Annotated in this window: 47 protein-coding genes and 3 pseudogenes (1 of these 50 running past the window's edge); 26 read left to right on the top strand and 24 right to left on the bottom strand. The window is 62.3% G+C overall.

Annotated features, from left to right (window positions below):
* From GNZ12_RS21665 to GNZ12_RS21630, 8 genes are all read right to left on the bottom strand, one after another.
* Positions 1-828: the 5' portion of a LysR family transcriptional regulator gene (locus tag GNZ12_RS21665; RefSeq protein ID WP_172313481.1), read on the bottom strand. 72 nt of this gene lie to the left of the window's left edge; 828 of the gene's 900 nt are visible here — the first part of the coding sequence; it begins with the start codon at positions 826-828; its stop codon lies beyond the left edge, outside the window.
* Positions 825-1,766, bottom strand: a complete 942-nt coding sequence (locus GNZ12_RS21660; RefSeq protein WP_172313479.1) for a LysR family transcriptional regulator — start codon at positions 1,764-1,766, stop codon at positions 825-827. Before GNZ12_RS21660 ends, GNZ12_RS21665 begins: the two co-directional genes overlap by 4 nt.
* Before the next feature lie 29 nt (positions 1,767-1,795).
* A complete protein-coding gene (locus GNZ12_RS21655; protein WP_407947720.1) occupies positions 1,796-2,521 on the bottom strand; it encodes an EthD family reductase in 726 nt (241 codons plus the stop codon).
* A gap of 2 nt (positions 2,522-2,523) precedes the next feature.
* Positions 2,524-3,021: a flavin reductase gene (locus GNZ12_RS21650; RefSeq protein WP_216673312.1), complete on the bottom strand. Its 498-nt coding sequence runs from the start codon at positions 3,019-3,021 to the stop codon at positions 2,524-2,526.
* 82 nt (positions 3,022-3,103) lie between these two features.
* Entirely contained in the window at positions 3,104-4,321 is a 1,218-nt protein-coding gene (locus GNZ12_RS21645; protein WP_172313473.1) for an acyl-CoA dehydrogenase family protein, read from the bottom strand.
* Positions 4,322-4,378: 57 nt separating this feature from the next.
* Positions 4,379-5,728: an MFS transporter gene (locus GNZ12_RS21640; RefSeq protein ID WP_172313471.1), complete on the bottom strand. Its 1,350-nt coding sequence runs from the start codon at positions 5,726-5,728 to the stop codon at positions 4,379-4,381.
* A 371-nt stretch (positions 5,729-6,099) separates the two neighbouring features.
* On the bottom strand, positions 6,100-7,572 hold the full coding sequence (locus GNZ12_RS21635) for an NAD-dependent succinate-semialdehyde dehydrogenase (RefSeq protein WP_172313469.1): 1,473 nt from the start codon (positions 7,570-7,572) through the stop codon (positions 6,100-6,102).
* A gap of 209 nt (positions 7,573-7,781) precedes the next feature.
* Positions 7,782-8,798, bottom strand: coding sequence for a LacI family DNA-binding transcriptional regulator (locus GNZ12_RS21630; RefSeq protein ID WP_172313467.1), 1,017 nt, complete (start codon positions 8,796-8,798; stop codon positions 7,782-7,784).
* 205 nt (positions 8,799-9,003) lie between these two features.
* On the opposite strand from GNZ12_RS21630, the pseudogene GNZ12_RS21625 reads away from it, so the two are divergent.
* The 5 genes and pseudogenes from GNZ12_RS21625 to GNZ12_RS21605 all read left to right on the top strand — a co-directional run bounded on the left by GNZ12_RS21625 (position 9,004) and on the right by GNZ12_RS21605 (position 15,381).
* Positions 9,004-10,142, top strand: a pseudogene (locus tag GNZ12_RS21625) (ABC transporter ATP-binding protein).
* A 135-nt stretch (positions 10,143-10,277) separates the two neighbouring features.
* On the top strand, positions 10,278-11,531 hold the full coding sequence (locus GNZ12_RS21620; protein ID WP_172313463.1) for an ABC transporter substrate-binding protein: 1,254 nt from the start codon (positions 10,278-10,280) through the stop codon (positions 11,529-11,531).
* A gap of 65 nt (positions 11,532-11,596) precedes the next feature.
* A complete protein-coding gene (locus GNZ12_RS21615) occupies positions 11,597-12,502 on the top strand; it encodes a carbohydrate ABC transporter permease (RefSeq protein WP_172313461.1) in 906 nt (301 codons plus the stop codon).
* A 19-nt stretch (positions 12,503-12,521) separates the two neighbouring features.
* A complete protein-coding gene (locus tag GNZ12_RS21610) occupies positions 12,522-13,373 on the top strand; it encodes a carbohydrate ABC transporter permease (protein WP_172313459.1) in 852 nt (283 codons plus the stop codon).
* Positions 13,374-13,410: 37 nt separating this feature from the next.
* Entirely contained in the window at positions 13,411-15,381 is a 1,971-nt protein-coding gene (locus tag GNZ12_RS21605; protein WP_172313457.1) for a beta-galactosidase, read from the top strand.
* 18 nt (positions 15,382-15,399) lie between these two features.
* Here the strand turns inward: GNZ12_RS21605 and GNZ12_RS21600 are convergent, their stop codons facing one another.
* On the bottom strand, positions 15,400-15,729 hold the full coding sequence (locus GNZ12_RS21600; RefSeq protein ID WP_172313455.1) for a hypothetical protein: 330 nt from the start codon (positions 15,727-15,729) through the stop codon (positions 15,400-15,402).
* Between the two features lie 312 nt (positions 15,730-16,041).
* Positions 16,042-17,256 (bottom strand): RNA-guided endonuclease InsQ/TnpB family protein, encoded by a 1,215-nt coding sequence (locus tag GNZ12_RS21595; RefSeq protein WP_172313453.1) that lies wholly within the window; start codon positions 17,254-17,256, stop codon positions 16,042-16,044.
* A 37-nt stretch (positions 17,257-17,293) separates the two neighbouring features.
* Between GNZ12_RS21595 and GNZ12_RS44490 the strand changes: the two are divergent.
* Positions 17,294-17,464: pseudogene (locus GNZ12_RS44490) on the top strand (transposase); the annotation flags it as partial.
* A 74-nt stretch (positions 17,465-17,538) separates the two neighbouring features.
* Here GNZ12_RS44490 and GNZ12_RS21585 read toward each other — a convergent pair.
* The 5 genes and pseudogenes from GNZ12_RS21585 to GNZ12_RS21565 form a co-directional block, all read right to left on the bottom strand.
* On the bottom strand, positions 17,539-18,897 hold the full coding sequence (locus tag GNZ12_RS21585) for an MFS transporter (RefSeq protein WP_172313451.1): 1,359 nt from the start codon (positions 18,895-18,897) through the stop codon (positions 17,539-17,541).
* 77 nt (positions 18,898-18,974) lie between these two features.
* Positions 18,975-19,181, bottom strand: a pseudogene (locus tag GNZ12_RS21580) (porin); the annotation flags it as partial.
* A gap of 280 nt (positions 19,182-19,461) precedes the next feature.
* On the bottom strand, positions 19,462-19,806 hold the full coding sequence (locus GNZ12_RS21575) for a cupin domain-containing protein (RefSeq protein ID WP_172313449.1): 345 nt from the start codon (positions 19,804-19,806) through the stop codon (positions 19,462-19,464).
* Between the two features lie 34 nt (positions 19,807-19,840).
* On the bottom strand, positions 19,841-20,830 hold the full coding sequence (locus tag GNZ12_RS21570) for a M14 family metallopeptidase (RefSeq protein WP_172313447.1): 990 nt from the start codon (positions 20,828-20,830) through the stop codon (positions 19,841-19,843).
* A gap of 37 nt (positions 20,831-20,867) precedes the next feature.
* Positions 20,868-21,950 carry a tartrate dehydrogenase gene (locus GNZ12_RS21565; protein ID WP_172313446.1) on the bottom strand — a complete coding sequence of 361 codons (1,083 nt, stop codon included), beginning with the start codon at positions 21,948-21,950 and terminating at the stop codon, positions 20,868-20,870.
* A 136-nt stretch (positions 21,951-22,086) separates the two neighbouring features.
* Here GNZ12_RS21565 and GNZ12_RS21560 point away from each other — a divergent pair, with 136 nt between their 5' ends.
* The gene (locus GNZ12_RS21560) at positions 22,087-23,028 is read left to right on the top strand and encodes a LysR substrate-binding domain-containing protein (RefSeq protein WP_172313445.1); all 942 of its coding nucleotides are present in this window, start codon (positions 22,087-22,089) and stop codon (positions 23,026-23,028) included.
* A 56-nt stretch (positions 23,029-23,084) separates the two neighbouring features.
* On the opposite strand, the gene GNZ12_RS21555 is transcribed toward GNZ12_RS21560, so the two are convergent.
* Positions 23,085-23,789 (bottom strand): response regulator, encoded by a 705-nt coding sequence (locus tag GNZ12_RS21555; protein WP_172313444.1) that lies wholly within the window; start codon positions 23,787-23,789, stop codon positions 23,085-23,087.
* 4 nt (positions 23,790-23,793) lie between these two features.
* Positions 23,794-25,425 carry an ATP-binding protein gene (locus GNZ12_RS21550; RefSeq protein ID WP_172313443.1) on the bottom strand — a complete coding sequence of 544 codons (1,632 nt, stop codon included), beginning with the start codon at positions 25,423-25,425 and terminating at the stop codon, positions 23,794-23,796.
* Between the two features lie 253 nt (positions 25,426-25,678).
* On the opposite strand from GNZ12_RS21550, the gene GNZ12_RS21545 reads away from it, so the two are divergent.
* Together GNZ12_RS21545 and GNZ12_RS21540 are read left to right on the top strand one after the other, a co-directional pair.
* Complete coding sequence (locus GNZ12_RS21545; protein ID WP_172313442.1) at positions 25,679-26,041, top strand: DUF2866 domain-containing protein; 363 nt, start codon at positions 25,679-25,681, stop codon at positions 26,039-26,041.
* A 122-nt stretch (positions 26,042-26,163) separates the two neighbouring features.
* Positions 26,164-26,493 (top strand): hypothetical protein, encoded by a 330-nt coding sequence (locus GNZ12_RS21540; protein ID WP_172313441.1) that lies wholly within the window; start codon positions 26,164-26,166, stop codon positions 26,491-26,493.
* Between the two features lie 34 nt (positions 26,494-26,527).
* Here GNZ12_RS21540 and GNZ12_RS21535 read toward each other — a convergent pair whose 3' ends face one another.
* Positions 26,528-27,307 (bottom strand): winged helix-turn-helix domain-containing protein, encoded by a 780-nt coding sequence (locus tag GNZ12_RS21535; RefSeq protein WP_172313440.1) that lies wholly within the window; start codon positions 27,305-27,307, stop codon positions 26,528-26,530.
* Between the two features lie 348 nt (positions 27,308-27,655).
* The gene (bamA, locus tag GNZ12_RS21530) at positions 27,656-29,965 is read right to left on the bottom strand and encodes an outer membrane protein assembly factor BamA (RefSeq protein ID WP_172313439.1); all 2,310 of its coding nucleotides are present in this window, start codon (positions 29,963-29,965) and stop codon (positions 27,656-27,658) included.
* A 337-nt stretch (positions 29,966-30,302) separates the two neighbouring features.
* Here bamA and GNZ12_RS21525 point away from each other — a divergent pair, with 337 nt between their 5' ends.
* From GNZ12_RS21525 to GNZ12_RS21515, 3 genes are all read left to right on the top strand, one after another.
* Positions 30,303-30,494: a hypothetical protein gene (locus tag GNZ12_RS21525; protein WP_172313416.1), complete on the top strand. Its 192-nt coding sequence runs from the start codon at positions 30,303-30,305 to the stop codon at positions 30,492-30,494.
* Entirely contained in the window at positions 30,487-30,885 is a 399-nt protein-coding gene (locus GNZ12_RS21520; RefSeq protein ID WP_172313438.1) for a hypothetical protein, read from the top strand. The genes GNZ12_RS21525 and GNZ12_RS21520 overlap by 8 nt, the downstream gene beginning before the upstream one ends.
* A 146-nt stretch (positions 30,886-31,031) precedes the next feature.
* The gene (locus GNZ12_RS21515) at positions 31,032-33,314 is read left to right on the top strand and encodes an LPS-assembly protein LptD (RefSeq protein ID WP_172313437.1); all 2,283 of its coding nucleotides are present in this window, start codon (positions 31,032-31,034) and stop codon (positions 33,312-33,314) included.
* A 36-nt stretch (positions 33,315-33,350) separates the two neighbouring features.
* Here the strand turns inward: GNZ12_RS21515 and GNZ12_RS21510 are convergent, their stop codons facing one another.
* The 4 genes from GNZ12_RS21510 to GNZ12_RS21495 form a co-directional block, all read right to left on the bottom strand.
* Entirely contained in the window at positions 33,351-33,848 is a 498-nt protein-coding gene (locus GNZ12_RS21510; RefSeq protein WP_120295970.1) for an Lrp/AsnC family transcriptional regulator, read from the bottom strand.
* Positions 33,849-33,901: 53 nt separating this feature from the next.
* Positions 33,902-35,299, bottom strand: a complete 1,398-nt coding sequence (locus GNZ12_RS21505) for an aspartate aminotransferase family protein (protein ID WP_172313436.1) — start codon at positions 35,297-35,299, stop codon at positions 33,902-33,904.
* 183 nt (positions 35,300-35,482) lie between these two features.
* The gene (locus tag GNZ12_RS21500; protein WP_172313435.1) at positions 35,483-36,409 is read right to left on the bottom strand and encodes a 2-hydroxyacid dehydrogenase; all 927 of its coding nucleotides are present in this window, start codon (positions 36,407-36,409) and stop codon (positions 35,483-35,485) included.
* A 6-nt stretch (positions 36,410-36,415) separates the two neighbouring features.
* Positions 36,416-37,300, bottom strand: a complete 885-nt coding sequence (locus GNZ12_RS21495; RefSeq protein ID WP_172313434.1) for a GNAT family N-acetyltransferase — start codon at positions 37,298-37,300, stop codon at positions 36,416-36,418.
* Between the two features lie 279 nt (positions 37,301-37,579).
* Between GNZ12_RS21495 and GNZ12_RS21490 the strand changes: the two genes are divergently transcribed.
* From GNZ12_RS21490 to GNZ12_RS21440, 11 genes are all read left to right on the top strand, one after another.
* Positions 37,580-39,082 carry an aldehyde dehydrogenase family protein gene (locus tag GNZ12_RS21490; RefSeq protein ID WP_172313433.1) on the top strand — a complete coding sequence of 501 codons (1,503 nt, stop codon included), beginning with the start codon at positions 37,580-37,582 and terminating at the stop codon, positions 39,080-39,082.
* Between the two features lie 262 nt (positions 39,083-39,344).
* Positions 39,345-40,013, top strand: a complete 669-nt coding sequence (locus GNZ12_RS21485) for a haloacid dehalogenase type II (RefSeq protein WP_172313432.1) — start codon at positions 39,345-39,347, stop codon at positions 40,011-40,013.
* A 39-nt stretch (positions 40,014-40,052) separates the two neighbouring features.
* Complete coding sequence (locus GNZ12_RS21480; RefSeq protein ID WP_172313431.1) at positions 40,053-41,327, top strand: NAD(P)/FAD-dependent oxidoreductase; 1,275 nt, start codon at positions 40,053-40,055, stop codon at positions 41,325-41,327.
* Positions 41,328-41,394: 67 nt separating this feature from the next.
* Complete coding sequence (locus GNZ12_RS21475; protein WP_172313430.1) at positions 41,395-43,011, top strand: ABC transporter substrate-binding protein; 1,617 nt, start codon at positions 41,395-41,397, stop codon at positions 43,009-43,011.
* 115 nt (positions 43,012-43,126) lie between these two features.
* The gene (locus GNZ12_RS21470; RefSeq protein ID WP_093641177.1) at positions 43,127-44,080 is read left to right on the top strand and encodes an ABC transporter permease; all 954 of its coding nucleotides are present in this window, start codon (positions 43,127-43,129) and stop codon (positions 44,078-44,080) included.
* Positions 44,077-45,033: an ABC transporter permease gene (locus tag GNZ12_RS21465; RefSeq protein ID WP_172313429.1), complete on the top strand. Its 957-nt coding sequence runs from the start codon at positions 44,077-44,079 to the stop codon at positions 45,031-45,033. The genes GNZ12_RS21470 and GNZ12_RS21465 overlap by 4 nt, the downstream gene beginning before the upstream one ends.
* Entirely contained in the window at positions 45,033-46,877 is a 1,845-nt protein-coding gene (locus tag GNZ12_RS21460) for an ABC transporter ATP-binding protein (protein ID WP_172313428.1), read from the top strand. Before GNZ12_RS21465 ends, GNZ12_RS21460 begins: the two co-directional genes overlap by 1 nt.
* Positions 46,874-47,188: a (2Fe-2S)-binding protein gene (locus GNZ12_RS21455; RefSeq protein WP_074288519.1), complete on the top strand. Its 315-nt coding sequence runs from the start codon at positions 46,874-46,876 to the stop codon at positions 47,186-47,188. Before GNZ12_RS21460 ends, GNZ12_RS21455 begins: the two co-directional genes overlap by 4 nt.
* Positions 47,173-48,543 carry an FAD/NAD(P)-dependent oxidoreductase gene (locus tag GNZ12_RS21450; RefSeq protein WP_172313427.1) on the top strand — a complete coding sequence of 457 codons (1,371 nt, stop codon included), beginning with the start codon at positions 47,173-47,175 and terminating at the stop codon, positions 48,541-48,543. The genes GNZ12_RS21455 and GNZ12_RS21450 overlap by 16 nt, the downstream gene beginning before the upstream one ends.
* Entirely contained in the window at positions 48,540-49,709 is a 1,170-nt protein-coding gene (locus GNZ12_RS21445; RefSeq protein ID WP_172313426.1) for an NAD(P)/FAD-dependent oxidoreductase, read from the top strand. The genes GNZ12_RS21450 and GNZ12_RS21445 overlap by 4 nt, the downstream gene beginning before the upstream one ends.
* A complete protein-coding gene (locus tag GNZ12_RS21440; RefSeq protein WP_172313425.1) occupies positions 49,706-50,140 on the top strand; it encodes a helix-turn-helix domain-containing protein in 435 nt (144 codons plus the stop codon). Before GNZ12_RS21445 ends, GNZ12_RS21440 begins: the two co-directional genes overlap by 4 nt.
* Here GNZ12_RS21440 and prpR read toward each other — a convergent pair.
* The gene (gene prpR, locus GNZ12_RS21435; protein ID WP_172313424.1) at positions 50,097-52,061 is read right to left on the bottom strand and encodes a propionate catabolism operon regulatory protein PrpR; all 1,965 of its coding nucleotides are present in this window, start codon (positions 52,059-52,061) and stop codon (positions 50,097-50,099) included. The genes GNZ12_RS21440 and prpR overlap by 44 nt on opposite strands.
* 288 nt (positions 52,062-52,349) lie before the next feature.
* Here prpR and prpC point away from each other — a divergent pair, with 288 nt between their 5' ends.
* The 3 genes from prpC to prpF form a co-directional block, all read left to right on the top strand.
* Complete coding sequence (prpC, locus tag GNZ12_RS21430) at positions 52,350-53,519, top strand: bifunctional 2-methylcitrate synthase/citrate synthase (RefSeq protein ID WP_172313422.1); 1,170 nt, start codon at positions 52,350-52,352, stop codon at positions 53,517-53,519.
* Positions 53,520-53,844: 325 nt separating this feature from the next.
* Positions 53,845-56,442 carry a Fe/S-dependent 2-methylisocitrate dehydratase AcnD gene (acnD, locus tag GNZ12_RS21425; RefSeq protein WP_172313420.1) on the top strand — a complete coding sequence of 866 codons (2,598 nt, stop codon included), beginning with the start codon at positions 53,845-53,847 and terminating at the stop codon, positions 56,440-56,442.
* Between the two features lie 162 nt (positions 56,443-56,604).
* Positions 56,605-57,671 (top strand): 2-methylaconitate cis-trans isomerase PrpF (prpF, locus tag GNZ12_RS21420; RefSeq protein WP_172313418.1); only part of this gene is annotated, 1,067 nt, incomplete at its 3' end.

Genomic DNA, 57,671 nt, shown 5'->3' with positions numbered 1-57,671 from the left:
GGTGCGGAAGGTGGCGGCGAGCGTCGATCGGTACGACGAGCCGGGACCGGAGAGATGGCGGAACACGACGTCGGTGCGTCCGTGCCGCGCAACCGATTCGCCGATGAACGTCACGCCCAGGCCCGCTGCTACGAGTGCAATTGCGGTTTGAATTTCATAGGCCTGGTGAGCGACAACCGGGGTCACACCCGCATCGCGATAGAGCGTCTGCACCGAGCGTTTGAACTGCGCGTTCTGGTGCTTCGGATACAAAATCAATGGCGTATCGGCGAGGTCCGCAATCCGCACGGTCTTGTGCGCCGCAAGCGGATGGCCCGGTTCGAGCGCGACCATGACGCGCTCACGCAGCAGCGGATAGGATGTGCAGCCATCAATCGCCAGCGGCTGCCGCCCAATGCCGATGTGAATACGCATGTCGCGCAACGCATCGGTTTGCTCCTCGGTGAGCAACTCGAAGAGCTTGAGTTCGACCTGCGGGAAGGCGTTATGAAATGCCTTGAGCGCGGGCGGCAGGATGCTGTACATCGCCGAGCGCGTGAAGCCGATGCTGAGCCAGCCGCGCCGGCCGACACCAATTTCTTGCGCTGTAAGGGACACCTGTTCCAGCGAACCCAGTATCTGACGCGCCTCCGTGCAGAGGTAGTGGCCGGCTTCGGTCAGACTCAGCGGGCGTCTTGCCCGATCGACCAACTGCGTGCCGAGCCGTTCTTCAAGCGAGCGGATCTGCTGGCTCAGCGCCGGCTGTGCGATATGCAGCCGCTCGGCCGCGCGGCTGAAATTGAGCTCCTCCGCCAGAATCACGAAGCACTGTAACGCCCTAAGATTCATATACGTTTCATCTCTGTGCCGGCCGACGGCTGATGGAATAGGGTGTAAATCACATCGAGCAGCCATGCGATGCCCGGGTCCGCCGAGAACTGCGAGTGCGAATGGACCTGAATTTCGATAGGCGGCAGCGAGAACGGCAACGGAAGGATGCGAAAAGCCTTGTTCCGGTTAAAGCGCTGCGCAATGCTCCTCGGGAAAATGACGGCGAGATCGGTATGTTGAACGATTTCGGGCGCCACCACAAAATGCGGCAGCCGCAAGACGATATCCCGCCGCAGATTCAGTTCTTCGAGCCATTGCTCGACCATCCTGTGCCCGGTTGCGTTTGTGCTCGCGTAGACGTAGCGCAAGCCCGCGAGGTCTTCCTTGGTCGGCTTCTGTTTGCGTAGCGGGTGGCCTGCCCGCACCACGCAGACATGTTCGTCGACGAACAGCGTCTTGCTCACGCAACCCGGATCAAGGCCAGGCACGTAGCCGAGCGCCAGATCGATCTTGCCGCTGCGCATGGCGGCGCTGACCGAGTCGACGGGAAAGTTCGCGATCTCGATGCGGATGCCGCGCGCATTCTGGTCGAGCATCGCCAGAAGCGGCGGCAGAAAATAGAACTCCGACATGTCCGACATGGAAACGTGGAAGACCCGTTGCGCGGTGGCGGGGTCGAATTTCGCGAGTTGCTGGACCGCCACGTTGATGATCCCGAACGCCTGCGTGAGGGGCGCGTGCAAGCGCACAGCGGCGTCGGTCGGGACCATGCCGGTGGGTGTTCGAACGAACAGCGGGTCGTCGAACAACACACGCAAACGGCGCAGCGCATGGCTGACCGCCGGTTGCGTCAGGCCGAGTCGCTCGCCCGCGGCGGTCAGGCTGCGCAGGTCGGAGATGGCCAGGAACACGCGCAGCAGATTCAAATCCGTAATGCCGGGGTGCGACTTGGTCATGACGTTCGGATCCCGGCAATGAGGGGCGTTTATATCGGATTCAGATTACCGTAAATGCTGCGCATAGGGAAATGCGGGGTGGGTCCGCTATACGGCGGAAATGCGTTGAAATCCTCCTTCATGTGGGCGCGGATCGGCGACGCGAGGGCCGCTGCAAGCGCTTCGGGATCGTCGAAGACGACCTTGTTACGCTGCATGGCGGTGGCGCGTGGAATAGTCAGGCCGGACCGGAAATCGAGTCGCGTGTAGATTTCCAGCTCGCGAATGCCGGGCAGTTGCGCCATCAGCGGCGGATGATGGGTGAGGTAGTGCGTCAGCCATGCGTCGAAATCTTCCGCTTCGCCTTCGTAGCTGACGAGGTAGGTGCATCGTTCAGCGCGATGGCCGGGCTTGCCTGGACTCGGTGTGGCGAATGGCCGGACGGCCATGACTTGCTGCGCGAACGTGAGATCGACTTCGGCAGCGTGGGTTGCGTGGTCCACGATCCGCTGCATCGCGCCGTTGGTTTGCAGCGTGGTTTCGAGCAAGCCGAGATCGTCGAAATACCATTGCAATGCGCAGCAGGGGCTCGAAGCATGGGGCTTCGACAGCGGGTCGCTATCCCGTGACTCCGCAGGCAGATGGATCACGAAACGCGTCAGCTCCGGTATGTCACGCGATACCGCTGCGAGCCACGACGGGTCGATAGGGGAGCGGGCTTTGCCCATTTCATTGATTTCGTCGCAGTGGACGAGAAGAAAGAAGCAGACCTCCACGCTTACCCCCCGGTATGCGCATGAGCGGACGGCGTGACCGCTGCCGGCCGTGTCAGGCGATGGAACTGCCGCCCGAAATAGATGAGCCCGTCACCATCGGATCGCAGTGCAATATGCCGGATCTGCGCGAACATCACGGAGTGCGAACCGACCGTCTTGATGTCGACGATTTCGCCTTCCAGACTGGCAATCGCATCCGCGAGAACGGGCACTGAAGTCTGTCCGCTCGCCCATGCATGACGTCCGAATCGCTCGTCCATCGAACTCACTGTCATGCCGGCAAAATCGCGCGCGAGATCCTGGTACTCGGCGGCGAGCACATTGATGCACACGTTGCGGTTGCGGTGAAGGACGTCGTGGACGTAGCTGGCCTGATTGATACAGACAAGCATCGTCGGCGGCGCGTCCGTTACCGAGCAGACGGCGCTCGCGGTGATGCCGCAGCGACCGCCTGGGCCGTCCGTGGTGATGACGTTGACGGCGGCGGGCAGGCACGCCATGGCGTCGCGGAAACGCTTTCTGATGTCTTCGATCGTCACGTTCTCTGCCTCATCGTGGTGGAGTGCTGGTGCATCAGGTGCATCAGGGATAAGGCGTGACTGGCGGCACGCCGGCGAACAGCGCGCCGGATGCGTCGTAAGTCCCTTCGCCAAGAAACGCGTGCTGGGTCACGACGATCGAATCCCGCACCAGACGCTGCAGCCGGTTCTCGCGGTAGATCGCGGCGATGCCCGCCATCTGGTAAGCCTGCATGACGACCTCGGCGCAGATTTGCGCGGCGTGTGTCGCGCTCAGGCGCAGCAGGTTGGCCTGTTCCTGCGTGACGGGGTCGCCGGTGATGATCGTTTGCCAGGCGGTGGCCGCGGCTTCGTAGAAAAACGCGCGGGCACTGCGCCAGTTGGCCTCGGCTTTCGCCAGACCTGAGCGGTAGTAAGCGCGATCCGCGAGACGCGGCGCGCCGGTCGTGGTTTTGGTCGATCCGGACATGCCCGTCAGCAGATCGAGCGCCGCGCGCGCGAGGCCGATATTGACGGCTGCGTGCACTTGCGCCTGATAGGCGACGGCAGGATAGCGGTAGAGCGGTTCATCGATCAACGGCTGGCCGCCGCGTACAAACGTCCATTGCGCATCGACGAATTTGTCCTGCAATCGCAAGTCGTGGCTGCCGGTGCCTTGCATGCCGACGACGTTCCAGTTCTCGACAATTTCTACCTCATGCGCCGGAAATACGGCGGTGAACGGCTTGCCGGCGTTTGCATCGCCCGAATTGGCAGACGTGCCGCCGATCCCCACACCGATCCAGTCCGCACCTTTGCAGCCGCTGGCAAAGTGCCATTGACCGCTAACCGTAAAACCGCCGGATACCCTCGTGGCCGGTTGCAGCGGATAGAGGCCGCCGGAGAAAACCTGGTCCGGACCGGTGGCGTAAATGTGCTGTTGCGTGTCGATCGGCAGTGCGGCGAGATACGTGTTCGCCGAGCCGAACGCGGCGACCCACGCGGTTGAGCCGTCGGCGATCGCAATGCGCTCGAGAATGCGCAGGAATTGCGGCGGCGGCAGCGCGTCGCCGCCGAAACGCTGCGGCGTGCTCGCGCGGAAAATCCCGGCGCGTTTCATCTTCGCCACCATGTCGCGCGGAACATGCGACACCTGATCGAATTCGTCCCGGCGGCGCTCGATCTCGCCGATCAGCGCGTCGAGCGTAATCGGACCTGCGTACTCAGGATAAGGGTCCGCGTGATCGATCGCGCGAGGTTCGTAGGCGTACGTCGAAAGACTGCTTGTCTGAAGGCTTTGCATGATGACAACGTAAGAAAAGGAATGAGGGGTTCAGGCTGACGTGGTGTCGGCTGGACGTCAGGCGTTGTCTTGCTCTTTGCGTTGCGCCTGAAGCCGCAGCGCTTTGGGGAAGGTCTCGGGCGCGAGACACGTCGCGAGCACGGTGATCAGGCCAAGCACGACGAGGTAAATGGCGACTGGCGTGGCGCTGCGGTAATGGGCGAGCAAAGCGGTTGCCACCATCGGCGAGAGGCCGCCGCCGAGTACCGACGAAATCTCACGGCCGATACCCAGGCCCGAGAAGCGCAGATGGACAGGCAGCAATTCGCTGATAAAGGCGGGCTGTGCGCCTTCGAGAATGCCGAGCGTGATGCTGTTGGCGAGCACGAGTGCCGCGATGACTTTCCACAGCACGCCGGAGCCGAGCAACGTGAAGTACGGATACGCGACCAGCACCATCGCGATCGCGCCGGCGAGATAGACGGGTTTGCGGCCGATTTTGTCGGTAAGGCGTCCCATCAACAGTGAAACAGGGATCATCAGCAGCATCGAAACGGTCAGGCCGCCGAGCACCCAGCTTGATTTGATGCCGATGAACTGGCTATAGGCGATCGAGAACGCGAAGAAGATGTATGACGCAGCGCCTTCGCCAAAGCGCAGGCCGAACACCGTCAGCACTTCGCGCGGACATTGACGCAGCACCTCGACGATCGGCATGCGGCTGTCGCGGCGCGTGGCCTTCACTTCGGCGAACTCCGCGCTTTCGTCCACGGAGCGGCGCATCCATAGACCGAGCGCGACCAGCACGGCGCTGCAGAGGAACGGCACACGCCAGCCCCAGTTGTGGAAGTCGGAAGGCGACAGCGTCTGCACGAGCAGGAAGGCAGCGGTCGAGAGCACGAAGCCGAACGCCGCGCCGCACGGACTCCATGCCGCCAGCGCGCCGCGTTTCGAGGCGGGCGCGTTCTCGTGAATCAGCAGGATGCTGCCGCTCCATTCCCCGCCTGCGGCCAGCCCTTGCAGGATGCGCAACAGCACAAGCAAGACGGGTGCCGCGATGCCGATCTGCTGGTAGGTCGGCAGAAGACCCATGCCGGCGGTAGCGGTGCCCATCACCAGCAGCGTCAGCATCATGACGGTCTTGCGGCCGTAGCGGTCGCCGATATGGCCGCATAGCACGCCACCGATGGGCCGCGCGATGAAGCCCACGGTAAAGCCGCCGAATGCCGCGATGGTGCCCGTCAGCGGATCGCTTCCGACCGGAAAGAACAGCTTGCCGAATACCAGTGCGGCGGCGGTTCCATAGAGGAAAAAATCATACCACTCGAGGATCTGGCCGAGCACTGCGGTCGTCACCGCGCGACGAACCTTGCTGGTTGGTCGGACTGCGGGCAGGGGGTTAAGAGCGGCGGTCGCGTCAGAGTTCATGGCATATGGGAGGTCACGATGTTGAGGGTTCCGCGTCACGGCCATGCTGATCGGCGGGAGTGGCGATACGAGTCCGGCAGGCATGGTCGAACCATAGAGCCGTGAGAAAACCCGGTCAAATTAGGGACAAAAATGGGCGTCATGAATGGGATGCATGACGAGGGATGGAGACGGCGTGTGCTGGGGGACTGCCACAGCATGCAGCCGAAGATCGACTTCCGCTTTAACAGCATGGCCGATCTTGTGAAGGCGCTTCAGGAGGCCTTGCAGCGGAAATAGAAGTCAGCAATGGGATGCTGACTTGAAGCTCACGCCTCGCGTCATGCGAAGCGTGATGTCAGGCGGCAGATGGCGGAAAATGCGGGAGCTTGTTAATCCAACCCGCCCTGGCAGAGGTACTTGATCGACATGTAATCGTCGAGCCCGTACTTCGACCCTTCGCGGCCATAGCCCGATTCCTTCACGCCGCCGAACGGCGCTGCTTCACTCGATACGGCGCCTTCGTTGATGCCGATCACGCCCGCTTCGAGCTGGGCTGCGACGCGATTGATGCGCCGCACGTCCTGCGTGTAGAAGTAGGCGGCGAGGCCGAACGGCGTGTCGTTGGCGAGGCGGATCGCTTCGGCTTCGTCGTCGAAACGGAACAGTGGCGCCAGCGGCCCAAAGGTTTCTTCGCAGCAGACGAGCATGTCGTCCCGCGCGTCGGTCAGCACCGTCGGCGCATAGTAGTTCGGGCCGAGTTCCGTCAGGCGCTTGCCACCCGTCAGCACTTTCGCGCCATGTTTGACGGCGTCTTCTACATGGCGGGCGATCTTGTCGATGGCGCGCTCATTGATCATCGGGCCAATCTGTGCGTCCGGATCGGTTGCGGGCGCAACCTTCAAGGCGGCGACGCGTTTCGCGAGCAGATCGGCGAAACGCGCGTAGACGCCGGACTGCACATAGACACGGTTCGGGCACACGCAGGTTTGGCCGCCATTGCGGAACTTGGCCGCCATCAGGCCGGTGACCGCCGCGTCGAGATCGGCGTCGTCGAATACGATGAAGGGCGCATTGCCGCCCAATTCCAGTGACAGCTTCTTCAGCGTCCCAGCCGATTCGCGGGCGAGATACTTGCCGACCGGCGTCGATCCGGTGAAGGTAATCTTGCGTACGCGCGTGTCGGCAAGCCAGTCAGCGACCGCCGCAATTCCCTGTTCACGCGAAGCCGACAGCATGTTCAGCACGCCGTCCGGCAAGCCCGCTTCCTGGGCGAGCGCCGCAAGTGCGAGCGCGGTGAGCGGCGTGTCTTCGGCGGGCTTGGCCACCACCGTGCATCCGGCTGCGAGCGCGGGCGCGATCTTGCGCGCGATCATCGCCAGCGGGAAATTCCACGGCGTGATCGCCGCGACCACGCCGACCGGTTCCTTCACCGCGCTCATGCGCTTGCCGCGCTGTTGCTGCGGGATCAGATCGCCGTAGATACGCGTCGCCTCGTCGGCGAACCACGCGACGTACGACGCACCGTAGGCGACCTCGCCACGGCTTTCCGCGAGCGGCTTGCCTTGTTCCATCGACATCAGTTTCGCGAGGTCTTCGGTATTGGCGACGATCAGCGCATGCCAGCGGCGCAAAATCTCCGCGCGTTCACGCGGCAGCTTATCGCGCCAGGCGGGGAAGGCGCGGGCCGCGGCGTCGGTGGCGGCGCGTGCGTCCGATGCGCCGCTGTTCGCGACTTCGACGATCAGTTCGCCGGTGGCCGGGTTGGTGACGGGAAAGCGCGCGGCGTCGGCGGCGTCGATCCACTTGCCGTCGATCAGATTCTGCGGGCGAATCAGTTCGTTGCGAGTCAATGCGAGAGACATCGTGTTGCTCCTTCAGATTGATGCTTCGATGCTACGCGTGCGTGGCAGTCGACGAAATCGCCAATCGAGGCTTTCACGGCGCGCGGAGCGTTTTTTTCGGGCCGCCACAGCATTTTCTGCTGAATGTGGGGTGAAGCGGCTGTGCCGGGTTTGGTGACAGCTTGGCGACCGCCGTGTTGCACCGCCTGCCGGTCGCGTAGTCTCACGCCTCAACGCATGCGCCGCGGTCCCGTCGACGCCCGCACGACTAGTTGCGGCGGCGGCGCAAGCACCATCGATGGTTGCTGTTCCGGCGTCTGAATCAACCGGATCAGACTCTCGATCGACAACTCCGCGACGGCCGCCGTCTGGATCGCGACCGTCGTCAACGCAGGATGCACCTGGTGCGCCAGTTGAATGTCCGTAATGCCGATGACCGACACGTCGTTTGGCACCGCACGGCCAAGCGTGATCAACGCCTGTGCCGCGCCGATTGCCAGCAGATCGTTGGTCGCGAAAATCGCGGTGAGGTGAGGGCGGTTCGCCATCAACTGCATGCAGGCGGCGTAGCCGGCGTCGATCGAGTCGCGGATCTGCAGCACCGCGGCGGCGTCTGTTTCGATCCCGGCCTCGCGCATGACCGCACGAAATCCGTTGGAGCGCGCATCCTGCAAGCCGCCGCAACCGTCGCCGATCAGCAGGCCAATCTCGCGGTGACCCAGTTCGAGCAGATGCCCCGCGGCAAGCGCGCCCGCATGGGCAAAATCCACGGCGATGCAGGGCAGCGCGGGCGGCGTCTCCGGGTGTTCCCACATCGCCAGCAAGATCGGCGCGCTGTGCGTGGCCGAGGCGCACAACTCGTTGATCGTGATGTTCGTGTTCATCACGAGCACACCGTCCGCGAGCGTGCCGGCGATCTGGTTCAGATAGGCGCGGCCGATCTCCGCATCGTCGTCCGTATTGCAAACCATCAGGAAGTACCCCGCTTTGCGCGCCGCTCGCTCGGCGGCCGAGACGAACTCGGGGTAGAACGGGTTCGAGATGTTCGACAACATCAAGGCCAAGGTCGACGAGCGGCCCTCCGCCAGTGCGCGTGCGTTCAGATTGGGCCGGTAGTCGAGATCGGCGATTGCCTTGAGCACGCGTTCTGCCGTCTCCGGGCGGACCTTCTCGCGGTTGCGCAGGACATTGGAAACGGTTGCGGCGGTGACGCGCGCGCGCTTTGCGACTTCGGACAGGGTGACCATGTTCTGTTTATCCCATATTCAGGGAATGCGATTCAAATGTTGCAAGCGACTGGCGACATTGCTAAGTTTCTGGAAAACACAGCGGAGACACCCACCATGACTACTTCCCTCAAGATCGAATTTAAGCGATTAAATGCTTGCTGCACAAGAGCTGGCCGTTTATTTTTCACAAAAATTTAAGCGGTTAAATCGAGGAGGTAGCAGCATGGCAACGATTCGTCTTACGAACGTGCAGAAGTCGTATGGTGACCATCCGCCGGTGATCCGGCGCGTGAATCTCGAGATCGCGCAGCACGAGTTCTGCGTGTTTCTGGGGCCCTCGGGTTGCGGCAAGTCGACCCTGCTGAGAATGATCGCCGGTCTGGAAGACCTGAGCGAGGGCGAGTTGCACATCAGCGGCCGCCTCGTGAACGACGTGCCCGCTGCCGCGCGCGGCGTGGCGATGGTGTTCCAGAGCTACGCGCTGTTTCCGCACATGACCGTGTTCGACAACATGGCGTTCGGCCTGAAACTCGCGAAGCAACCCAAGGACGTCATCGACCGGAAGGTGCGCGAAGCCGCGCGTATTCTGCAACTGGACGCCTTCCTTGACCGCTATCCGAAAGCACTCTCGGGCGGGCAGCGGCAACGCGTTGCGATCGGCCGGGCGATCGTGCGCGAACCCGGCGTGTTCCTGTTCGACGAACCGCTGTCGAATCTCGACGCTGCATTGCGTGGCCAGACCCGCGTCGAAATCGCCCGCCTGCACCAGCGCTTTGCGAACGCGAGCGTGGTCTATGTGACCCACGATCAGGTCGAGGCGATGACGCTTGCCGACAGAATCGTGCTGCTGCACGCAGGTGCTGACGCTGAGCGCTTTGGCAGCATCGCGCAAACCGGCGCGCCGCTCGACTTGTATCACCATCCGAAGTCGCGCTTTGTGGCGGGCTTCATCGGCTCGCCGCGAATGAATTTCATCGATGCGGTGGTCAATTCGATCGAACCAGGCAAGGTGGCCGTCACGCTGACAAACAGCGGCGAACGGCTGATTGCGAATGTCGACGGTGAACGTCTTCAGCGTGGCCAGCCCGTCACGCTCGGCGTGCGCCCGGAACATCTGCGCTTGATGGCGACGAGCAGTTCATTCAGTGCGTCACCGTGCTATCGGAACGGCTCGGCGAGCACAGCTATATTCACGCCGATCACGCGGCCGGCACGCTGATCGCCAAGGCCGCGGGCGATACGTCGATCGGCTCGGGCGAGCGCATCTGCATTCACGTTCCACCTTCCGCATGTCATCTGTTCGATGGGGAGGGCGTGGCACTGCGGCGCAGCACGTTTGAATCCGAGCGAGTCGCCGCTTGAGGTGCCTCGTGCATCTAAGGCATCTGACGCACTCAAGGCACCACCGCATTCACAAAGCCCTATTCCGCCACAGAGCGGGTACATCGTCTGGCAGCGACTCGCTGTCAGCCAACAAGGTAGTCAAGGAGACAAAAGATGATTTCTCTTCGCCTTCGCCGTCTGGCACACGCGTCGATTGCGGCCGCTCTGGTCGCAGGCGCGCTCTGTTCCACCGCGGCAGACGCGGCCACGCTGAACGTCAACGTATCGGCGCGCGGCAATCAGCGTTCGACGTGGCAGGACGCGTTAGACAAGTTCAAGAAAGCCAATCCCGACGTCGACCTCAAAGTGACCTACGTCACCGAAGAAGCGTACAAGGTGCAGATGGGCGGTTGGCTCGCCACCGATCCGCCGGATGTCGTGTCGTGGCACGACGGCGAGCGGATGGCGTATTACGCGCAACGCGGCCTGCTCGAAGATCTGTCGTCGGACTGGAACAAGAACGGTTGGTCGCAACAATATGCGTCGGTGAAAGAAGCCTCGACGTATCAGGGTAAGCAGTACGCCGCGCCGCTCGGTTACGACGCCTACGGCTTCTTCTATCGCAAGGATCTGTTCGAGAAGGCCGGCATCAAGGGCGAGCCGAAAACTTGGGATGAATTTCTCGATGCCTGCAAGAAGCTCAAGGCAAGCGGCGTTGCACCGATCGCTGTTGCGGCACGTGATAGCTGGACGCTTGCCGCATGGTTCGACTATCTCGACCTGCGCATCAACGGCAACGCGTTCCACCAGCAATTGATGGCCGGCGAAATTCCGTACACCGATCCGCGCGTTAAAAAGGTCTATGCCGCGTGGAAGACGCTGATCGACGATCACTACTTCATCGATAACGCGCTCTCTTATGACCTCGATTCGATTGCGCCATTTCTCGTGAACGGCAAGGCGTCGATGATGCTGATGGGCACGTTCTTCTCGGCGAGCATTCCCGCGTCCGTCCGACCGCAGACCGGCTTCTTCCGTTTCCCGGTGATCGACGCGAACGTGCCGATGGCTGAGGACGGTCCGGTCAATGTGCTGCTGATTCCGGCAAAGGCGAAGAACAAGGCCGACGCCCGCAAACTGCTGGCCTTCATGGAGCAGCCGCAGATCAACGCCGATCTCGCGAAGGGCTGGGGGCAGTTGCCGTCGAACAGCCAGGCGGCGGAACCTGAAGATGAAATTTCGAAGGTCGGTTTCCAGACGCTCGCTAACACGAAGGGCGGCATCGCGCAGTTTTACGATCGCGACATGCAGAAGGAAATGGCCGATGAAGGCATGAAGGCGATGCAGCAGTTCTACAGCGATCCGACGCAACTCGACGCCGTGCTCGTGCGCCTCGAAGCAACCCGCAAGCGCATCTACAAGAAGTAAGCCCCGCAGCGCCAGCCGTGTAGCAACAGCTGGCGCTCGCCTTCGATCTCTGACGAGGCCCGATCATGTCTCATTCCGCAGCGCGCCGCCTACCCGCGGCGCGGCACCGGCACGTCTCTACGACGCGCCGTCATCAGCACCGCGCCGCGTTGTTCTTCCTGTTGCCGGGTTGTGCGTTGTTTTGCCTGTGCGTGGTCTACCCGATTATCAGCAGCATTTCGCTCAGCTTTTACAACTGGGATGGAATGACGCCGAAGACGTTTGCGGGGTTCGATAACTACATCGAGCTGTTCCATGCGGACACCTTTTATACGGCGCTCAAGAACAACCTGATCTGGCTCGCGCTGTTCCTGTTGGCGCCGCCGCTCGGGCTGCTGTTCGCGCTCTATCTGAACCAGCATATCCGTGGCATGCGTGTCGTGAAGTCGCTGTTTTTTGCGCCATTCGTGCTCTCGGGCGTGGTGGTCGGTCTCGTGTTCAGCTGGTTTTACGATCCCGGTTTCGGCTTGCTGCGGCTGGTCGTCGGTCACGGCATTCCCGTGCTCGGCGATCCACACACCGTCACCTTCGGCATCATTTTCGCCGCGCTGTGGCCGCAAACGCCTTTCTGCATGGTGCTGTACCTCACCGGGCTGACAGGCATCAATCCGGAAGTCGTCGAGGCGGCGCGCATGGAAGGCGCGAAAGGCGTGCGTCTGCTATGGCACGTGATTCTTCCGCAACTGCGGCCGGCTACGTTCATGGCCGTTGTGCTGACCGTGATCGGTGCGCTGCGCAGCTTCGATCTGATCGCGGTGATGAGCGGTGGCGGTCCCTTCGATAGCTCGACCGTGCTCGCCTATTACATGTACGACCAGGCGATCAAGTACTACCGCGAAGGCTATTCCGCGGCGATTGCCGTCGTGCTGTTCGCCATCATGCTCGTCTACATCGTGTTCCATCTGCGCCGCATGCTGCGCGAAGAACACTGATTTTCAGGAGTCACGTGTCATGTATCCGCTTCCCGTCGAACGCTGGAAACCGCTTAATCGTGCGCTGTACAAAGCGTCGTTGCCGCTCGCGCTGCTGGTATGGCTACTGCCGATGCTGGCCGTGCTCGTCACATCGATCCGCTCTTCGGACGAGTTGTCGCAAGGTGACTACTGGGGCTGGCCGAAGCATTTTGCATTAGTCGAAAACTACGGCACGGCGCTCACGCAAACGCCGATGCTTCATTACTTCGCCAATAGTGTGCTGATCACGGTGCCGTCGGTGATCGGCGCGATCGTGCTGGCGTCGATGGCGGGTTTTGCTTTGGCGACCTACCGGTTTCCGGGCAATACCGCTGTGCTGTTCGCCTTTGTAGCCGGCAACTTCGTACCGATCCAGATTCTGATGATCCCGGTGCGCGACATGGCGCTGAAAGTGGGGCTCTTCAATAGCGTGTGGGCGCTGGTGATCTTTCACGTTTCGTTTCAGGCCGGTTTTTGCACGCTGTTTCTGCGCAACTTCATCAAGCAGTTGCCCTTCGAGATGATCGAGGCGGCGCGCGTGGAAGGGGCGAGCGAATGGACGATTTACTTACGCATCGTGCTGCCGCTGATTCGGCCCGCGCTCGCCGCGCTCGGCATCCTCGTATTCACGTTTGTCTGGAATGACTACTTCTGGGCGCTGTGCCTCACGCAAGGCGACGAGGCTGCGCCGATCACCGTGGGCGTCGCCGCGCTTAAAGGCCAATGGACGACGGCATGGAATCTCGTTGCCGCCGGTTCGGTGCTCGCCGCCTTGCCCTCGGTGCTGATGTTTTTCCTGATGCAGAAGCATTTCGTCGCCGGCCTGACTTTCGGTGCAAGCAAGGGCTGATCGCCCGTTTGCCGTCATCTAACAAAGAGACTTTCTCATGCAACTTGGTGTTTGCTACTACCCCGAACAATGGCCGCGTTCGATGTGGGCCGACGATGCGAAACGTATGGTCGAGCTCGGCATCACGCATGTGCGGATCGCGGAATTTGCGTGGAGCCGGATGGAACCGCGCGCCGGCGAATTCGCATGGGGCTGGCTTGACGAAGCCGTCGAGACGCTGGCCGCCGCGGGACTGAAACTCGTGCTGGGTACACCGACCGCGTCGCCGCCGAAGTGGCTGATCGACGCGCATCCGGACGTGTTGCCGGTGCGTGCGGACGGCGTGCGCTGGAATTTCGGCTCGCGTCGTCACTACGATATTTCCAGCGAGACATACCGGCGCGAGTGCGTGCGCATCGTCGCGGCGATGGCGGCGCGCTACGGACGGCATCCGTCTATCGTCGCGTGGCAGACCGATAACGAACTCGGCTGCCACGAGACCGTGCCGAGTTACTCGAGCGCAGCACAAACGCGCTTTCAGACGTGGCTGCGGCATCGTTATGAGAGCGTCGATGCGTTGAACGATGCATGGGGCAACGTGTTCTGGAGTATGGAGTATCCGTCGTTCGAGGCAATTGGCCTGCCCAACCTCACGCCCACCGACGCCAATCCGATCCATCTGCTGGACTTCCGCCGCTTCATGTCGGACGAGGTGGCGAGCTTCCATCGTGAGCAGATCGACGTGCTGCATGAGCATGCAACCGAGGCGGATCTGCTGCACAACTTCATGGGCTTCTTCACGACCTTCGATCACTACCGCTTCGCCGAAGACAACGCGCTCGACGTGGCGGCATGGGACAGCTATCCGATCGCGCGCACCGAATCGATCGCACTGCCTGAAGAGCAGAAGGCGCGTTACGCACGTACCGCGCATCCGGACGTCTCTGCGTTCGATCACGACCGCTATCGCGCGATTGGCGCTGGCCGTTTCTGGGTGATGGAGCAACAGGCCGGGCCGGTGAACTGGGCGCCGTGGAATCCGGTGCCGGCGAAGGGCATGGTCAGGCTGTGGGCGTATGAAGCGTTCGCACATGGCGCGGAACTGGTGTCGTATTTCCGTTGGCGTCAGTGTCCGTATGCGCAGGAGCAGATGCATTCCGGGCTCAATTTACCGAACAACGAACTCTCGCCGGGCGGCCTCGAAGTGCAGCAGGTGGCGCGTGAAATTGCCTCGTCCGCGGCGCTGTCCGGACTCGGCATGCCCGCACGCGCGGCCACCGCGATTGTGTTCGACTACGAGACGCAGTGGATGTTCGAGATTCAGCGTCATGGTAAAACCTTCGACTATCAGACGCTGGTGTTCGACTACTACGAGGCGCTGCGAGAGCTCGGCCTCGACGTCGATATCGTGTCAAGCAAGGCCGATCTATCGCAGTACCGGTTGGTGCTGGTGCCGAGCCTTGCCGTGATCGACGACACGCTCGTCGACCAGATCGAGCGGAGTTCGGCGCAATGGGTATTCGGTCCGCGGAGCGGTTCGAAGACGACGACCTTTGCCATTCCATCGAGCTTGCCACCCGGCGCGTTGCAACGCGTTCTGCCGATGCAGGTGCTCGAAGTCGAAACGCTGCGCCCGACGCTTACGCCAGCGCTTTCGATAGGCGACACCCGAGGTGTCGCGCTGCATTGGCGCGAGCACGTTCGCGCCAATGACGGGACGACGGTCGACGCGCAATTCGACGACACGTGGCCGGCGATCCTCACCCACCGAAGGGTGCGCTATGTGGCGGGGTGGTTGTCGCATGCGTTGCATCGCGAGGTTTTGCAGCAGGCCGCGAAGCAGGCGGGTATCGAGACACAATGGCTGGCTGAGGGCTTGCGCATTCGCCGACGTGGTGATCTGACTTTCGCGTTCAACTTCGGTCCGGAGCAGGTGCAGGCGCCCGCACCGGTCAACGCGATTTTTGTGCTGGGAGAGCCGCAGTTGAAAACCGGCGATGTCTGCGCGTGGCGGGACGCAGCAAAATAGCTGTGCGGACAGCAGGCCCTACTGCTTGGGGGCCTGCGATTTCCGCTGGTTTGCGCACTCCGATGTGAACATCATGCTGGCCTGATCGGGTGTCATGCGCGGTGTGTCGGGACGGTAAATTTTCTCGATGATGGCGCCGACCGCTTGCCGGTCGGATTCATCGTTGTAGTACTTGGCGGCCTGGGCAAGCGCCTGCTCTTTGGTCTTTTTGTGCGCACGCCACGAGGCCACCTGGCCGGCGATATCGCCGATCGCAAAACATTGGTCGCTGACGGTTTGGGCAACGGCTTCAACTGCCGGCTGGGCGAGGCACACCGCAACCACGGCCGATACAACTACGCGTTTCATTCAGAATCCTGTCGTTAGATGGGCGACGGAGCAAAGCGGCGGGTTTCACCTTCGCCGCGCCCGCACGAATCAATAACGGCGTAGTTTAGCGGGAAGTGAGGTACGGTGCCTTTCACTCGACCTCTTGCGAACCGATGCGCAGCCACCCGAAAGCGTGGCGATGCGACGATGTGCCACGTGCGAGACCCGAAAAAAGCCGCCCAGCAGGTGAGCGGCTTCAAGAAGCAACAGGCAACCCTAGGTCGGCACTGCGTGCCGACTTTCCACTCGTTGACATCCTCCCCGCCCTAAAGGACGGGGATTCCTGCGGTGCTAGGTCACGATGGCCTGAGTCACTTCGGCGGGTTCCTGCTTCACAGAGTGGCCCGACTGCACCGGCTCTCCACAGGCTAAGAAGCGCTGTCCGCGCTCTAAAACATTGATCGCGCCGACGTGATCGGCGTTTGCTTCGTGGCCGCATCTGATGCACGCGAATAAAGCCTGCGTGCGGCGATTGTCGGCCGAGATATGGCCGCAACACGGGCACGTGCGGCTCGTGTTCTGCGGCGGGACCGCGACGAAGAAACCGCCGCGCCACACAGTTTTGTACTCCAACTGGCGGCGAAACTCGAACCATCCCTGATCGAGGATCGACTTGTTGAGGCCCGACTTGGCGCGGACATTGCGCCCCGGCGTTTCTGCGCTGCCCTTTGCTGACCTGGACATGTTGCGCACCTGCAGGTCCTCGACGGCGATCATTGCGTGGTTTTTGCTGATCGTGTTCGATGCCTTGTGCAGGAAGTCGTTGCGGGCGTTCGCGATGCGCGCATGGATGCGCTGCACGCGAGCCTTCGCCTTTTTCCAGTTCGACGATCCTTTGACCTTGCGCGCCATGCGCCGCTGATACTTCCCCAGGCGCTGTTCGTGTTGCCTGAAACTGGCGAGCGGCGCGACGAACGCGCCGTCGCTCAGTGTCGCAAAACGGGCCACGCCAACATCGATGCCGACCGCGGGGCCGTGCGGCACAGGCTGCTCGACCTCGCGCTTCGTGAGGATCGACACGTACCACTTGCCAGCGCGCAGCGACACGGTGGCGCTGCGGACCTCGCCGGGTACCATGCGACTGTTGCGGTAGCGGATATAGCCGAGCTTCGGCAGGGAAATGCGGCCGTTCTCGCGGTCGAGCCTGATCTGCTTCGCGTCGGGATAGCGGAACGAATCGCGCATTCCCTTGCGCTTGAAGCGCGGGAAATCGGCGCACTTCTCGAAGAAGTTGACGAACGCACGATCGAGATCCTTCAGCGCGCATTGCGAGGTGTGGACGGGCGCATCCTTCAGCCACGGCGTTTCCGAGTTGTTGCGCCATGCGGTGAGGTGCTTCGCCATCCCGACGTAGCCGATAAACTTGCCGCCAGCCTCGCGGTTCTCTTGCTGGAGCGCCAGAGCCTTGTTATAGACGAACCGGCACGCGCCCGCGAACTGGCGCATCTTGCGCGCCTGCTCGCCAGTGGGCATGAGTTCGAATTTGAAGGCCTGGAGTCGTTGCATGACTCAATTATGGTTTTTGGGACGTCTCTGGTGAATAGCCCTGAACGACGTATCCAGCCGCATGATCCGAAAGAGGACCTATCCGGGCATCCGGCGCAAACTATGGGGCGGCGCGCTTTGGTCGCCGTCCTGTTTCGCCGGTAGCTGCGGCGGAGCGCCTATTGCCGTGATCCGCCAGTACATCGAGCAGCAGCGAACGCCGCACTGAGCGCCAAAATGGACGGCTGCGCCGTTCGCGCTATCCTTCCCCGCCCTGAAGGGCGAGGTTTGACGCGCACTCGATCAATGCCCAAACGACTCCGTTTTCGCGCCAGGTGCCGTGGCCACATGCGGCCGTGCCATCTGCTTGATCAGCAAGGCCACGCACGAAATCAGCCCCGCCACCGCGACCATCGCGAAGATGCCAGCGAACGTGAAGTGGCGGCGCGTCAGTTCGGCCACGAGGAACGACCCCGCGATTCCGCCGAAGCGGCCGATCCCCAGCATCCACGCCACGCCTGTACCACGACCTTGGGTCGGGTAGAACGCAGCAGCCAGCGCCGGCATCGACGACTGTGCGGTATTCATCAGCACGCCCGCGACGAACACGATGAATACCAGCGCGCCGACATTACCGACCGCCTGGCCGATGAAGTACACGCTCACGGCGGTCAGCGCGTAGCAGGCCGCGATAATGCGGTTCGCGTTGAAGCGGTCCATCAGCACGCCGCACAGCACGGCACCTACGCCGCCGAGCGGGAACAGCGCGGAAATCAGCGTCGCGCGTTGCGGCGTGAGTCCGGCGTCCTTCAGCAAAATCGGCATCCAGTTGATCGACGCATAGAAGATCACGAGGCCCATGAAGTAGGCGATCCACAGCATCACCGAGCCGATGATGTACGAACGCGACAGCACCACGCCCATGCCTTTGCCGCCGGTTTGCGGCGCGGTTTCGGTCATGACGAAACTGTCGGCCTGCGCGGCGTCGCTCGAAATGCGCGCCAGCGCTGCGCGGATCCGTTCGACCGGCTTACTGTTGGCCACCATGTAGCGCACCGATTCCGGCATCTTCAGCACCAGCACGATCAGCAGCAACAGCGGCGTGATACCGCCGAGCAGCAGCACACTGCGCCAGCCGAAATGCGGAATCATCCACGCCGCGAGAAAGCCGCCGAAGGCCGCGCCCAGCGGAAAGCCGCAGAACATCAGATTGATCACGGTTGCGCGGCGGCGATCGGGGCTATATTCGCCCATCATCGTCACGGCATTCGGCATGGCTGCGCCGAGGCCGACGCCGGTGATGAAGCGCAGCACAGTCAGGTGTTCGATGCTGTTCGAGAACGCTGAAGCAAAGCAGGTCACGCCGAACAGCAGCACCGAGCCGAGTAGCATCGAGCGCCGCCCGAGCCGGTCGGACAGCGGCCCCGAGACGAGCGCGCCGCACGCGAGGCCGAACAGCGCCGCGCTGAGTACTGGCGCGAGCGCCGGCCGTGTGATGCCCCATTCGGCGATTAACGACGGTGCAATGAAGCCGATCGCGGCTGTGTCAAAACCGTCCAGCAGGACGATGACGAAACACATCAAGAAGATGAGCCACTGGAACGGCGAGAAGGGGTGGTCGTTGATAAACGTTTGAACGTTCACAGCGGTGCTGCGGCTCATGATGGTCTCCTGACTGCAGAATACGTAAAGGCTCGCCGTAACGAGCCTTCCTTTCTATTACGATCGTACGCCGGTTGGAAGCGGTGCACGATGCCTACGCCGGCGGCGAACTGGCTGCGCGACGACGACGCGCTCTGGAAACCGTCGCCGATGGTTGCGGTGACCGCGATGATGTGACCCGAACCCGCCGTGCCGGGCATGTTGCCGTTGGTGCGCTGGAACGCCTGCAGCGCATAGAGGTCGATGCGCTTCGACAGTGCATCGTACTCGGACAGGTTGACCTGCCTTGACCTACGAGAGGATACGCGTGACCCGGGCGCCGATAATTTCGCCTGTTTTGTTCGCATAAAGAACTCGGATTCTCTATAAGAACATGCCGAACTGTAAGTAGTTTGACAAGGAGGGGCAACGCGGGATTACCCGACTATGGTGCCGATGCCCATCGAATGAGGCAGCGCGAAAGGACAGTGGAAATGTCTGTGGATGCCGCGGCGCAGGGCGCGCCGGGAGCGGGGTGTAGTAGGTGCGGGGGCAAGCGCCGAGGGGCGGCCCTCGGGGCCGTGCTCAGAAGATCACATATACTTTTCGCATCGTTTCCTCGACTTCCCAAAGCCCTTCCGTATTGGCTTCGAAAAAGAGCGTGTCGCCGCTTTCAAAATGGACGGTCTCTTCGTTATCGGGCGTGAAGCGGCCGCGCCCGGCGAGGAAGTGCATCACCTCGGCCTGCTTGACCGAACGGCGATACGTGCCCGCCGTGCATTCGAAAATACCGGTGTCGATGGATTCACTGCCCTTGATGACGCGCTGCACGCCCGACACCTGAAGCGGCGTCGTGCCGGGCAGCCCTGCCGTGCCCCAGTCTTCCAGATTCGGCAGACTCACGCTTTGCTTGATGCTTTGGACCTTCATCTTCACGTTACCTTTTGAATGTGCATGAACCGATTCATCGGCCGCTCGTGTTCGTGTTCGTGACGGTCTGTTCTATCTTGCCCAGTCGCACGACGGTGACCCCAGGACGCAACTGCCGCAGCGACGGCATGACGAGCATGCAGTTGTCGTAAGGCGTGACCACCGCTTCGCCGTTCGACCAGCCGATGACGGTGCCGGCATCCGGAAAGATCTCCAGGCCGGTGTAGGGCGCCGCGAATCGAAAATCCATGCTGGTCGCGACCACCGGCTGCGTCACGCGGACGATGTGCTGGGTGGGCGGCAGGGGTGCCAGCCAGCCGTCCGGCAGATCGGCTTCGTCGATCACGCCGGCCAGCAGCAGGAAGCGCGCGGTCGTGTCGCGCGCCACGGCGACCGCGCTGCGTTCCCAGTGTTGTCCGCACTCGATCAGCAACGCGTGTTTCGCGCTGTCCGCCGTGCCGAAACCTTCGTAATCGCGCATGCGGCGGCCTTCGGGATGGCCCTCGTCGCAGATCACCGTGGCGGGTGTGCCGAGGCGCACCGCAAGGTCGACGCCTTTCTGCAGTGGTCCCGCCACGATCAGCGGCTTGCATTTCTCATGCATCGAATGCAGATCGAGCAGTGCGTCGACGGTGTCGATCACCGGGCGCATCTCGCGTGCGCGGACCAATTCGCTCGACGTGCGCGACGTATCGTCGAGCACCGTGGCGGTCCACACGCGATTGAAGTCCTGATCGACGAAGCGGGCCGCATCGGGTTGCGCCGGATCGAAGCGCTGATAGGCGGCGACGTTCGCAAAGGCCAGCGTGAGGCGTCCGCGACGCGGCCTCAAAGCGCGGCGCAGCAGTTCGTCGACGACGATCGCGCCGCACACTTCGTTGCCGTGTGTGAGCGCGTTGATCATCACATGCGGTCCCGGCACACCGGAGTCGAACGTATGAACGTAGGCGATGCCGGACGACGATTGTTCGTGAACCGAAATATCGGGGAATTCGACTTCGATGGGGTAGGCTTCCATGCTCATTCGACAGTGTCCTCGCAGAGGGTTGGGATCGGCAGGCTCAGCCGAGTTTAGCCGCGATGGCCTGGCCGACTTCGGTGGTATTCGCCTTGCCGCCGAGGTCGCCCGTATGCGGACCTTCGATCAGCGTCGCTTCGATCGCCGTGAGAATCGCGTCATGCGCCTCGCGTTCCGCGCCCTCGTGATTGCCGAGGAAGTCGAGCATCATGGCAGCCGACCAGATCATCGCGATCGGATTGGCGATATTCTTGCCGGCGATGTCAGGTGCCGAACCGTGCACGGGTTCGAACAGCGAGGGAAACTTGCGTTCCGGATTCAGATTGGCCGAGGGCGCAAGGCCGATCGTGCCCGTGCAGGCAGGACCGAGATCGGACAGGATGTCGCCGAACAGATTGGTGGCGGCCACCACGTCGAAGCGGTCCGGGTTCAGCACGAAGCGCGCGCAGAGAATGTCGATGTGCTGCTTGTCCCAGGTCACATCCGGATACTGCGCCGCGATGCCGGCCGCGCATTTGTCCCACCACGGCATGCTGATCGCGATACCGTTGCTCTTCGTGGCCACCGTGATCTTCTTGCGTTCGCGCCGTTGCGCCAGATCGAACGCGAACTTCAGCACGCGTTCGCTGCCGTGCCGCGTGAACACGGATTCCTGCAGCACGAACTCACGCTCGGTGCCTTCGAACATCACGCCACCCACCGACGAATATTCGCCCTCGGTGTTCTCGCGCACGATCCAGAAATCGATGTCGCCAGCCTTGCGTCCCGCGAGCGGCGAAGGCACGCCGGCGAAGAGTCGGGCAGGGCGCAGGTTGATGTACTGATCGAATTCGCGCCGAAACTTCAAAAGCGAGCCCCACAGCGAGATATGGTCGGGCACCGTGTCGGGCCAGCCGACCGCGCCGAACAGAATCGCGTCGGCGGATTGCAGTTGGGCCTTCCAGTCGTCCGGCATCATCTTGCCGTGCTTGGCGTAGTAATCGCAGCTTGCCCATTCAATGTGCTGATACTCCAGTTCGATGCCGAAGCGCTTTTTTACCGTGTCCAGCACGCGAATGGCTTCCGGCATCACTTCGACACCGATGCCGTCGCCGGGTATGACCGCAATCCGATAGGTCTTTGCCATGTTGGTGCTCCTCCATTAGGACGTTTGATGTTTCGATAGCGGTTATTTTATTCCTGCTGTTTGAGCCTAAAATGGTCGCTTTAGTTAAGCCACTGTGCACGATTCGTGTACAAACTCATGTGCGATTAAGCGACCTATGAATACCGTCCCGTCACCCGATCTCGGCGATTTGCGCGTGTTTTGTGAAGTGGCGCGCAAATCGAGCTTCAGCGCGGCGGCGGAGGCGCTCTCAGTGTCCGCGGCGTACGTCAGCAAACGCATCAATGTGCTCGAGACTACGCTCGGTACGCGTTTATTGCACCGTTCCACACGGCGCGTCGCGATTACTGAGGCCGGGGAACGGGTCTACACCTGGGCCGAAAAAATTCTCGACGACGTCGACCAACTCGTGGAAGACGTCTCCACCACGCGCCGCATTCCCGGCGGCAAGTTGCGCATCTCCAGCAGCTTCGGCTTTGGCCGCCGTTTCGTGGCGCCCGCGTTGGCCCGGTTTTCGGAGCGGTATCCGCAACTGAGCGTGCGGCTCGATCTGTTCGACCGTCTCGTCGACGTAGGCGGCGAAGGCTTCGACCTCGATATCCGGATCGGCGACGAGATCGCACCGCATCTGATTGCCAAACGGCTCGCGTCGAATCATCGCGTGCTGTGCGCGTCGCCCGGCTATCTCGCCCGGCACGGCACGCCGCGGCAAGTCGCCGACCTGTCGTCGCACGCGTGTCTCGCGATCAAGGAGCGCGACCATCCATTCGGTCTGTGGCGTTTGACCGTGCGCGGCGAAGCGGTATCAATCAAGGTGACGGGACCGTTATCGACCAATCACGGTGAGGTGGCGGTGCAATGGGCGTTGGCGGGACGTGGAATCGTGTTGCGCTCGATGTGGGACGTGCGGCCGCTGCTCGACAGCGGCCAGTTGCAGCAGGTTCTACCGGATGTCACGCAACCGGCGAACCTGTGGGCCGTGTACCCGGCGCGGCTCGCGCAGTCGGCGAAGGTACGGGTGTGCGTCGACTTTCTGAGCGAGGAATTCGCGCAATGGAGCCCGCCGCCTGACACAATGGGTGTGGGCCAGGCGAGCTGAATTCGAACCGGGTTAGCGCCCGATGAGGACAGCAATGAGGCACCGGATCATAGCGATCAGATTTCCAGCCGGTAACCCACGCCGTACACGGACCCGATAGGCTCGCTGTCCGGCCGTGCGCCCTGCAGCTTGCGGCGCAGGTTCTTGATATGGCTGTCGATGGTTCGGTCGGTGACCACCCGGTGATCCGCGTAGAGATGATTCAGCAGGTAGTCGCGCGGAAAAATGCGTCCCGGCGATTTCATCAGCAGCACGAGGAGCCGTAATTCAAGCGGCGTGAGTTTGAGTTCCTTGCCGTCGAGTAAGGCATGATGAAACTGCTCGTCGACTTCGAGACCGCGTGGCGCCTGTGGCAAACCGTCCGCAGCCGACGTGGCTGCGGCAGGCGTTGCACGGCGCAGAATCGCCTTGACGCGCGCAACCACTTCACGCGGGCTGAACGGTTTGCAGACGTAGTCGTCGGCACCGATCTCGAGACCCAGCAGACGGTCGATTTCATCGATGCGCGCGGTCAGGATAATGACGGGCAACGCCGACGATTGCCGTAGCTCCCGGCAGATATCCATACCGCTGCGCCCGGGCAACATGAGGTCGAGCAGCATCAGCGCCGGCGGCGTTGCGCGAATGAATGGCATCACCTGATGGCCGTCGTCGAGGATCGTGGTGGCGAAGCCCTCGAGGTGCAAATATGCTTCGAGCACGGCGGCGAGCTTGGGTTCATCCTCGACGATCAGGATGTGCGAAGGGCGCCCTTCGGTCATGAGGTCAGTCTCCTTCCGGCGGAAAGCGGGCCGTAATCCAGACGCCGCCGAGTGGCGAGGCCTGGGCGTCGATCGTGCCGCCATGCGCCGTCACAATGGCGTGGCACAGCGAGAGGCCGAGCCCCGCGCCACCGTTCTGACGGCGGCGTGATTCGTCCACGCGATAGAAACGGTCGAACAGATGGCCGAGCGCGGCCTCGGGCACACCGGGCAGCGAATCCTGCACGTCAAGTTGCCAACCGTTGGCGCTCTGCGAAAGCGACACGCGCACGTGGCCGTCCGGATCGGTATAGCGCAAAGAATTTTGCAGCAGGTTTTTCAGCAACTGGACGAAACGCGCGGGGTCGACGGCGAAAGTCGTGTTGGCGATTGCCGGCATGCAGGTCAGGTCGAGCTCAATCCGTTTCGCCTTGAACGACTCCCGCATGGCCTCGATCGAAGCCCGCGCCAATTGCCCGACATGGGTCGGCGTCTTGCGGTAGCTGAGTGCGCCGACATCGCTCAGAGAAAGCTCGTATAAGTCCTCGATGAGCTTGTTGAGCATGTTCACTTCGGTTTGCAGTGAAGTGAGCGAATCGCGGCTGAACACATGCACACCGTCTTCAATGGCTTCCAGCTCGCCGCGCAGCACGGCGAGTGGCGTGCGCAGCTCGTGTGAAATATCCGCAATGAAATCGCGCCGGGAGCGCTCGGCCTTTTGTAGCGAATCGGCCAGCACGTTGAAGTCACCCGCGAGGCGGCCAAGCTCGTCGCGTCTACCGGCCGGCACCCGTGTCGTGTAGTCGCCGCCAGCCAGGCGGTGGGTCGCGTTCATCAAACGCTTGACCGGGGCGAGAACGATGCGCGCAAGTATCAGCGCGACGAGCGCCGCAAGCACGACCGCCACGCCCGCGATCTCCCACGTCGAGCGCTTCTGCTGGGCCTGGAAGGCGATGTCGGCAGCGTCCGAAAGCGTGTCGGGCCCGTTCACGGAGAGCCAGCCCACGACCTTGCCGCTGTAGACCACCGGTCTCATCGTGCTGCCGGGTGGCGGCGGCCGGCCGGTGCTCGCCACGAGTTCGTGGCTGGCGTCGTAGAGCGTGACGGGCGGGCCCTCGGGCGGCGTGTCGCGGATCACGCTGTCTTGCGAAGGCGGTATGGGCGCCCGGTCATAACTCCCTTCGCCGCCCACGACACCGCTTGCGGACACACGGTCACGCTCCATCGTGATGTCGGGATTGCGCGGCGGCGCCGGCGGAAGGCGCATGCCCCAGTGCGGTCCTTCAGACGGGCCCGAGAGCGGCCCGAGCAGTTGCTGAACACTGCCGCTTCCGGGAAAGGTTCGCCAGCCCGGCAGCTTGCCCAACTGCGCTGTGGCGAGTTCTTCGCGCAGGGCGTCGTGGGCGGCGCCGTCCAGCAGCGCGAGCCATGCATCAGGATGTTGCCGCAGGAAATTCCAGTTGCCGTGAGCGGCGTATTCGCTCGTGACCTTCGCCATGACGGCTTTGATGCGCCCCGCGTTGCGCTCGCGAACGTAGTGCAGGAAACCGTTTTCAAAGCTCACGCGCAAGGCGTAACCCATTGTTAAGGAAATCGCCAGGCAAGCGATGAGTACCGCGAGGAACATTTTCCAGGTGATGCCAAAGCGCATCTTCATTCGCTGCTGCGGCCGCGCGCGAGAGAGAAGGGTTCCGAAAGGACGGCCTGGACGAACGCGGATGGTTTCACTTTGCATGGCTGAATTCTAGATGAATGCGACGTCAATCCACAGTTGCCACCGAATCTCCACAACTTCTCCATCCTTTCTTCGTTGTGTCTGCGCGTTGTCTGGATATGATGGTTTGGCATTTTTACGGTGGCCTGACAAAGAGGCCATATTCGGTCGTTAGTTCCGTCAGTGGAGCAATTTCATGCAAGTCTCCTCACCTGTGAGCCGTGCCGAGTCGCGCGGTTTCCGGCCCGGCCGAAAGACAGTCACCGCTGCCACAGCGCGCGGCAAGGCTGAAAGCGGCGTTCGCGCAGCACCGGTTGCGGACGTCGTCAAGATACGCGGCTGCCGCGTTTCTGCGCCGTTCATGCAACTGTGGGGCGAGTGCTACCGGATCGTCGAGTGGATCAACCGCCATGGTGAGTACTCTTGCATTGCCGTGCGAGGCGCCGCGACCGTGGCCGAGATCAGGGAGCGTGTGCGTATGCATCGCGACGGCCAGCGTCACACCCTGACGGACGACCCCGCTGCGCCTGCGGGCCGCGTGCGTCTGCGGCGCGCCTGAGCGCTGCCGAACCTCGTCGCCGAGAATGTGCCGGTCCAGCAGAAAGAGGTGGTAATTCAGCCAAAAAAACTTCGGTATCCTATGGCTGTCTGAATTGCAAGATCAACTTTGAGCATCTCCCTATGCGCATCCTCATACTCGTTCTGGTCGTGGCATCGATCTGTTGTCCTGCGATCCGCCATGGTTTGCGCCTGGAGAGCATCAATGCTTTCGCAGCCGGCCATGGCAGCGGTCCCTCGGGCGTCGCGGATGACCTGAGTGGGTGCGTGTCACGGGCCCACTATGCCTCGGGGTTCAGGCCCATTGTTGCGGCGGATTTCCACTACGGATTCGGTGGTCTGCTGGCAGTAACGAGCGGCCTGTACACGGATTATGTCGACTATATCGACGTGATCGACGCCGCGATGACGTTGCCGATCATGCAACTAGCGGTGGCGGAAGGTCGGAAATAGCGCTGTATCGCGGTTCTTCATATCGGTCCGGGCGTCATGCGAATCCGGTGCCTCGTTCGCCAAACACCCTGTGCCCGACAAAATTCGCACCTTCGCGCGACCCATGTGAGGGTGGCGACTCTGGCGATGGGACGAACATATAGCCTCGTCCGCGCAGCGTCTGAATAAACCTAGGGGCGGATGGATCTGTCTCTATCACGCCGCGCAAGCGGTAAACCGCAACATCGAGACTGGCCTTCTGGCTCTCCGCCCTCCCTAGCTGGCTGTTGACCATAGAACGCGTCAATATCCGCATCGGGTTGCTGGCGAACAGCTTGAGTAAGGCAAACTCGCCGGATCGCAGCGAGATTTCGCAGCCGTTTTTGAGCAGACGTCGCGTAGCAAAGTCGATCTGGTAACTGCCGAACGACACCTTCTCACGAATTTCGGGCGCGTCGCAAAGCGTCCGGTTGCCGCGTTGCACGGCGCGCTTGATCCTGGCGGTCAATTCGTACGGGTCGACTGGGTCGACGATATAGTCGTCCGCACCCAATTCGAAAGCGACGATTTTGTCGACGATCTCGTCGGAGGTGCTGTGTACGAAGATGGGCATGTCGTAGCCCGCTAACCGCAGTTGCCGGAGCGCCTCTCGCGCTTCGACCATCGGCGACTCGGCGCGCAATAGAATCGCGGACGGACACTCCAGTTCCACCCGGCTGACAAGCTGAGCCGCGCTATACAGGACTGAGAGCGCGATCTGGTTCTTATGCAGGTGAAAGCGCAACTGATCCCGGATTGATTGATCCGGCTCGACCACAAGAAGGTTGATAGTCATCAATCTGCGTTACCTCCCAACCGGAATCGACGGTTGCAGTCCGTGCGATGTTCACGTTCAGCCATTTCAACCATCTGCTGCTATGGGCCGACCTATCGAGCTCAACAGCGGACCGTATACGGTCGCTTTGACGATGAGCGAATGATAGGCACTAAAGTCGGAGCAACAATGGCGAAATTGAGGAGACTTTGTGAAGTCGGACCGGGAGGCCAAGACGCTGAGCTTTGAACGGGCGGCTAACCCATTCAGGCCGGTGAGGTGGGGTGTCTGGGCGCGACTGAAAACTCTATGCAATGATGCCTGCGATGCCCGCGGTCCTCATGCAACGACCGCGGGCGTTGGTCCTGATCAGAACGACGTGCCGATCTGAAACTGGAATACCTGGTACTTGTCGGTAGCGTGTCTCACCAACGGGAAGCCAACCGATAGCTTGAGCGGGCCGATCGGCGAAATCCATTCGAGACCCGCGCCGTAGCTGTAGCGCAATCCGTTGGCGCCCGTGCTGTTTCCTTCGTCGCCCCAGACGTTGCCTGCATCCATGAAGGTAAACACACGCAGCGTGCGGTCCCACCCAGTGCCCGGCAGCGGGAACGTCATCTCGACATTGGCCACGACCATGCGCGAGCCGCCGATCGGGTCGCCGGTCGTCTTGTCGGTCGGACCGAGCGAACCGGCTTCGTAGCCGCGTACCGAGCCGATACCGCCCGCGTAATAGTTCTTGAAGATCGGATACGCCTTTTCGGCAAAGCCGTTGCCATAGCCGCCTTGAAGATTCAGGCCGAGAATGAAACCGCGCGCGAATGAATAGTAATACTGCGCCTGAACGTCCGCCTTGTAGTACTCGGTGCCGCCCAGCGGTGTGCCCACTTCGCCATTGCCTTGCAGGAAATAGCCCCGGCTAGGCACCAACGCACTGTCGCGATCGTCCCGGGCCCAGCCTGTGGTGAGCGGCACGTTGTTCACCACGTGGCCGAACTCCGCCACATAGTCCAGGTAGCTCTGAGGTGTCAAGGAATCAGTCGTTAGCCGGTTCTGTTCGAGACCGACACCGAAATAAACGGTGTCGGCTTCGGAGAACGGAATGCCGAATTTCAGGTCGGCACCGATAGTGAGGATCCTGAAACTCGTATCGGTGTAGTTATAGAGGGGGTAGGTGGTGCGGTAGTAGACGTCGGTGATCCGTTTGATACCGTCTACCGTGAAGTACGGATCGGTTTGCGTCACCGTCAGCGTGCGGTAGGTCTTCGCGGTGTTCACGTTCAAGGCGAGGCTGGTGCCCGAGCCGAACACGTTGTCCTGTGACACGCCCGCGGAGAGCACGACCTTATCCGTCGACGAGTAGCCCGCGCCCAACGTAATCGCGCCGGTCGGTTTTTCGGTCACCTTGACGTCGACGTCCACCTGATCGGGCGAACCTTCTACCGGCACCGTGGTGACGTCGACATCGGTAAAGTAGCCGAGACGGTTGACCCGATCTTTCGACAGCGCGAGGCGGTTCGAATCGAACCACGAGCTTTCAAGCTGCCGCATTTCGCGGCGCACCACTTCATCACGCGTGCGCGTGTTGCCGACCACGTTGATGTGACGCACGTACACGCGGCGGCTCGGGTCCACTTGCAGCGTCAGGTCCACCGTGTGATGTTCCTGATCGATCTTCGGCTGCGCGTTGACGGTGGCGAACGCATAGCCGTACTCGCCGAGCTTGTCGACGATCGCCTTGGTGGTCGCTTGTAGCTTTTCAGCGGAGAAACGCTCGCCCGGTTTGATTTTGATCAGCTGTGCCAGCTCAGGCTCGCGATCGAGCAGGTTGCCTGCGAGCTTGATCGACGAGATCGTGTACGGCTCGCCTTCATGCAGCGTGACCGTCAGGTACATCTCCTTCTTGTCCGGCGTAAGCGATACCTGGGTCGACTCGATGTTGAACTCCAGATAGCCCCGGTTCAGGTAGTACGAGCGAATGTGCTCCAGGTCCCCGGTCAGCTTGTCTTTCGCATACAGGTCGTTCTTCGTGTACCACGAGAACCAGTTCGGCGTGGACATCTCCATTTCGTCGCGTAACGTGTCCGTGCTGAATACGCGGTTGCCGATGAAGTTGATCTGGCGGATCTTCGCACTCGGGCCTTCCGTGACCGAGAACAGCACCGCTACCCGGTTGCGGTCGATCGGCGTGATCGTGGTGGTGACTTCGGCGGCGTAGTATCCGCGCGTCAGGTACTGGCGCTTTAACTCCTGCTCGGCTTTGTCGACCAGCGCCTTGTCGTAGTAGCGGCCTTGCGACAGCCCGACCGAATTCAGTGCCTTGGTCAGGTTGTCCTTGTCGAACTCATGAATGCCGGCGAAGTCGATCGTGCCCACCGCCGGACGTTCCTGAACCTGAACGATGACGACGTTGCCTTCACTCGAGATCTTGAAGTCAGTGAAGAAGCCCGTGGCGTAGAGCGCGCGAATGGCTTCCGAAGCCTTGTCGTCGTTAAACACGCCGCCTTGCTTGATAGGAAGATAGGCAAACAGGGTGCCGGGTTCAATGCGTTTGAGTCCCTCGATCCGGATATCTTGCACGACGAACGGCTGCGTCGCGTTGGCCGACCCGGCTGTCAGCGTGATGCCGGCGAGCGAGAGCGCGCCCGCGATACGGCTCGTTAAAGCTTGAAGATTCATCTTGGGGTTCTGTCCTGATGCAGCGCGTGAAGCGCAAACAAGAACGCTCGACAGCGAGCGATGCATTCGAAACGACGTTCCATGGCTCTGGAAAGCGCGAAGTATAGGAGCGTGCTTCCCTGCTCGCCGTTACTGAAAACTTTCCGCTCATTAGGGACACTAATGGGCGCAGCGCGCCAGCTGCTTGGACTGGCGCGAATGACAGGTCGAGCGTCGAAATAATGCGTTACAGATCCGAAGGAAGCGTAGTGCGCGCGTAACCTGGCGCCGTGCTTGCGCTGATATCGTCAAATGGTCGACTTCCGCTACGTTCGTAGCACCATTTGGAGAACTGATCATGATCGAGTTTCTTTCACCGGCGGTTCTTTCGGCTGTCTTACGCGTTAGCTCATCGCCGATCTTTTCAATACGTCTGGCGATGGCGTCGATGCGCACGCTGCGCGACGTGCCCGGCGGCACGGTGGGCGCAACACAGGGCAGGGCGGTGGACCGCTCTGCGAGCACGCAGGAGGGGGTGCGCCGTGTCTGATCCATCAACCTTCCTGCTGAATTCGATCACGGATATGCAGTTGACGGCGGACGGTCAATATCTGCTGATACACGGCAATCAACCCACGGCAGCGCTTCACCGTTCGGTGCTCAATGACCTGCTGGTGGCGCTTCCGAATGCAATCGAGCACGCCGACCGCGTGATTCATAACAATCAGGAGATGGGCTTCGCGCTGCACTGCCAGGGCTGGGAAGTCGGCAGACTGAACGGCATGGGAATGGTCGTGATCCGGTTCCGTTTATCCAGTAGCGCGGGGCTGTCGTTTTCTTTGCCGGCAGAGCAGATTCCGTATCTGCTGCAGGCATTGGGTGGCGCAGCGGGCGCGGCAGGCGTGGCGGATTCGCGCTCCAACGAGGTCACGCTTCAATAGCGCCGCGCGCATTCGCGGCTGTTCATCCTGACGCCAGCCCGGGCTTCTGTTCGCCTTGACGCGTCTGTCATCCTTTCCGATCCTTATCTGTTTTGATACTACGCGGTGTATTTCGATGCCTACGCTTAAGGCCTCTCGTTTCGTTCATGCTGAGTACGGCCGGATGCGTGCCGCTTGCCGGATATGCGCAACTGGTCGGCGCGTCTGCGGTCCCGGAACCGCTCGACGGCGTCTGGAGCTTGCGGCTTGATCCGCAACTGACGGAACATCCCTTACGAGCGGGCGACAAGCCCGTTACTTCGGTGATCGCTGATTCGGTAACCGCCACGACTGGCACGGACGTTTCTCTGAAGGGCCACGCGCAACTGCGGCGTTACGCGTCGATCATTAAAGGCGACGCGCTGCATTACGACGTCGATACCGATAAGGCAGATGCTTATGGGCAGGTGCAACTGGTCGACGACGGTAATGTGTTCAATGGCCCGGACGCGCATTTTTACGTCGAAGCGAATGAAGGCACTATCAGCGTGCCCAAGTACCGGTTTCATCTGACGGGCGGGTGGGGTAGCGCTCAACGGGCGGATCTGATCGATAACGAGCGCACGGTCGTTCATCACGGTACGTATAGCACCTGCCAATGCGAGTCGGACCCCGCGTGGTATCTGAAGGCCTCCGAGTTCGACATGGATACCGGCAACGACGAAGGGATCGCACACAACGGCGTGCTGTTTTTCCAGGGCGTGCCGCTGCTGGCGAGTCCGTGGCTATCGTTTCCGTTGTCCGGCGCGCGGCGCAGCGGGTTCCTGCCGCCTACGTTCTCGATCAGTTCGACCAACGGTGTCGACGTCGCGTTACCGTATTACTTCAACCTCGCGCCGAACTACGATCTCACCCTGACGCCTCGCATCATGTCGAAACGAGGCGAGATGTTGACGGCAGACTACCGCTACCTGCAGCCGAACGATTCAGGGTCTATCTCGGTCGCGTGGCTGCCACACGATGAGATCACCAAAACCGACCGTTATTCGATTGCGCTGAATCAGACCTGGAACATCGGCTCGGGCTTTGGCGCCTACGTCAACTACAACCGGGTGTCGGACTCGACGGTGGTGACCGACCTTGCATCGGGTGTCGCGTTTCCGACGGGTTCCACCACGCTGTATCAGCAGGAAGCGGGTCTGACTTACACAAACGGACCGTGGAGCGTGCTGGCTCGCGAGCAACGTTGGCAAGCTTTTACGAGCGACTCGACCTATAACCGCGAACCGCAGGTCAATGTTCATTACGCGCGCTACAACGTGGGAGGCTTCGACTTTGGCGCCGAAGCGGATGCGACACGCTTCACGATCTCGTCGGCCGATGCGACGCAAGGCAGCCGCTTCGTTTTCAACCCTTACGTCAGCTATCCGATCGAGCGACCCGGCTGGTTCATCACGCCGAAGCTCGCCTGGCATTTCGCCGCGTACGACCTTACGACGATCGGATCGGATGCGCCTGCCGGGCAGCCGAAGACGTTCGACGTCAACGTGCCGACCTTCAGCCTCGATTCGGGCATGCGCTTCGAACGCAGCGTTCGGCTCTTCGGGCAATCGTATATCCAGACGCTCGAACCGCGGTTGTTCTATGTGTACACGCCTTACCGCAACCAGTCGTTCGCGCCTTTGTTCGATACGGCGACGGCCGATTTCGGGCTAACGGAACTGTTCATGCCTAACAGCTTCGTCGGCAATGACCGGGTGTCCGATGCCAGCCGCCTCACGGCGGCCCTGACGACGCGCTTCATCGATCCCTCGAGCGGTGACGAACGGGCCCGTTTCGTCCTTGCGGAGCAGTACGACTTTCGCACGCCACAGGTGACCCTCAACCCCGGCGATGCAATCGGCACCGTTGCGCGCACGAGTGTAATTGGCGGCGCGTCGTATAAGCTGGGTCCGGGTTTTTCAGCGGAACAGGCCGTGGAGTACAGTCAGGCCAACCACTATCTGACGAATGCGGAAATCGGTTTTGGCTGGTCGCCAGCCTCACGGGAGGTGCTGAATGTCGCGTACCGCTACACGCGCGCCAACAGCACGCTCGACTATCAACCGGTCAATCAGTTCATCGTGTCCGAGCAATGGCCGCTATCGCACAACGTTGTCAGTGTCGCGCGGGTCAATTACGACATGAGCACGCATCGGCTGATCGCCGGCTTGCTGGGACTTCAGTACGATGCGGATTGCTGGTCGCTTGGCGTGGCGTTCGAGAAATACACCAACGCCACCTCGACCACGTCGCCCAGCACCGGCACGCGCGTGCTCATGCAACTCCAGCTCAAAGGTTTTTCGCAGGTCGATAACGGCCTGCTCAATCAGTTTCGCGCGAATGTGCCGGGCTATACACCGGCGACCACGGAAAGCGAACCGGTATCCCGCTTCAGCGATTATCCATAACGGACATTGGCGGGGTGCCCGTGCCGGGCTGTTGGACTAGTTGTGATTCTGCGAGAACAGCGTCTCAAGCGGATAGTGGCTCTTCACGAACGGCGACTTGATGATCACGTAGCTGAAGTATTTCTCGATGCCGATATCGCGCTCCAGCAGGCCCTCGACGATGCTTTGATAGTGGCTCACGCTGCGCGTGACGAACTTCAGCAGATAGTCATAGCCGCCGCTCGCCAGATGGCACTCGACGATCTCGTCGACATCTTTGATCGCATTCACGAACTTGATGAAGTCTTCCCGCCGATGATCGGCGAGTGTGACTTCCGTGAAGACGATCTGCACGTCGCCGAGCTTTTCGAGCTGGATCTGCGCGCCGTAGCCGATGATGTAGCCGGCCTTCTCCAGACGCTTGACGCGGATAAGGCAAGGACTGGGCGAAAGGCCGACCGCGTCGGCAAGCTCGACGTTGGTTATGCGGCCTTTCTTCTGCAACTGTGAAAGTATGCGCAGGTCAATCCGGTCTAGCTTGCTGTCGCTGCTCATCGTAACGTTATCGCTCCGGCGATCGGTGAAAGGGTCTCGAACGGTCCTCTACTCTAGCACGCGGTGGCATGAATTTTGACCTTCAGGGCGGCCCGGACATCGGCTTCTCCGAGAACGTCGTCGAGGGTTTTTTCAAGGCGCTCGAACATCAGATCGAACTCGGCCTCCGTGTACGAAAGCGCGGGCGCAAAGCCGAGAATGTTATCGCCGAACGCGCGGAAGATCAGACGGTTTTCATACGCGGCCGCGGCGATCCGTTCGGACAGTTTCAGCGCGGGATCGAAGCCTGCCTTGCTGTCTTTGTCCGATACCAGTTCGAGCGCGCCGAGCAGGCCACGATGGCGCGAGTCGCCCACGAGCGGATGCGCGAGCAGCGCGTCGAGGCCGCGGGCGAAACGCGGGCCGCGTGCGACGCCGTTCGCGAGCAGGCCGCCTTCGTGATAGAGGCGCAGCACTTCGAGACCGATCGCCGCGCTGACCGGGTGCGCCGAATACGTATGGCCGTGGCCGACGACCGCTTCGGTGTCGCCATCGGCAATGCCTTGATAGATTTCGTCAGACATCAGCACGGCGCCCATCGGCGCATAGCCGGCGGTCAAACCCTTTGCCACCGTCATCAGATCCGGTTCGACGTTTTCGCCCTGGCAGGCGAACAACGGACCCGTGCGCCCAAAACCGGTGATGACTTCGTCGGCGACGAACAGAATACCGAGCTTGCGGCAGCTTTCGCGCATCGCTTTCAACCAGCCGACCGGCGGCACGATCACGCCGCCCGAGCCCTGGATCGGTTCGCAGAAAAAGGCTGCGACGTTGTCCGCGCCGAGTTCGGCCACCTTTGCTTCGAGCGCGGCCACCGAGGCGGCGATCAATGCGGCGTCATCGGCGAAATCGTTGCGGTATGCATACGGCGATGGCAGATGATGCTGGTTCGGCAGCGGCAGATCGAAATTGCGGTGGAACGCGGGCAAGGCGGTGAGCCCCGCGCCCATGGTCGACGAGCCGTGGTAGCCGCGTTGCAGTGCGATGATGTGTTTCTTCGACGGCCGCCCGGTTGCGTTGAAGTAGTGCGTGATGAAACGAATGGCCGAATCGACTGCATCGGAACCGCCGAGCGTGAAATACACGTGTTGCAGCGACGCGGGCGATACCTCGACCAGCTTTTGCGCCAATTCGATCGCCGGGGCCGAGCCGAAATGAAAATAGCCGGTTGCGTAGGGCAGTTTCTTCATCTGCTCGGTGGCGACATCGACGATGCTTTGCTGGCCGTAGCCCACATTCACGCACCAGAGGCCAGAGAAGGCGTCGAGCAGTTCGTTGCCGGCCGCGTCGCGCAGGAACGCGCCGCTGGCCGACTCGAGGATGGTGACGCCGCGGGCTTCGTGCGCGCGGTAATTGATGACCGGGTGAATCAGATGCTTGCGGTCGGCTTCGATGAGCGAATGAATCGGCATGATGGGTTCTCGTCGCGGGAAAGGGCTGTTGACCGTTCCATACTACTGACCCACGACGATCACCTGCTCACCTAAACAATTGCCTGAAAAGCGCGCCCGACGCGTTTTGATGCGTGGCCTTAGCATTTTCTGCTGCGGACGCTGAAAAGCCGTGTCGGGCGGGCGTTCCAGTCCGCTCCGTGCTCAATATCCCTGGGTCCGGTCAATCTGACCGAGCATCGGCAGGCCTTCGCGATGGCGGCGCAGATTCTCGAGCACCACGTCGACGGCGCTCTCGGGGCGCGTCGCACTGGCGATATGGGGCGTGATGCGCACACGTGGATGCGTCCACAACGGATGACCGGCGGGCAGCGGCTCGGGATCGGTGACGTCGAGAATAGCGTTGTGCAACTGGTCGCTATCCAGCGCTGCGAGCAGATCTTGCTGATTCAGATGCGGGCCGCGCCCCGTTTGAATCAGCGACGCGCCGCGCGGCAGCTTGGCGAATAACTCAGCATTGAGCAGGCCGCGTGTGGCGGGCGTGAGTGGCAACAGGCAGATCAGGATGTCGGTGCGAGCGAGAAACTGATCCAGGGCGCTTTCGCCTGCATAGCAATCGACACCCTGGATCTCACGCGGCGAACGGCTCCAGCCCGCGCAGGCGAAGCCGAATAACCGCAGCTTCTCCAGCACCGCGGTGCCGAGCACGCCGAGCCCCAACACGCCAATGCGCCGTTCGCTGGCCGGCTTGAGCGGCAGTTCACGCCAGACCTGCTGGTGTTGCTGAAGTCCATAGTCGAACAGGTCGCGATGGATTGTCAGCACGGCTTGCGTGACGTACTCGACCATGCCTTCAATAATGCCCGGTTCGATCATCCGTACCACCGGCACATGGGCCGGCACGCCCGACAGATCGAACTGATCGATGCCCGCACCGACGGAGAACACGACTTCGAGATTGGGGAAGGTGCGGGTGGGATCTTCAGGCGGTTGCCAGGCGGCGAGGTAGCGGATCGCGGCCGGGTCGCCGAGATCGGGCCAGATGTGGAACGGCAGGTCGGGTGCTTTCTGCGCGAAGAGTTTCGCCCATTGCGCGCCGCGCGCCGGGTCGGCTTTATAAAGAAAGGCCATGATGGATCAGCAGATCGCCTGGTTGATGATGCCGTACTGCAGATAGGGCGCGTCCTTGCCCGCTGCGTTGCCCGTACCCGCAAGATCAGCCGGCGTGGCGTGCCGAACCATTTTGACGACGGTATCCACCCGCGGCAGCCCCAACTGCGTCAGCCATTCGGTCAGTCCGCTCTCGCCCGGCGTGTCGATACGCACGAACACGCCTTCGTTGAGCGCCAGCCAGTGGTTGATCAACGCCTTGGCGCGGCTCGAATCGTCCGACGCGGGGGCGACCACGGGTCCAATCGCGAAGCCCCGTCCGAAGCGGCGAAACAACGCGAAGCCGATCAGTTCGCCATCGCGATCGAGCGCGATGCCATCGGCGGCGCTCAATAGTGCGGGCAAAACTTCGCCGCGGTCCAGACCGCTTGCCTGCGACGCCAGTTCGACCAGCCGAGCCGTATCGCTCGACCCGAGCGGGCGCAGGCGTTCCCCCGGCGGCAAGGAAACAAGCGGCGGCTGGAACGCCGCGCCTTGATGCTGGTCGAGCGAGCCCACCGCGCGAAAGCCGAGCTTTTCATAGAGAGGCTGACCGGCGGTGGTGGCGTGTAAAAACGTGACCCGGCCGCCGAGTTCCTCCAGCACCAGATCCATCAGCTTCCTGCCGATGCCGCGCCCTTGCTGCTCGGGGGAGACGATCACCATCCCGAGCGAGGCCCGGTCGGCGCCGTATTTCCAGCACAACGCCGTGCCGATCACGCCGCTCGCATCTTCCGCGACGAAACCCACGCCCAGAAGCGCCACGAATCGCCAGTCGTCCGCGCGGTGCGGCCATTTGAGTTCGACCGTCAGCGCGTGCGCGGCGGCGATGTCGTCGTGGGTGAAGCGTCTGTAGGTAATCGAATCGGACACGCCGTACTCCCTGAATGGCTGAAGGCTTACGCCGTCACTGTGTCATCCGGTGCGCGGTGTGACTAGGACGATCTTTTTATCCGGGGCGCTCGACAGGGTCGCATCGCAAATCGATGCAAAACGCCCAGTTTGATCGCTCACTACACGCGTGTTCTGCTGCGCGGGGATTTTTGTCGGCGACATATGCCACGCCCGCGGCTCTACGATTTTGTCATGGCGGCGGCAAGGTTAAGACGCACCGCCCGGGACTCATAGCCAGTCACACAGGAAACTTTTCTCATGGACAGCTTCAATCCGGACGACGTTGCGGTTCGCAGCGGGCATTTCATCGGCGGCGAGTATGTGGACGCCGACGTGCGCAGCGGCGAGCGCCGCATCGAAGTGGCGCGCCCCTCGGACGGCGTGATCTACGCCTCTGTGCCCCTCGCCGATGCCGACATGGTCGACCGCGCGGTGGAGAACGCGTGGCAGGCTTTCAGAGCGAGCGGCTGGGGCCGTATGGCACCGCGTGAGCGCGCGAAAATCCTGCGCCGCTTCGCCGAGCTGGTCGAAGCCGATGCGCCGTTTTTGGGCCGGCTGGAAGCGCTCGGTTCGACCCGTCCGATTGCTCAGGCAATTGGCTGGGACGTACCGTTCACCGCCGAAGGCATCCGCTTCTACGCCGAGTTCGCTGACAAGCTCGGCGGCGACGTGGCGGCGACCGATCATGACCATCTTGGCATGACGATCGCCGAACCGTACGGCGTGATTGGCGCAATCGCGCCATGGAATTTCCCGCTCGTGATGGCGTCGTGGAAGATCGCGCCCGCACTGGCGGCGGGCAACGCGGTGGTGCTGAAGCCGTCCGAGATGACACCGTTCTCGGTGTTGCGGCTTGCCGAACTGGCCGTGCAGGCGGGCGTGCCGGCCGGCATCTTCAACGTGGTCCAGGGCGACGGCCGCGTCACCGGCGACGAGCTGGTGCGCCATCCGAAGATCAGCAAGGTCACCTTCACCGGCTCCACGCGCACGGGAGCCGCGATCATGGCCGCCTGCGCCCATAGCGGCACCAAGCCGGTCACGCTGGAATTAGGCGGCAAGAGTCCGCAAATCGTGTTCGCCGACGCCCCGCGTCTCGACGATGTGGCACGCCGGATCGCCGGCGCCATCACCGGTAATGCGGGCCAGGTGTGTATCGCGGGCTCGCGGCTGCTGGTCGAGCGAAGCCTGGCGGAGCCTCTGGCCGAGCGCATCGGCAAGGTCTTTGCCGAGTTGAAACCCGGCGCGACATGGGCCGCCGGCACCACCTTGTCGCCGATCATCTCCGCACCCCAGGCGGCGCGCATTGAAGGGATCGTGGGTCGAACGCTGGATGCGGGCGCTACGCTGCGCTATGGCGGTGTGCGGGCTGACTGCGGGGCGTCGGGTGCGTCGGGCGGTGCGTTCTATACACCGACGCTGCTCACGGACGTTACCGCCCACTCCGAAGCCGTGCGCGAAGAAGTCTTCGGCCCTGTCCTGACGTTGCAGACCTTCGACACCGAAGAAGAAGCGCTCGCGCTTGCACAGCACCCTGAGTATGGCCTCGCCGCTGGCGTGCATACCGCCGACCTTGGCCGCGCGCTGCGCCTGGTGCGCGGCCTCGAAGCGGGGACGGTGTGGGTCAACCGCTACGGCCGCAGTTCCGACTTCATGATCCCCACAGGCGGTTACAAGCGCTCGGGCATCGGCAAGGACCTTGGCCGCCAGGCGTATGAGGCAAACCTGCGTTTCAAGAGTGTGTTGATCGACCTGCGGGCTTGATTCCCGCAATCCCAATACGGACGGGGCTTTCAGCCAGCCCACCGCAGACTGTGCTGTGCAATGGCCTCAAAACGCATGGTTTGTGTCATCAGGAGCGCCCTAATCAGGAACATCTATGTTTTTGCGCTGATTAAATCTTTTACAGGAATGAGCTTTTGTCGACCGGAGTTAGTGCAAAGCACTTACTTCGGTCCCATGCAAGATCGTTGCTGTTTTCGCCACTGAACTCAATGTGGGTTCACCATCACGATAGGACTGCACCATGATCGAATTCGAACCGAAATACATCACCTTCGACTGCTACGGCACGCTCACGAAGTTTCGTATGGCCGACATGACCCGCGAAATGTTCGGTCACGTGCTGCAAGGCGACGACCTGGAAAAGCTCATTGCGTTCTACGCGGGCTATCGCCGCGACGAAGTGCTCGGCGCATGGAAGCCGTATCGCGACGTGGTGGTCAATGCATTGCGCCGTGCTTGCAAGCGCATGAACGTCGCGTTCGATGAAAAGGAAGCCGAGAAGATCTACCTCGCCGTGCCGACCTGGGGTCCGCATCCGGACGTGCCGGAAGGCCTCTCGCGTCTGGCGAAGAAGTACAAACTGGTGATTCTGTCGAACGCCTCGAACAACCAGATCCAGAGCAACGTCGACAAGCTCGGCGCGCCGTTCCACGCGGTCTTCACGGCAGAGCAGGCGCAGTCGTACAAGCCGCGCATGCAAGGCTTCGAATACATGTTCGACCAGCTGAACTGCAATCCGGAAGACGTGCTGCACGTGTCGTCGAGCCTGCGTTACGACCTGATGACCGCACACGACCTGGGCATCAAGCACAAGGCCTTCGTCAAGCGCGGCCACGAACCGTCGACGCCGTACTACCAGTACTACGAAGTCAACGACATCCCGCATCTGGCCGCGGAACTCGGCCTTTAAGCATCGTTTGCCCCATTGCCCCTCTCAAGGACAGACCGGATGAAGCTCGATTCCTATTGGCTCGACACCGCACCGCCGCTCGTTTCGGCGTGTGAAGGTCCGGTCGAAGGCCAGACCGATGTCGTCGTGATCGGCGGCGGCTTCACCGGGCTGTCGGCGGCGCAGGCGTTGGGCAAGCGCGGCGCCGCGGTGACCGTGCTCGACGCGGGGCGCATTGGCGGCGGCGCGTCCGGGCGCAACGGCGGGCAGGTCAATACCGGCGTCGCGCAGGATTTCGTCGCGCTGGTCGCGCAGCTCGGTGTGGAACGGGCCAGTGCCTGCTACCGCGCGTTCTCGGATGCGGTCGATACGGTCGAGCGTCTGATTCGCGAGGAAAACATCGACTGCAATTACAGCGCGACCGGCAAGCTGAAGCTGGCGTCGAAACCGCATCACCTGGCGCACCTGGAGAAGACCGCGGAGTTGATCCTGCGTGAAGTCGATACGGATATCGAATTAATCGGACGTGAGCGGATTCGCAGCGAAATCCAGTCGGACAGTTTTTACGGCGGACTGCTGCAACGGCACGGCGGCCAGATGCATATGGGCAAGTTCACGGTCGGACTCGCCGAGGCCGCGGTTCGTCGTGGCGCGAAACTCTATGAAAACGCGGCGGTCACCGCGATCGCGAAGGACGGCAGTGGCTTCAAGGTCACCACCGCACGCGGCGAAGTGCGCGCGAAGCAGGTGCTGATCGCCACGGGCCCGTCGCGGCATGGTCCGTTCGGCTGGTACCGGCGGCGGCTTGCGCCGGTGGGTTCGTTCATCGTCGTGACGGAACCGCTGTCGCCGGACCTGCTGGCGCAAGTGTTTCCGAACCGCCGCGCGTACACCACCACGCGCCTGATGCACAACTACTTCCGCGTGACGCCCGATTCACGTTTGCTGTTCGGTGGCCGCGCGCGCTTCACAGCCTCCGAGCGGCCGTCGGACGCGAAGAGCGGAAGGATTTTGCAGCAAGGTCTCGCCGCGATGTTTCCGATGCTGGCCAACGCCCGCATCGACTATTGCTGGGGCGGCCTCGTAGACATGACCGCGGACCGCCTGCCGCATGCCGGGCAACACGACGGGATTTACTTCTCGCTGGGTTACAGCGGCCACGGCACGCAGATGTCGACGCACATGGGCCAGGTGATGGCCGACGTGATGGACGGCCACGAAGAGCGCAATCCGTGGCGCGAGTCCGAGTGGCCCGCGATTCCGGGCCACACCGGCAAACCCTGGTTCCTGCCGCTGGTGGGGACGTACTACCGCATCAAAGACATCTTCTATTGATTCTTCATTGTTGTATTTGCCGTTCAAAACCACGCAGCTATCCCTGTCACCCTCGCGGAGAAGTTCGATGAATAAGGAAACCTCACAACATGACGCTCTTCAACTCGGCACCGAGTTGGAGCGATTGACGTCAAAAGGCGCTTCGCGACGCGGCGTGCTGCGCGCGATGGCGGCGGCCGGGATGATGTCGGTGACGGGTGCCGGCCTTCTGACCGCGAACGGCGCGGCATTCGCGCAGGCGAAGCCGAAGCAGGGCGGCAAGATCCGTGTGGCAACGCAGTCCGCATCGGCCGCCGACACGCTCGATCCGGCGAAGGGCGCGCTCGGGACGGACTATGTCCGCGGCTTCATGTTCTACAACGGCCTGACCGAACTCGATTCGCATCTCGGCGCGAAGATGGCGCTCGCCACCTCGCTGGATACGAAGGATGCGACCGTGTGGGTCGTCAAGCTGCGCACGGGCGTGCAGTTCCACGACGGCAAGGCGTTTGCGCCTGCCGACGTCGTGTACTCGATCATGCGGCACAAGGACCCGGCGACGGCATCGAAAGCGAAGACGCTGGCCGATCAGATCAAGGAAGTGAAGGCGACGGGCCCGAACGAAGTGACGATCACGCTGGAAGGTCCGAACGCCGATCTGCCGGTGATTCTCGCCACCTCGCATTTCCTGATCATCAAGGACGGCACCAAGGACTTCAAAACAGCGGTCGGCACCGGCCCGTTCAAGGTCAAGGAGTTCTCGCCGGGCGTGCGGACGGTTGGCGTGAAGAACGCGAATTACTGGAAGCCGGGCCTGCCGCACCTGGACGAAGTCGAACTGATCGGCATTGGGGACGAATCCGCGCGCGTGAACGCGCTGCTCTCGGGCGACGTGCAACTGATCAACTCGGTGAGCCCGCGTTCGACCGCCCAGATCAAGGGCGCCGGTGGTTTCGCCGTGCTGGAGACGAAGACGGGCGAGTACACCGACCTGATTGTTCGCGACGAAGGCGGCATTACCGGCAACGACGATTTTCGGCGAGGCATGATGTATCTGCAGGATCGCGAGCAGATGCGCCGGGCGATCTTCCAGGGTTACGGCACGATCGGCAACGACCAGCCTATCGATCCGACCAACAAGTACTACCTGGCCGGTTTGCCGCAGCGTGCCTTCGATCCGGACAAGGCGAAGTTCTATTTCCAGAAGGCCAAGGTCGGCAGCGCGCCGATCCAGATTTTCGCGTCGCCGGCGGCGGAAGGGTCGGTTGAAATGGCGATGTTCCTTCAGCAGGTGGCGCCACAAGCCGGTTTGAATCTTCAGGTGTCGCGCGTGCCGGCCGACGGTTACTGGTCGAACCACTGGATGAAGCATCCGTTGGGTTTCGGCAATATCAATGCGCGTCCGAGCGCCGACGTGATCTTCACGCAGTTCTTCAAGTCGGACGCACCGTGGAACGAGGCGAACTGGAAGAGCCAGAAGTTCGACCAGATGCTGGTTCAGGCACGCGGCGAACCGGACGACGCGAAGCGCAAGAAGATTTACGGCGACATGCAGGTGCTGGTGCATGAAAACGGCGGCGTCGGCATCCCGCTGTTCCAGAGCTCGATCGATGCCCACACGGCGAAACTCCAGGGCCTCGGCTCGATTCCGCTGGCCGGCCTGATGGGCTTCATGTTCGCGGAAAACGTCTGGCTGGAAGCCTAAGCGGCTGACGAGCGGTAACGAAGGGTTTCCAGTCTGACGAACTGGAAAGTCAGACCCGGCAACACGCACGCCGCTGTCCCGCGGCGTGCGGCTTTAACCCAAGAGGCGACTTTCGATGAAAGCACATGCGCAACGACTCATCGCCGCGCGCCTTGGCCTCGCGCTGCTCACGCTGCTGCTGGTCTCGGCGGTCGTGTTCGCCATCACCGGGCTGCTTCCCGGCGATGCCGCCCAGCAGGCGCTCGGTCAGGCGGCAACCCCGGAAGCCGTCGCGGCATTGCGGCATCAGTTCGGCCTCGACCAGCCGGCGCTGCAACGCTACTTCGAGTGGCTCTTTCATATTGTTAGCGGCAACTTCGGCACCTCGCTGTCGAACAATCTGCCGGTTAGCGAGTTGATCGCCACGCGCCTGCCGAATTCGCTGGTGCTGGCCGGTCTGACGGCGCTGGTCTCGGTGCCCGTGGCCTTGCTGATCGGTATTTCGTCGGCGATGTTCCGCGGCTCGCTGCTCGACCGCACGCTTAACGTGCTCACACTGTCGACGGTCGCCGTGCCGGAGTTCCTGATCGCCACCATCGCGGTGCTGATCTTCGCCGTCAAGCTGCGCTGGCTGCCCGCGCTGTCGTATCTCTCGGAGGTGCATTCGTTCGGCGCGCTGCTGCGCATCTACGCGATGCCGGTGATGACGCTGTGCTGTGTGATCGTCGCGCAGATGGCGCGCATGACGCGCGCCGCGGTGCTCGATCAGCTCAATTCGTCGTACGTTGAAATGGCGGTGCTCAAAGGGGCGTCGCCCGCGCGCGTGGTGCTGCGGCATGTGTTGCCCAACACCATCGGGCCGATTGCCAATGCAGTGGCATTGAGTCTGTCGTATCTGTTCGGCGGTGTGGTGATCGTGGAGTCGATCTTCAACTATCCCGGCCTCGCGAGCCTGATGGTCGACGCCGTCACCAACCGTGACATGCCGCTCGTGCAGGGCTGCGTGATGGTGTTCTGCGCGGCCTATCTCGCGTTGGTGCTGATCGCCGACCTGTGTCAAATCGTATCCAACCCGAGGCTGCGTCGATGATGAGCCAACCTACCAATCCCCACGTTCCTCATGTGCCCCATGCCAGCACCGAGATGTATGACCTGGGCCTTGATGAACCCACCATCGAGCCGCCGGTCGTCGAAACTGCCGCGCTGAAACAGGGCGTGTTGAAACGGCTGGTGCACCGCTTCTCCGTGCTCGGCCTGATCGGCCTCGTGCTGGTGGCGTTCTGGCTGATCGTTGCGTTCATCGGGCCGCTGGTCGCACCGTATAACGGCGGCACGCTGACATCGACGGAGATTTTCGGCAGCTATAGCACGGCGTATCCGCTCGGCACCGACTATCTCGGGCGCGATATGTTGAGCCGGATTCTCTACGGCGCGCGCTATACGGTGGGCCTCGCGCTGGCTGCCGCGGTGCTCGCCAGTTTGATCGGCACCTTCTTCGGTTTGCTCGCCGCGGTGTCCGTGCGCTGGGTCGATGAAATCCTGAGCCGTCTGTTCGACGCGCTGATTTCGATTCCGAGCAAGGTGCTCGCGCTGGTTGTGATCGCGGCGTTCGGTTCGTCGATCACGATGCTGACGACCGTCGCGGCGTTGGCCTACATCCCCGGCGCATTCCGCATTTCGCGCTCGCTTGCGGTGAACCTGATGGGTCTGGAATACGTACAGGTGGCGAGAGCGCGTGGCGAAGGCATCTTCTATATCGCTCGCGTCGAAGTGCTGCCGAACATGATTCATCCGATGCTCGCCGATTTCGGTTTGCGCTTCGTGTTCATCGTGCTGTTGCTGAGCGGGCTGAGTTTCCTCGGCCTTGGCGTGCAGCCGCCGAATGCCGATTGGGGTTCGCTCGTGCGAGAGAACATCGGCGGCTTGTCGGAGGGTGCGCCTGCCGTTCTGATGCCGGCCGTCGCGATCGCAACGCTGACCATCGGCATGAATCTGCTGATCGACAACCTGCGGCGTCGTGGCCGTAGCCATGGGGGTGCATGATGGCTGATCGGGACATGATTGAAGTGAAGGGCTTGCGGGTCGTCGCGGGTGCGGCGCCGGGGCCGGTGACCGAGATCGTCAAGGGCGTCGATTTTTCGGTGAAGAAGGGCGAGGTGCTGGCGCTGATCGGCGAGTCCGGGTCGGGCAAGACAACCATCGCGTTGGCATTGCTCGGATATGCGCGGGCGGGATGTTCGATCAGCGGCGGTTCGGTGCGCGTCGGCGACGAGGATGTGCTGTCGCTCGATGCCAAAGGCCGTCGCGCATTACGGTCGCGGACGGTGGCTTACGTCGCGCAGAGTGCGGCGGCGGGTTTCAATCCGGCGCGCACGATCATGGATCAGGTCACCGAGCCGGCCCTGCTGCATCACTTGATGACGAAAGACGCGGCGCGCACGAAAGCGATCAGCCTGTTCCGCGCCCTTGCGCTGCCCGCGCCGGAGACGATCGGCGACCGTTATCCGCATCAGGTGTCCGGCGGCCAGTTGCAGCGCTTGATGGCCGCGATGGCGTTGATCACCGATCCCGCTGTCGTCGTGTTCGACGAGCCCACCACCGCGCTCGACGTCACCACGCAAATCGAAGTGCTCGCGGCCTTCAAGAAAGTGATTCGCGAACTCGGCACGACCGCCGTGTACGTGTCGCACGATCTGGCGGTGGTCGCGCAGATGGCGGACCGCATCGTCGTACTGAATGGAGGCGCGGTAAAGGAGAACGGCGTGGTCGCGCAAGTGCTCGATGCGCCTGTGGATGCCTACACGCGTCAACTGCTCGCCGCTACACGCCGTCCGGAGGTGGCGCTGGAGACGCCGCAGAACCTCGGCAAACACATCCCGCCGCTGCTCGAAATTCGCGGACTCTCGGCCGGTTACGGACGCATCGACCGCTTCGGCGTACCGGCGGTGCGCGTGCTCGACGACGTCAGCCTGTCGATCCCGCGCGGCAGTACGCTCGGGGTGATCGGCGAATCCGGCTCCGGCAAGACGACGCTCGCGCGCGTGGTGGCCGGTCTCGTCGACCGCGCGGGCGGTGAAATCATGTTCGACGGCAAACCGTTGCCCGCACAACTGTCGCGCCGCACGCCGGAGCAGTACCGGCAGATCCAGATCGTGTTCCAGAATGCCGACACCGCGCTGAACCCGAGCCATTCGATCGCCGATATCCTGGCCCGCCCGCTCGCGTTCTATCACCATCTGCGTGGCTCGGCCGCGCAGAAACGCATGCTGGAACTGCTCGATCTGGTGCAACTGCCGGCCTCGATTGCCACGCGTACGCCTGCCGGACTCTCCGGCGGCCAGAAGCAGCGCGTGAATCTGGCGCGTGCGCTCGCCGCCGATCCTGCGTTGATCCTCTGCGACGAGGTGACCTCCGCGCTCGATACGGTGGTCGGCGCGGCGATCCTCGATCTGTTGGCCGAATTGCGCCGCGAACTCGGTGTGTCGTACATGTTCATCAGCCACGACATCTCGACCGTGCGCGCGATCTGCGACGAAGTGATCGTGCTGTACGCGGGGCATCGCGTGGAAGCCGGGCAGCGCGACGTGCTCGCGGCGCCGCCGTATCACCCGTACACGGGCTTGCTGGTCGATTCGGTGCCCGCTTTGAAACCCGGCTGGCTCGATGCGCGCCGCGAGATCGGTTGTGCCGCGCTGCCGCCAATGGGCGAGAGCGCGGATATTCCCGAGTTGTGCTCGTTCCGCGCGCGCTGCCCGGTGCGCATTGACGGGATGTGCAACATGACGCCGCCGTCGCTGAAGAAGCTGCCTTCGGGCGCGGAGATTCTTTGCCATCATCCGGCGGCGGAATTGAATCGCTTGCAGACCGAGGAGGCTACCCCGGTATGAGCGGACGATTTGTGCGGCTCGCGGAGACGGGTCGCAAGACCTTTCCGATTACGGTGGACGGCGTTGTGCGTGAGGCCGCTGAAGGCGACACGCTAATGGTCGCCTTGCTGACCGGCGTGCGCACGTTGCGCGATTCCGAATTCGGCGACGGCCGCCGCGCGGGTTTCTGTTTGATGGGCGCGTGCCAGGACTGTTGGGTCTGGACAGCGCAAGGCGAACGCGTGCGGGCGTGCAGTACGCCTGCCGCGCCTGGCATGTCGATCGTGACGAAGCTGGCCGTTGCCGGGGAGGGTGTATGGCCCCGCGTGTAGTCATCATCGGGACCGGGCCCGCGGGCGTGCGTGCGGCGCAGGCGCTGGTCGAAGCCGGGCTGCGGCCGACCGTTGTCGATGAAGGACGGCGTGACGGCGGCCAGATTTATCGGCGGCAACCGGAAGGTTTTTCGCGCAGCTATGAGACGCTGTATGGCACCGAGGCAGAGCGCGCCGCTTCGCTGCATCAGAGCTTCGACGCGCTGAAGGGCAAGATCGGTTATCTGCCGGAGACGCTGGTCTGGAATATCTCGCCGAACACCGTGCATCTGGCGAGCGGCACACGCTACCAGACGCTGACGTTCGACTCTCTTATTGTCTGCAGCGGCGCGACGGACCGGCTGATGCCGGTCAAGGGCTGGCACCAGGCCGGCACGTATAGCCTCGGCGGCGCGCAGGTTGCGCTGAAATCGCAGGGCTGCGCAATCGGCTCGCGCATTGTGATGATGGGCAGTGGTCCGCTGCTGTATCTCGTGGCGGCGCAATACGTGAAGGCGGGCGCGCAGGTGGCCGTGGTGCTCGATACGTCGACCTTCATACAGCGCATGGCTGCGCTGCCTCGTTTGCTGGCGATCCCGGCCGCGCTCAAAAAGGGAATCGCGTTGACGCGTGTGCTGGCAAAGGCGCGTGTGCCGGTTCATCGCGGTGTGCAGCCTCTGGAAATTAAAGGCTCGCAGCAAGACGGCGTAAGCGGCGTTGTGGTTGCATTGTCTGACGGCAAGCGCCTGGAACTGGCATGCGATGCCGTCGCGCTCGGTTATCACCTGCGTCCGGAGACGCAGCTTGCGGACCTCGCGGGGTGCCGCTTTCTGTTCGACGACAACACGCACCAGTGGCTTCCGCAAATCGACGAAGATGGCCGTAGCAGCGTCAAAGGCGTCTACCTGGCCGGCGATGGCGCAAGGGTGCGCGGTGCGGACGCAGCCGAACGGTCGGGCCGACTCGCTGCGCTGGCGGCGTTGCGCGATCACGGCATGCAGGTCGAAGGCATCGAGCGGTTGCGCGCCGAACTCGCGCGTTTCACGCGTTTCGCGGCAGGTTTGCGCGAAGCCTTTCCATGGCCGGCGAAGTTCGCCGCATCCTTGCCGGATGAAACGATCGTCTGCCGTTGTGAAGCGATTACCGCCGGCGAGTTGCGCCGTGTCGTGCAGGCGACCGGCGCACAGGAAGCCAATCGCGCGAAGGCGTTTTCACGCGTCGGCATGGGCCGCTGCCAGGGGCGCTACTGCGGCCACGCGGGCGCTGAAATCATCGCGGCGGCGGCCTCGGTGCCGTTGTCCTCGGTGGGACGGCTGCGCGGCCAGGCACCGGTCAAACCGCTGCCCGTGGCGCTTGCCGAGGAGGTGGGCGAATGAGCACCCCACGCACTAACGAAGCCGATGTCATCGTAATCGGCGGCGGCATCATGGGGACGACGACGGCCTTCTTCCTGCGTCAGCGTAACCGTTCTGTGATCCTGCTCGAACGTGGACTCACGGGGCAGCAGGCGAGCGGTGTGAACTTCGGCGGCATCCGCCGGCAGGGCCGCGCGCTACCGCAACTGGCGATGGCGAACCGAGCGCTGCGCACGTGGCAACGCTCTGCGGAAATGCTCGGCGAGGACATCGAGTTTCTGGCCTCGGGTCACACGCGCGTGTGCTACCACCAGAAGGACGTCGAGAATTTCGATCAATATGCGATCGATGCCCGTGCCTACGGTCTCGACCTCAACGTGCTGCACGGCGATGCCGTCTTCCAACGCTTTCCGTTTCTCGGACGTGAGGTACTGGCGGCGTCGATTTCACCACTCGATGGCCACGCCAATCCGCGTCTCGCTGCGCCCGCGTTTGGTCGTGCGGCCGCGCGCCTCGGGGCTCATGTGATCGAGAACACGGAGATCGTGCGCGTCGAAAAAGACGGCGAGCGGTTTCGCGTGGAGAGCGCCGACGGCGACGTGTATTGGGCCGCGCAACTCGTGATCTGCGCGGGTGCCTGGGCGAGCCGTCTCTCCGAACAGTTCGGCGAACCCGTTCCGTTGATCGTGAGCGGACCGCAGATGGCCGTGACTGAGCCCGTGCCGTATGTGTTCAAGTCGTCGATGGGTGTGTTCACCTCGATCAAGGACGAGAGCATCTATTTCCGCCAGATTCCGCGCGGCAATATCATTGTCGGCGGCGGTCCCGGTGGGCCGGCGGATGCCGTGACCTGTCGCGCATCGGTTCTGCCTCAGAACACCGTGCGGCAGATCGCGCAGTTGCGGCGGCTCGTGCCCGCGATGGCGCCGCTGCACGTGATTCGCGTGTGGAGCGGTGTGGAAAGCTATCTGCCCGACGGCGAACCGGTGATCGGTCCGAGCAGCAAGGTCGACGGTCTTTACTACGCGTTCGGCTTCTGCGGCTCGGGTTTCCAGATCGGGCCGGGCGTTGGCGAAACACTGGCCGAACTCGTCGACACGGGCAGTTCGGCCATTCCCCTCGACGTGTTTTCCGTCACCCGGTTCGCTAAGCAGGCCGCGCCCCGCTCGACTATCGCGACGCCATGAAACAGTCCATCAGCCTCAACGCCGCCCGGGCATTTATCGAAGCCCATTTCGACGAACCGGTGACGCTCGCGCAACTCGCCGCGCTGTCCGCGCTTAGCGTGTCGCGCTTCGCGACGGTGTTTCGTCAGCAGTACGGTTCGTCACCGTATCGGTATCTGTGTGGGCTGCGGATTCAACGGGCGCAGACCTTGTTGCTTGAAGGCGTGCCGGGGTCGGTCGTCGCGACCGAAGTCGGGTTCTTCGATCAGAGCCATTTCGGACGGCATTTCAAACGATGCTGCGGGATGACGCCCAGCATGTTCATCGAACGCGCCGGAGCGAATGCGGCGAAGAATGCGGTGAAGAGTGCGGCGAATAATGCTGTAAAGCAGGGTGGCGTGGTTCAGGCTATTGCGCCGTGTTCAGCTTCCGCCATAAGGTCGTCTTGCTGATGCCGAGCGCCTCGCAAACCGCATCGCGATCGCCATCGCATGCGGCGAGGGCGGCGCGGATTTCGTCTGCTTCCACGTGACGGCTGCGTTCGCGCAACGTGAGCGCTGCTTTCTTCGTGCGCGCCTGGGGTTGCTCGAAAATTTCAGGCGCGACGGTGCGCAGTACCTCACGCGTAAAGACGGTTTCTCCTGCGCCGTTTGAGTCCGTGTCCGCATCTGCCAGCTCAACCGCAATCCGTTCGATCACATTCTGTAGTTCACGCACGTTGCCTGGCCACGTGTAACGCGCTAACGGCTCACTGAGATTGGCGAGGATGCGCCTGGCCGCATTCGCATCGGGCAGACGAGCCGCCAGTCTCGGCTCGCGCGACGCTGCCTGCAGCAGCAGTTCGACCGCGAGCGGCAGCAGATCGGTGGGCCGTTCGCGCAGCGGCGGCAGGGCGATGCTCAGAATGTTGAGCCGGTAGTACAGGTCCGCGCGGAAGCTGCCCGCCTCGATGCCCTCGGTCAACGCACGATGCGTCGCCGCGACGACCCGGATGTCCACGCGCGTCGGTTCCGTCGAGCCCAGCCGCACGACTTCGCGCTCCTGCAGCACGCGCAATAGCCGGCTCTGCAACGACAACGGCATCTCGCCGATTTCGTCGAGAAATAGCGTGCCGCGGTGTGCCACTTCGATCAGCCCCGCCTTGCCGCCTTTGCGGGCACCCGTGAACGCGCCTTCCTCATAACCGAACAACTCGCTTTCGAGCAACGCCTCAGGAAACGCGCCGCAATTGATGGCGACGAAGGCGAAGTCGCGCCGCGCGCTCAACTGATGCATGCTCTGCGCAACCATCTCCTTGCCGGTGCCGCTTTCGCCGAGAATCAGCACGGTGGCGTCCGATTTGGCGTAGCGCTGCACGAGCGTGCGGACCCGTTCGATTGAATCGGCTGAACCGACGATATCCTCGAGCCGGTAGCGCGCGCTGAACTGCTGCACGCGCTGCCGGGAGCGCAACGTGCGGTCGAGCCGTTCGACCGCGCGCGATTCCTGAAACGTCAGCACGGTGCCGGGTGCCGAACTGCTGCTCGCCAGCGGCCCGCGATGCACGACATAGCTTGCGCCCCGCACCGTGCAGAAGGCGTCGCCGTCCGAGTCCGGCAAGCTGCCTGCGAGATCGGGCGCGAGGTCGAGCAATGCGCGGCCCACTGCGTGCGCCGCGTCGATGCCGAGCACGTCGGCAAGCCGCTGATTCATCGCTTCGACGCGCCCTTGCGCGTCGAGCGCCACCACGCCGTCGCGCAGATGCTGCAGCAGATTGTCGAGCCGCTGACGGCGAACTGTTTCACGGCGGGTGGCCTGCGCGACTTCGAGTGCGGTGTCGAACGCGGCGCGTACCGATGCGCGTGAGTACAGAAACACCGCGCCCATGCCGGCGTTCGCCGCGAGATCGGCGATGAGCCCGGGGCCGACCACGGCGTCGATGCCGCGATCGCGCAGATCGAGAACGACACTCTCCGCATCCTGCGCCGATTGATACGACGCAAATGTCACATCGATGTCGTACGCGGCAATGAAGCGCCGCACTTCGTCCGGCGTGTCGCCGTGCGTGACGAGTGCGACCTTCGCGCCGTCGCGCCGCGCTCGCGCGAGCGCGTGCATGACGTCGAAACCGGTCGGGCCGATCAGCACGACGGGTACGCTGACGCGTGTTTTCAGATACGCACCGTTGGAGCCGCCGGCAATCACGACATCCGGACGCCCGGCGCCGACCGCATCGATTTCATGCGCGGCGTCTTCGAAACCATGCGCGACGATGCGCAGATCGGCGCGTTCGACGTACTCACCGGCAATGTCGAGGAACAGATCGCGCAGGCGGCTGATGCTGACGGCCCAGATGCGGGGGCGCTGCGCGGGGTCGAAGGGGGGTGTGCTCACGGCGGGGCTTGTTGTCTGGAGAAAGAGGTGCGAAGGATGAGAAGTCCGCCTATTATGCGCCCGTCGCTTTCGAATTTGAAATTCGTGATTTCACTTATGAAATCGGATGGCGGAATGCCCGGGGGAGGATTTTTTGTTAAATCAGGCACTTAGCGGCTCGCGTCCAGCCTGGCCCGTTCTTTGCGTTACTAGCCTCCGTTTTCACCGGTCATCGCATTGAAACCCTGAAAGACAAGCTCGGCGCGCTGATTGCCGCACGAACGCAACCCCGCAGTTGGAGATGAAATTATGAGTGAAGCCGATAACAGCACGCCGACCGCAGGCGCCTTCAAACCGAAGAAATCCGTCGCCCTGTCTGGCGTGACGGCTGGCAATACCGCGCTTTGCACGGTCGGCAAAACTGGCAACGACCTGCATTACCGCGGCTACGACATTCTCGACATCGCCGGTGCGTGCGAATTCGAAGAGATCGCCTATCTGCTGGTGCATGAAAAGCTGCCGACGCAGGCCGAACTGACCGCCTACAAGACCAAGCTCAAGGCGCTGCGCGGTTTGCCCGCGAACGTGAAAGCCGCGCTGGAGTGCATTCCGGCCGCCGCTCACCCGATGGATGTGATGCGCACCGGCGTGTCGGTGCTCGGCACCGTGTTGCCGGAGAAGGAAGACCACAACGTGCCGGGCGCACGCGACATCGCCGACAAGCTGATGGCTTCGTTCGGCTCAATGCTGCTGTATTGGTACCACTACTCGCACAACGGCAAGCGCATCGAAGTCGAAACCGATGACGACTCGATTGGCGGCCACTTCCTGCACCTGCTGCATGGCGTGAAGCCGTCGAAGGCATGGGTCGACGCCATGCACGTGTCGCTGAACCTGTATGCCGAGCATGAATTCAACGCCTCGACCTTTACCGGGCGCGTGATCGCCGGCACGGGATCGGACATCTACTCGGCGATCACCGGTGCAATCGGCGCGCTGCGTGGCCCGAAGCACGGCGGCGCCAACGAAGTCGCGTTTGAAATCCAGTCGCGCTACCAAACGCCGGATGAAGCCGAAGCCGACATCCGCCGTCGCGTCGAGAACAAGGAAGTGGTGATCGGTTTCGGTCACCCGGTGTACACGATCTCCGACCCGCGCAACAGCGTCATCAAGGACGTCGCGAAGAAGCTCTCGAAGGAAGCGGGCAACATGAAGCTGTTCAGCGTCGCCGAACGTCTGGAGTCGGTGATGGCGGACGCGAAGAAGATGTTCCCGAATCTCGACTGGTTCAGCGCGGTCTCGTATCACATGATGGGCGTGCCGACGGCGATGTTCACGCCGCTGTTCGTGATCGCCCGCACCGCAGGCTGGAGCGCGCACATCATCGAGCAACGGATCGACAACAAGATCATTCGTCCGAGCGCGAATTACACCGGTCCCGACGATCTGCCCTTTGTGCCGCTCGCCAAGCGCGTCTAAGAGCAAAGCCGCAAGCGTTTCTCCTCCATTGCGTCTCGTGAGAGCGGCGTAATGAAGTTAGGCCTTGGCTCGCTGGAACCCCGAGCCAAGGCTGTTTTTTTGCAGCGCATGTTGCGGTGCTCTGTGCGGTGCGAGTTGTCGCGCGTTGTGCGGCGCATCAACGAAACACGCTGCAAGCCAGCGCGCCACCGCAAGCTAAACTACACAAACTGTCCGATTGTTCGATTGACACGCAAGGGTTGCGCCGCTTGAAAGAGGGGCAGCGGATCGTGAAGCACGGCTGCCGCCATCGTCCCCGGATCATTATTGTTTTGTCCTCTACGCCATGAATACTGCCAACCGCAAACGCCTCCCCGGCACCCAACTGGATTTCTTCGACACGCGTGCCGCCGTCGATGCGATCCAACCCGGCGCCTATGACACGCTGCCGTACACCTCGCGCGTGCTGGCCGAAAACCTCGTGCGCCGCTGCGATCCGGTGACGCTCGTCGCGTCGCTCAAACAGATCATCGAACGCAAGCGCGAACTGGATTTTCCATGGTTCCCGGCGCGCGTGGTGTGCCATGACATTCTCGGGCAGACCGCTTTGGTCGACCTCGCCGGCCTGCGCGATGCGATCGCGGCCCAAGGCGGCGATCCGGCGATGGTGAATCCGGTCGTGCCGACGCAGTTGGTGGTGGACCATTCGCTCGCCGTCGAGTGCGGCGGTTTCGATCCGGATGCGTTCGCCAAGAACCGCGCGATTGAAGATCGCCGCAACGAAGACCGCTTCGACTTCATCAACTGGACCAAGCGCGCGTTCAAGAACGTCGACGTCATTCCGCCGGGCAACGGCATCCTGCATCAGATCAACCTGGAGCGCATGAGCCCGGTGGTGCAGGTGAAAGACGGCGTGGCCTTCCCCGATACGCTGGTCGGTACCGACTCGCACACGCCGATGGTGGATGCGCTCGGTGTGATCGCGATCGGCGTGGGTGGTCTTGAAGCTGAGAGCGTGATGCTGGGCCGCGCGTCGTATATGCGCCTGCCGGACATCGTCGGTGTGGAGCTCACGGGCAAGCCGGCTGAGGGCATCACGGCGACCGACGTCGTCCTCTCGCTGACCGAATTCCTGCGCAAAGAAAAAGTGGTTGGCGCGTACCTCGAGTTTTACGGAGAGGGCACGGCCAACCTGACGCTCGGCGATCGCGCGACCATCGCCAACATGGCGCCCGAATTCGGCGCGACGGCGGCGATGTTCTACATCGACGAGCAGACCATCAAGTACCTCAAGCTCACCGGCCGCGACGATGAACTCGTCAAGCTGGTCGAGACCTACGCGAAAGAAACGGGCCTGTGGGCCGATACGCTGAAGCACGCGGAGTATGAGCGCGTGCTGACGTTCGATCTGTCTACCGTGGTGCGTACGCTGGCGGGTCCGTCGAACCCCCATCGTCGCTTGCCGGTGTCCGAACTGGCTGCGCGCGGCATCAGCGGCAAGGTGGAGAACGAGCCCGGTTTGATGCCGGACGGCGCGGTGATCATCGCTGCGATCACGAGCTGCACGAACACCAACAATCCGCGCAACATGATCGCCGCCGGTTTGCTGGCGCGTAACGCCAATCAACGCGGACTGACCCGCAAGCCTTGGGCAAAGACGTCGCTCGCGCCGGGATCGAAGGCGGTCACGCTGTATCTGGAAGAAGCGGGCTTGCTGCCGGAACTGGAGCAATTGGGATTCGGCGTGGTCGCGTATGCGTGCACGTCGTGCAACGGCATGTCGGGCGCGTTGGATCCGGTGATCCAGAAGGAAATCGTCGATCGCGATCTCTATGCGACGGCGGTGCTGTCCGGCAATCGTAACTTCGACGGCCGTATCCATCCGTACGCGAAGCAGGCCTTCCTGGCCTCGCCGCCGCTGGTGGTGGCTTACGCGATTGCGGGCACGATCCGCTTCGATATCGAGAAGGATGTGTTGGGCGTCGATGCTAACGGCAACGAGATCAGGCTGAAGGACATCTGGCCGTCCGATGAAGAGATCGACGCGATCGTCGCTTCGAGCGTGAAGCCGGCGCAGTTCCGCAAAGTGTATGAGCCGATGTTCGCCGTCTCCGTCGATACCGGAGAGAAGGCCGATCCGTTGTACGACTGGCGCCCGATGAGCACGTACATCCGCCGTCCGCCGTATTGGGAAGGCGCGCTTGCCGGTGAGCGCACGCTGAAGGGCATGCGTCCGCTGGCTGTGCTGGGCGACAACATCACGACCGACCATCTGTCACCGTCCAACGCGATCATGGCGGACAGTGCATCGGGTGAGTACCTTGCCAAGATGGGCTTGCCGGAAGAGGACTTCAATTCGTACGCCACCCACCGTGGCGATCACCTGACCGCGCAGCGCGCGACCTTCGCGAATCCGACGCTGAAGAACGAGATGGTGCTGGAAGACGGCAAGGTGAAGGCGGGTTCGTTGGCCCGCATCGAGCCCGAAGGTAAGGTGACGCGCATGTGGGAAGCGATCGAAACCTACATGGAGCGCAAGCAGCCGCTAATCGTGATTGCCGGGGCCGACTACGGTCAGGGTTCGTCGCGTGACTGGGCGGCGAAGGGCGTGCGTCTTGCCGGCGCGGAGGCGATTGTTGCTGAAGGGTTCGAGCGGATTCACCGCACGAATCTGGTGGGCATGGGCGTGTTGCCGCTGGAATTCAAACCTGGCGTGAACCGCCTCACGCTGGCTATCGACGGCACCGAGACCTTCGACGTGATCGGCGAACGCAAGCCGCGCGCCGACCTCACGCTCGTGATTCATCGCAAGAGCGGTGAGCGCGTGGAGGTGCCGGTGACGTGCCGGTTGGACACCGCGGAAGAGGTGTCGATCTACGAAGCCGGCGGTGTGTTGCAACGCTTTGCACAGGACTTTCTTGAATCGACGAAGGCAGCGGCTTAAGGCTTTTAAGCTGCTCAAGTTGATTCTGCCGCTTGAACTGTCTAAGTCGAATGAGCCGAATCAGTCGGCTTAGTCGGTTCAGCGGCGAACGTAACGCAGGTTTGGGCGGTGTGGCGCAACGTGCGATGCCATTCCGCCCGCCCTCATCAGGACACTACTTTCATGGCCCACAAACCTCAGATCAAGATTCCGGCGACGTACATGCGCGGCGGTACCAGCAAAGGTGTGTTCTTTCGGCTGCAGGATTTGCCGGAGGCGGCGCAGGTGCCAGGCGCCGCGCGCGATGCGCTACTGATGCGTGTAATCGGCAGCCCGGACCCGTACGGCAAGCAGATCGACGGGATGGGCGGCGCGACTTCGAGCACGAGCAAGACGGTCATCATCGCGAAGAGCAGCAAGCCGGATCATGATGTGGATTATCTGTTCGGGCAGGTTTCTATCGATAAGGCGTTTGTCGACTGGAGTGGGAACTGCGGGAATCTTTCTGCTGCCGTAGGGCCGTTTGCAATTAGCGGGGGGCTTGTCGATGCGAGCCGGATTCCGCAGAACGGTGTGGCTGTTGTGCGCATCTGGCAGGCGAATATCGGCAAGACGATCATCGGACATGTGCCTATGACCGATGGCGCCGTGCAGGAAACGGGGGACTTTGAGCTCGATGGCGTGACGTTTCCGGCTGCCGAGGTTCAACTCGAATTCATGGACCCTGCCGCCGAAGAAGAGGGGGCCGGCGGCGCGATGTTCCCGACTGGGAACCTGGTCGATGACCTCGGGGTGCCGGGTGTCGGCACGCTGAAGGCGACGATGATCAATGCCGGTATTCCGACCATCTTCGTGGATGCGGAATCGATCGGTTATAAGGGCACCGAACTACAGGACGCCATCAATAGCGACGAGAAGGCGCTGGCCATGTTCGAGACCATTCGCGCGCATGGTGCGGTGCGCATGGGTCTGATCAAGCATATCGATGAGATCGCGACACGGCAGCATACGCCGAAGGTCGCTTTTGTCGCGAAGCCTGCCGACTACGTTGCTTCTAGCGGCAAGCGTGTTGCCGCGGGTGACGTCGATCTGCTGGTGCGGGCGATGTCGATGGGTAAGCTGCATCACGCGATGATGGGAACCGCGGCGGTTGCGATTGGTACGGCGGCTGCGATTTCGGGGACATTGGTGAATCTCGCGGCGGGTGGCGGGGCGCGGGATGCGGTGCGGTTCGGGCATCCGTCGGGAAC

Source organism: Paraburkholderia solitsugae, from assembly GCF_013177695.1.
Taxonomy (GTDB): Bacteria; Pseudomonadota; Gammaproteobacteria; order Burkholderiales; family Burkholderiaceae; genus Paraburkholderia; species Paraburkholderia solitsugae.
The sequence above is the reverse complement of the archived record's forward strand: the minus strand, read 5'-3'. Positions and strand labels throughout refer to the sequence as shown.

What these genes read in the sequence shown, in the direction of transcription:
- GNZ12_RS21500 (WP_172313435.1), bottom strand. Translation starts at nt 36,409, where the DNA reads ATGGCCTTTCTTTATAAAGCCGACCCGGCGCGCGGCGCGCAATGGGCG.
- GNZ12_RS21490 (WP_172313433.1), top strand. Translation starts at nt 37,580, where the DNA reads ATGGACAGCTTCAATCCGGACGACGTTGCGGTTCGCAGCGGGCATTTC.
- GNZ12_RS21555 (WP_172313444.1), bottom strand. Translation starts at nt 23,789, where the DNA reads ATGACCGAAGGGCGCCCTTCGCACATCCTGATCGTCGAGGATGAACCC.
- GNZ12_RS21570 (WP_172313447.1), bottom strand. Translation starts at nt 20,830, where the DNA reads ATGAGCATGGAAGCCTACCCCATCGAAGTCGAATTCCCCGATATTTCG.
- GNZ12_RS21525 (WP_172313416.1), top strand. Translation starts at nt 30,303, where the DNA reads ATGATCGAGTTTCTTTCACCGGCGGTTCTTTCGGCTGTCTTACGCGTT.
- GNZ12_RS21510 (WP_120295970.1), bottom strand. Translation starts at nt 33,848, where the DNA reads ATGAGCAGCGACAGCAAGCTAGACCGGATTGACCTGCGCATACTTTCA.
- GNZ12_RS21615 (WP_172313461.1), top strand. Translation starts at nt 11,597, where the DNA reads ATGTCTCATTCCGCAGCGCGCCGCCTACCCGCGGCGCGGCACCGGCAC.
- GNZ12_RS21475 (WP_172313430.1), top strand. Translation starts at nt 41,395, where the DNA reads ATGAATAAGGAAACCTCACAACATGACGCTCTTCAACTCGGCACCGAG.
- GNZ12_RS21465 (WP_172313429.1), top strand. Translation starts at nt 44,077, where the DNA reads ATGATGAGCCAACCTACCAATCCCCACGTTCCTCATGTGCCCCATGCC.
- GNZ12_RS21610 (WP_172313459.1), top strand. Translation starts at nt 12,522, where the DNA reads ATGTATCCGCTTCCCGTCGAACGCTGGAAACCGCTTAATCGTGCGCTG.
- GNZ12_RS21515 (WP_172313437.1), top strand. Translation starts at nt 31,032, where the DNA reads ATGCTGAGTACGGCCGGATGCGTGCCGCTTGCCGGATATGCGCAACTG.
- GNZ12_RS21595 (WP_172313453.1), bottom strand. Translation starts at nt 17,256, where the DNA reads ATGCAACGACTCCAGGCCTTCAAATTCGAACTCATGCCCACTGGCGAG.
- GNZ12_RS21485 (WP_172313432.1), top strand. Translation starts at nt 39,345, where the DNA reads ATGATCGAATTCGAACCGAAATACATCACCTTCGACTGCTACGGCACG.
- GNZ12_RS21585 (WP_172313451.1), bottom strand. Translation starts at nt 18,897, where the DNA reads ATGAGCCGCAGCACCGCTGTGAACGTTCAAACGTTTATCAACGACCAC.
- GNZ12_RS21535 (WP_172313440.1), bottom strand. Translation starts at nt 27,307, where the DNA reads ATGACTATCAACCTTCTTGTGGTCGAGCCGGATCAATCAATCCGGGAT.
- GNZ12_RS21480 (WP_172313431.1), top strand. Translation starts at nt 40,053, where the DNA reads ATGAAGCTCGATTCCTATTGGCTCGACACCGCACCGCCGCTCGTTTCG.
- GNZ12_RS21450 (WP_172313427.1), top strand. Translation starts at nt 47,173, where the DNA reads ATGGCCCCGCGTGTAGTCATCATCGGGACCGGGCCCGCGGGCGTGCGT.
- GNZ12_RS21460 (WP_172313428.1), top strand. Translation starts at nt 45,033, where the DNA reads ATGGCTGATCGGGACATGATTGAAGTGAAGGGCTTGCGGGTCGTCGCG.
- GNZ12_RS21505 (WP_172313436.1), bottom strand. Translation starts at nt 35,299, where the DNA reads ATGCCGATTCATTCGCTCATCGAAGCCGACCGCAAGCATCTGATTCAC.
- GNZ12_RS21575 (WP_172313449.1), bottom strand. Translation starts at nt 19,806, where the DNA reads ATGAAGGTCCAAAGCATCAAGCAAAGCGTGAGTCTGCCGAATCTGGAA.
- GNZ12_RS21560 (WP_172313445.1), top strand. Translation starts at nt 22,087, where the DNA reads ATGAATACCGTCCCGTCACCCGATCTCGGCGATTTGCGCGTGTTTTGT.
- GNZ12_RS21565 (WP_172313446.1), bottom strand. Translation starts at nt 21,950, where the DNA reads ATGGCAAAGACCTATCGGATTGCGGTCATACCCGGCGACGGCATCGGT.
- GNZ12_RS21650 (WP_216673312.1), bottom strand. Translation starts at nt 3,021, where the DNA reads ATGGCGTGCCTGCCCGCCGCCGTCAACGTCATCACCACGGACGGCCCA.
- GNZ12_RS21660 (WP_172313479.1), bottom strand. Translation starts at nt 1,766, where the DNA reads ATGACCAAGTCGCACCCCGGCATTACGGATTTGAATCTGCTGCGCGTG.
- GNZ12_RS21445 (WP_172313426.1), top strand. Translation starts at nt 48,540, where the DNA reads ATGAGCACCCCACGCACTAACGAAGCCGATGTCATCGTAATCGGCGGC.
- GNZ12_RS21545 (WP_172313442.1), top strand. Translation starts at nt 25,679, where the DNA reads ATGCAAGTCTCCTCACCTGTGAGCCGTGCCGAGTCGCGCGGTTTCCGG.
- GNZ12_RS21550 (WP_172313443.1), bottom strand. Translation starts at nt 25,425, where the DNA reads ATGAAGATGCGCTTTGGCATCACCTGGAAAATGTTCCTCGCGGTACTC.
- GNZ12_RS21605 (WP_172313457.1), top strand. Translation starts at nt 13,411, where the DNA reads ATGCAACTTGGTGTTTGCTACTACCCCGAACAATGGCCGCGTTCGATG.
- GNZ12_RS21645 (WP_172313473.1), bottom strand. Translation starts at nt 4,321, where the DNA reads ATGCAAAGCCTTCAGACAAGCAGTCTTTCGACGTACGCCTACGAACCT.
- GNZ12_RS21600 (WP_172313455.1), bottom strand. Translation starts at nt 15,729, where the DNA reads ATGAAACGCGTAGTTGTATCGGCCGTGGTTGCGGTGTGCCTCGCCCAG.
- bamA (WP_172313439.1), bottom strand. Translation starts at nt 29,965, where the DNA reads ATGAATCTTCAAGCTTTAACGAGCCGTATCGCGGGCGCGCTCTCGCTC.
- GNZ12_RS21620 (WP_172313463.1), top strand. Translation starts at nt 10,278, where the DNA reads ATGATTTCTCTTCGCCTTCGCCGTCTGGCACACGCGTCGATTGCGGCC.
- GNZ12_RS21630 (WP_172313467.1), bottom strand. Translation starts at nt 8,798, where the DNA reads ATGGTCACCCTGTCCGAAGTCGCAAAGCGCGCGCGCGTCACCGCCGCA.
- prpC (WP_172313422.1), top strand. Translation starts at nt 52,350, where the DNA reads ATGAGTGAAGCCGATAACAGCACGCCGACCGCAGGCGCCTTCAAACCG.
- acnD (WP_172313420.1), top strand. Translation starts at nt 53,845, where the DNA reads ATGAATACTGCCAACCGCAAACGCCTCCCCGGCACCCAACTGGATTTC.
- GNZ12_RS21540 (WP_172313441.1), top strand. Translation starts at nt 26,164, where the DNA reads ATGCGCATCCTCATACTCGTTCTGGTCGTGGCATCGATCTGTTGTCCT.
- GNZ12_RS21640 (WP_172313471.1), bottom strand. Translation starts at nt 5,728, where the DNA reads ATGAACTCTGACGCGACCGCCGCTCTTAACCCCCTGCCCGCAGTCCGA.
- GNZ12_RS21470 (WP_093641177.1), top strand. Translation starts at nt 43,127, where the DNA reads ATGAAAGCACATGCGCAACGACTCATCGCCGCGCGCCTTGGCCTCGCG.
- GNZ12_RS21440 (WP_172313425.1), top strand. Translation starts at nt 49,706, where the DNA reads ATGAAACAGTCCATCAGCCTCAACGCCGCCCGGGCATTTATCGAAGCC.
- GNZ12_RS21635 (WP_172313469.1), bottom strand. Translation starts at nt 7,572, where the DNA reads ATGTCTCTCGCATTGACTCGCAACGAACTGATTCGCCCGCAGAATCTG.
- GNZ12_RS21455 (WP_074288519.1), top strand. Translation starts at nt 46,874, where the DNA reads ATGAGCGGACGATTTGTGCGGCTCGCGGAGACGGGTCGCAAGACCTTT.